The sequence below is a fragment of the Siminovitchia sp. FSL W7-1587 genome (assembly GCF_037963795.1).
Lineage (GTDB): Bacteria > Bacillota > Bacilli > Bacillales > Bacillaceae_C > Siminovitchia > Siminovitchia thermophila.
The window spans coordinates 1,153,430-1,211,100 of the sequence record NZ_CP150169.1; the positions used below are offsets into that span (position 1 = coordinate 1,153,430).

General features: G+C 38.8%; 50 protein-coding genes, 2 rRNA genes, 2 pseudogenes and 1 riboswitch (2 of these 55 running past the window's edge). Of the genes and pseudogenes, 18 read left to right on the forward strand and 36 right to left on the reverse strand.

All coding sequences use genetic code 11. The features are described from left to right. Both NST31_RS05475 and NST31_RS05480 read right to left on the reverse strand, forming a co-directional pair. Positions 1-2,671, reverse strand: a 23S ribosomal RNA gene (locus NST31_RS05475) (it extends 260 nt beyond the left edge of the window). Positions 2,672-3,172: 501 nt separating this feature from the next. Further along, positions 3,173-4,723 (reverse strand): 16S ribosomal RNA (locus NST31_RS05480). The 16S and 23S rRNA genes sit together here, the layout of an rRNA operon. A 1,301-nt stretch (positions 4,724-6,024) precedes the next feature. Between NST31_RS05480 and coaA the strand changes: the two genes are divergently transcribed. The 9 genes and pseudogenes from coaA to NST31_RS05525 all read left to right on the forward strand — a co-directional run. Continuing rightward, complete coding sequence (gene coaA / locus NST31_RS05485) at positions 6,025-6,981, forward strand: type I pantothenate kinase (protein WP_339164417.1); 957 nt, start codon at positions 6,025-6,027, stop codon at positions 6,979-6,981. A 470-nt stretch (positions 6,982-7,451) separates the two neighbouring features. Continuing rightward, positions 7,452-8,057, forward strand: a complete 606-nt coding sequence (locus NST31_RS05490; RefSeq protein ID WP_339164419.1) for a TetR/AcrR family transcriptional regulator — start codon at positions 7,452-7,454, stop codon at positions 8,055-8,057. Between the two features lie 145 nt (positions 8,058-8,202). Next, the gene (locus NST31_RS05495; RefSeq protein WP_339165483.1) at positions 8,203-8,913 is read left to right on the forward strand and encodes an ABC transporter ATP-binding protein; all 711 of its coding nucleotides are present in this window, start codon (positions 8,203-8,205) and stop codon (positions 8,911-8,913) included. Beyond that, the gene (locus tag NST31_RS05500; protein WP_339164420.1) at positions 8,910-10,472 is read left to right on the forward strand and encodes a hypothetical protein; all 1,563 of its coding nucleotides are present in this window, start codon (positions 8,910-8,912) and stop codon (positions 10,470-10,472) included. Before NST31_RS05495 ends, NST31_RS05500 begins: the two co-directional genes overlap by 4 nt. A 19-nt stretch (positions 10,473-10,491) precedes the next feature. Continuing rightward, entirely contained in the window at positions 10,492-10,701 is a 210-nt protein-coding gene (locus NST31_RS05505; RefSeq protein ID WP_077113027.1) for a DUF1648 domain-containing protein, read from the forward strand. A gap of 1,498 nt (positions 10,702-12,199) precedes the next feature. Next, entirely contained in the window at positions 12,200-12,955 is a 756-nt protein-coding gene (locus NST31_RS05510; RefSeq protein WP_077113024.1) for a MerR family transcriptional regulator, read from the forward strand. Position 12,956: 1 nt separating this feature from the next. Next, complete coding sequence (locus NST31_RS05515) at positions 12,957-13,454, forward strand: hypothetical protein (protein WP_339164423.1); 498 nt, start codon at positions 12,957-12,959, stop codon at positions 13,452-13,454. A 101-nt stretch (positions 13,455-13,555) separates the two neighbouring features. Beyond that, positions 13,556-13,876, forward strand: coding sequence for a hypothetical protein (locus NST31_RS05520; RefSeq protein ID WP_339164425.1), 321 nt, complete (start codon positions 13,556-13,558; stop codon positions 13,874-13,876). 136 nt (positions 13,877-14,012) lie between these two features. Beyond that, a pseudogene (locus tag NST31_RS05525) lies at positions 14,013-14,105 on the forward strand (hypothetical protein); the annotation flags it as partial. 186 nt (positions 14,106-14,291) lie between these two features. Here the strand turns inward: NST31_RS05525 and NST31_RS05530 are convergent. The 3 genes from NST31_RS05530 to NST31_RS05540 all read right to left on the reverse strand — a co-directional run bounded on the left by NST31_RS05530 (position 14,292) and on the right by NST31_RS05540 (position 16,487). Further along, positions 14,292-14,921, reverse strand: coding sequence for an alpha/beta fold hydrolase (locus NST31_RS05530; protein ID WP_339164426.1), 630 nt, complete (start codon positions 14,919-14,921; stop codon positions 14,292-14,294). A 979-nt stretch (positions 14,922-15,900) separates the two neighbouring features. Then, a complete protein-coding gene (locus NST31_RS05535; protein WP_077113020.1) occupies positions 15,901-16,344 on the reverse strand; it encodes a YaiI/YqxD family protein in 444 nt (147 codons plus the stop codon). Positions 16,345-16,358: 14 nt separating this feature from the next. Further along, a complete protein-coding gene (locus tag NST31_RS05540; protein ID WP_268921017.1) occupies positions 16,359-16,487 on the reverse strand; it encodes a hypothetical protein in 129 nt (42 codons plus the stop codon). 116 nt (positions 16,488-16,603) lie between these two features. On the opposite strand from NST31_RS05540, the gene NST31_RS05545 reads away from it, so the two are divergent. Further along, complete coding sequence (locus NST31_RS05545) at positions 16,604-16,759, forward strand: hypothetical protein (RefSeq protein ID WP_171973967.1); 156 nt, start codon at positions 16,604-16,606, stop codon at positions 16,757-16,759. Positions 16,760-17,242: 483 nt separating this feature from the next. Here NST31_RS05545 and NST31_RS05550 read toward each other — a convergent pair whose 3' ends face one another. Genes NST31_RS05550 through NST31_RS05570 form a run of 5 tightly spaced genes read right to left on the reverse strand, consistent with a single transcriptional unit; the run spans position 17,243 to position 20,721 of the window. Next, a complete protein-coding gene (locus NST31_RS05550; RefSeq protein WP_139345691.1) occupies positions 17,243-18,247 on the reverse strand; it encodes a HAMP domain-containing sensor histidine kinase in 1,005 nt (334 codons plus the stop codon). A 5-nt stretch (positions 18,248-18,252) separates the two neighbouring features. Next, positions 18,253-18,936, reverse strand: a complete 684-nt coding sequence (locus NST31_RS05555; RefSeq protein WP_339164430.1) for a response regulator transcription factor — start codon at positions 18,934-18,936, stop codon at positions 18,253-18,255. Between the two features lie 19 nt (positions 18,937-18,955). Continuing rightward, positions 18,956-19,687, reverse strand: a complete 732-nt coding sequence (locus NST31_RS05560) for an ABC transporter permease (protein WP_339164431.1) — start codon at positions 19,685-19,687, stop codon at positions 18,956-18,958. Next, positions 19,680-20,537: an ATP-binding cassette domain-containing protein gene (locus NST31_RS05565; RefSeq protein ID WP_339164433.1), complete on the reverse strand. Its 858-nt coding sequence runs from the start codon at positions 20,535-20,537 to the stop codon at positions 19,680-19,682. The genes NST31_RS05560 and NST31_RS05565 overlap by 8 nt, the downstream gene beginning before the upstream one ends. A 10-nt stretch (positions 20,538-20,547) precedes the next feature. Beyond that, positions 20,548-20,721, reverse strand: a complete 174-nt coding sequence (locus tag NST31_RS05570) for a hypothetical protein (protein WP_339164435.1) — start codon at positions 20,719-20,721, stop codon at positions 20,548-20,550. Between the two features lie 1,439 nt (positions 20,722-22,160). Here NST31_RS05570 and NST31_RS05575 point away from each other — a divergent pair. The 6 genes from NST31_RS05575 to NST31_RS05600 all read left to right on the forward strand — a co-directional run bounded on the left by NST31_RS05575 (position 22,161) and on the right by NST31_RS05600 (position 26,526). Then, entirely contained in the window at positions 22,161-22,784 is a 624-nt protein-coding gene (locus NST31_RS05575; protein WP_339164437.1) for a TetR/AcrR family transcriptional regulator, read from the forward strand. 160 nt (positions 22,785-22,944) lie between these two features. Next, complete coding sequence (locus NST31_RS05580; RefSeq protein WP_339164439.1) at positions 22,945-23,067, forward strand: hypothetical protein; 123 nt, start codon at positions 22,945-22,947, stop codon at positions 23,065-23,067. Between the two features lie 18 nt (positions 23,068-23,085). After that, positions 23,086-23,907, forward strand: a complete 822-nt coding sequence (locus NST31_RS05585; RefSeq protein WP_339165485.1) for an alpha/beta hydrolase — start codon at positions 23,086-23,088, stop codon at positions 23,905-23,907. A gap of 60 nt (positions 23,908-23,967) precedes the next feature. Continuing rightward, positions 23,968-24,567: a class I SAM-dependent methyltransferase gene (locus tag NST31_RS05590; RefSeq protein ID WP_339164440.1), complete on the forward strand. Its 600-nt coding sequence runs from the start codon at positions 23,968-23,970 to the stop codon at positions 24,565-24,567. 797 nt (positions 24,568-25,364) lie between these two features. After that, positions 25,365-25,658 (forward strand): transposase, encoded by a 294-nt coding sequence (locus tag NST31_RS05595; RefSeq protein ID WP_339164441.1) that lies wholly within the window; start codon positions 25,365-25,367, stop codon positions 25,656-25,658. A gap of 88 nt (positions 25,659-25,746) precedes the next feature. Then, a complete protein-coding gene (locus NST31_RS05600; RefSeq protein ID WP_339164443.1) occupies positions 25,747-26,526 on the forward strand; it encodes an IS3 family transposase in 780 nt (259 codons plus the stop codon). Positions 26,527-26,605: 79 nt separating this feature from the next. Here NST31_RS05600 and NST31_RS05605 read toward each other — a convergent pair whose 3' ends face one another. The 14 genes and pseudogenes from NST31_RS05605 to NST31_RS05670 all read right to left on the reverse strand — a co-directional run bounded on the left by NST31_RS05605 (position 26,606) and on the right by NST31_RS05670 (position 42,719). Next, positions 26,606-28,357: a retron Ec67 family RNA-directed DNA polymerase/endonuclease gene (locus NST31_RS05605; protein ID WP_339164444.1), complete on the reverse strand. Its 1,752-nt coding sequence runs from the start codon at positions 28,355-28,357 to the stop codon at positions 26,606-26,608. Positions 28,358-28,633: 276 nt separating this feature from the next. After that, positions 28,634-28,855 carry a hypothetical protein gene (locus tag NST31_RS05610; RefSeq protein ID WP_339164446.1) on the reverse strand — a complete coding sequence of 74 codons (222 nt, stop codon included), beginning with the start codon at positions 28,853-28,855 and terminating at the stop codon, positions 28,634-28,636. Positions 28,856-28,880: 25 nt separating this feature from the next. Beyond that, a pseudogene (mobT, locus tag NST31_RS05615) lies at positions 28,881-30,083 on the reverse strand (MobT family relaxase). 226 nt (positions 30,084-30,309) lie between these two features. Beyond that, positions 30,310-31,647 (reverse strand): FtsK/SpoIIIE domain-containing protein, encoded by a 1,338-nt coding sequence (locus NST31_RS05620; RefSeq protein WP_339164448.1) that lies wholly within the window; start codon positions 31,645-31,647, stop codon positions 30,310-30,312. Beyond that, positions 31,647-32,027, reverse strand: coding sequence for a YdcP family protein (locus NST31_RS05625; protein WP_339164449.1), 381 nt, complete (start codon positions 32,025-32,027; stop codon positions 31,647-31,649). Before NST31_RS05625 ends, NST31_RS05620 begins: the two co-directional genes overlap by 1 nt. 13 nt (positions 32,028-32,040) lie before the next feature. Continuing rightward, on the reverse strand, positions 32,041-32,355 hold the full coding sequence (locus NST31_RS05630; RefSeq protein ID WP_057988515.1) for a YdcP family protein: 315 nt from the start codon (positions 32,353-32,355) through the stop codon (positions 32,041-32,043). A 490-nt stretch (positions 32,356-32,845) separates the two neighbouring features. After that, positions 32,846-34,759, reverse strand: a complete 1,914-nt coding sequence (locus NST31_RS05635; protein ID WP_339164452.1) for a DUF3732 domain-containing protein — start codon at positions 34,757-34,759, stop codon at positions 32,846-32,848. Beyond that, entirely contained in the window at positions 34,759-35,247 is a 489-nt protein-coding gene (locus NST31_RS05640) for a three component ABC system middle component (RefSeq protein WP_339164454.1), read from the reverse strand. The genes NST31_RS05635 and NST31_RS05640 overlap by 1 nt, the downstream gene beginning before the upstream one ends. Beyond that, on the reverse strand, positions 35,240-36,442 hold the full coding sequence (locus tag NST31_RS05645; protein ID WP_339164456.1) for an ABC-three component system protein: 1,203 nt from the start codon (positions 36,440-36,442) through the stop codon (positions 35,240-35,242). Before NST31_RS05645 ends, NST31_RS05640 begins: the two co-directional genes overlap by 8 nt. A 349-nt stretch (positions 36,443-36,791) precedes the next feature. After that, positions 36,792-36,980 (reverse strand): hypothetical protein, encoded by a 189-nt coding sequence (locus tag NST31_RS05650; RefSeq protein ID WP_339165486.1) that lies wholly within the window; start codon positions 36,978-36,980, stop codon positions 36,792-36,794. Positions 36,981-37,065: 85 nt separating this feature from the next. After that, positions 37,066-38,127 (reverse strand): DNA cytosine methyltransferase, encoded by a 1,062-nt coding sequence (locus NST31_RS05655; protein ID WP_339164457.1) that lies wholly within the window; start codon positions 38,125-38,127, stop codon positions 37,066-37,068. Positions 38,128-38,394: 267 nt separating this feature from the next. Next, positions 38,395-39,129: a hypothetical protein gene (locus NST31_RS05660; RefSeq protein WP_339164459.1), complete on the reverse strand. Its 735-nt coding sequence runs from the start codon at positions 39,127-39,129 to the stop codon at positions 38,395-38,397. A gap of 317 nt (positions 39,130-39,446) precedes the next feature. Next, positions 39,447-41,000, reverse strand: a complete 1,554-nt coding sequence (gene guaA / locus NST31_RS05665) for a glutamine-hydrolyzing GMP synthase (RefSeq protein WP_339164461.1) — start codon at positions 40,998-41,000, stop codon at positions 39,447-39,449. Positions 41,001-41,384: 384 nt separating this feature from the next. Further along, on the reverse strand, positions 41,385-42,719 hold the full coding sequence (locus NST31_RS05670; RefSeq protein ID WP_339164462.1) for an NCS2 family permease: 1,335 nt from the start codon (positions 42,717-42,719) through the stop codon (positions 41,385-41,387). A gap of 350 nt (positions 42,720-43,069) precedes the next feature. After that, positions 43,070-43,171, reverse strand: a riboswitch (purine riboswitch). A gap of 855 nt (positions 43,172-44,026) precedes the next feature. On the opposite strand from NST31_RS05670, the gene NST31_RS05675 reads away from it, so the two are divergent. Beyond that, positions 44,027-45,382 carry an amino acid permease gene (locus tag NST31_RS05675; protein ID WP_339164464.1) on the forward strand — a complete coding sequence of 452 codons (1,356 nt, stop codon included), beginning with the start codon at positions 44,027-44,029 and terminating at the stop codon, positions 45,380-45,382. A gap of 240 nt (positions 45,383-45,622) precedes the next feature. On the opposite strand, the gene NST31_RS05680 is transcribed toward NST31_RS05675, so the two are convergent. The 9 genes from NST31_RS05680 to NST31_RS05720 form a co-directional block, all read right to left on the reverse strand. Further along, positions 45,623-47,806, reverse strand: coding sequence for a transglutaminase domain-containing protein (locus NST31_RS05680; protein WP_339164466.1), 2,184 nt, complete (start codon positions 47,804-47,806; stop codon positions 45,623-45,625). Next, the gene (locus NST31_RS05685; RefSeq protein ID WP_339164467.1) at positions 47,803-49,002 is read right to left on the reverse strand and encodes a DUF58 domain-containing protein; all 1,200 of its coding nucleotides are present in this window, start codon (positions 49,000-49,002) and stop codon (positions 47,803-47,805) included. The genes NST31_RS05680 and NST31_RS05685 overlap by 4 nt, the downstream gene beginning before the upstream one ends. Position 49,003: 1 nt before the next feature. Continuing rightward, positions 49,004-49,960, reverse strand: a complete 957-nt coding sequence (locus NST31_RS05690) for a MoxR family ATPase (protein WP_077113169.1) — start codon at positions 49,958-49,960, stop codon at positions 49,004-49,006. 63 nt (positions 49,961-50,023) lie between these two features. Next, positions 50,024-50,848: an ammonia-dependent NAD(+) synthetase gene (gene nadE / locus NST31_RS05695; protein WP_077113168.1), complete on the reverse strand. Its 825-nt coding sequence runs from the start codon at positions 50,846-50,848 to the stop codon at positions 50,024-50,026. Positions 50,849-50,867: 19 nt separating this feature from the next. Next, positions 50,868-52,334, reverse strand: a complete 1,467-nt coding sequence (locus NST31_RS05700; RefSeq protein ID WP_339164470.1) for a nicotinate phosphoribosyltransferase — start codon at positions 52,332-52,334, stop codon at positions 50,868-50,870. 18 nt (positions 52,335-52,352) lie between these two features. Then, positions 52,353-52,904 (reverse strand): isochorismatase family cysteine hydrolase, encoded by a 552-nt coding sequence (locus tag NST31_RS05705; RefSeq protein WP_339164472.1) that lies wholly within the window; start codon positions 52,902-52,904, stop codon positions 52,353-52,355. Beyond that, positions 52,897-53,595: a DNA alkylation repair protein gene (locus NST31_RS05710; RefSeq protein ID WP_339164473.1), complete on the reverse strand. Its 699-nt coding sequence runs from the start codon at positions 53,593-53,595 to the stop codon at positions 52,897-52,899. The genes NST31_RS05705 and NST31_RS05710 overlap by 8 nt, the downstream gene beginning before the upstream one ends. Positions 53,596-53,605: 10 nt before the next feature. Further along, a complete protein-coding gene (locus NST31_RS05715; protein ID WP_339164475.1) occupies positions 53,606-53,920 on the reverse strand; it encodes a multidrug efflux SMR transporter in 315 nt (104 codons plus the stop codon). 1 nt (position 53,921) lies between these two features. Next, positions 53,922-54,272: a multidrug efflux SMR transporter gene (locus tag NST31_RS05720; RefSeq protein WP_339164477.1), complete on the reverse strand. Its 351-nt coding sequence runs from the start codon at positions 54,270-54,272 to the stop codon at positions 53,922-53,924. Positions 54,273-54,411: 139 nt separating this feature from the next. Here NST31_RS05720 and NST31_RS05725 point away from each other — a divergent pair, with 139 nt between their 5' ends. Beyond that, complete coding sequence (locus NST31_RS05725) at positions 54,412-54,681, forward strand: amphi-Trp domain-containing protein (protein WP_339164479.1); 270 nt, start codon at positions 54,412-54,414, stop codon at positions 54,679-54,681. 504 nt (positions 54,682-55,185) lie between these two features. Here the strand turns inward: NST31_RS05725 and NST31_RS05730 are convergent. The 3 genes from NST31_RS05730 to speB all read right to left on the reverse strand — a co-directional run. Further along, the gene (locus NST31_RS05730; RefSeq protein ID WP_339164480.1) at positions 55,186-55,320 is read right to left on the reverse strand and encodes a hypothetical protein; all 135 of its coding nucleotides are present in this window, start codon (positions 55,318-55,320) and stop codon (positions 55,186-55,188) included. A 234-nt stretch (positions 55,321-55,554) separates the two neighbouring features. Beyond that, positions 55,555-56,487, reverse strand: coding sequence for a glutarate dioxygenase GlaH (gene glaH / locus NST31_RS05735; protein ID WP_077113162.1), 933 nt, complete (start codon positions 56,485-56,487; stop codon positions 55,555-55,557). Between the two features lie 587 nt (positions 56,488-57,074). Next, on the reverse strand, positions 57,075-57,671 hold the 3' portion of the coding sequence (speB, locus tag NST31_RS05740) for an agmatinase (RefSeq protein WP_339164481.1). 354 nt of this gene lie beyond the right edge of the window; the window shows 597 of its 951 coding nt (coding positions 355-951); its start codon lies beyond the right edge, outside the window; its stop codon occupies positions 57,075-57,077.

Here is a 57,671-nt window from a genome sequence, read left to right on the forward strand (position 1 = left end):
CAGCTCCTCTCAAATTTCCTGCGCCCGCGACGGATAGGGACCGAACTGTCTCACGACGTTCTGAACCCAGCTCGCGTACCGCTTTAATGGGCGAACAGCCCAACCCTTGGGACCGACTACAGCCCCAGGATGCGATGAGCCGACATCGAGGTGCCAAACCTCCCCGTCGATGTGAACTCTTGGGGGAGATAAGCCTGTTATCCCCGGGGTAGCTTTTATCCGTTGAGCGATGGCCCTTCCATGCGGAACCACCGGATCACTAAGCCCGACTTTCGTCCCTGCTCGACTTGTAGGTCTCGCAGTCAAGCTCCCTTCTGCCTTTACACTCTGCGAATGATTTCCAACCATTCTGAGGGAACCTTTGGGCGCCTCCGTTACCTTTTAGGAGGCGACCGCCCCAGTCAAACTGCCTGCCTGACACTGTCTCCCAACCCGATCAGGGTCGCGGGTTAGACGGTCCATACAGCCAGGGTAGTATCCCACCGTTGCCTCCACGGAAGCTGGCGCTCCCGTTTCCATGGCTCCTACCTATCCTGTACAAGCTGCACAGACAGTCAATATCAAGCTACAGTAAAGCTCCACGGGGTCTTTCCGTCCTGTCGCGGGTAACCTGCATCTTCACAGGTACTATAATTTCACCGAGTCTCTCGTTGAGACAGTGCCCAGATCGTTGCGCCTTTCGTGCGGGTCGGAACTTACCCGACAAGGAATTTCGCTACCTTAGGACCGTTATAGTTACGGCCGCCGTTTACTGGGGCTTCAATTCGAAGCTTCGCCTAAGCTGACCTCTCCTCTTAACCTTCCAGCACCGGGCAGGCGTCAGCCCCTATACTTCGCCTTGCGGCTTCGCAGAGACCTGTGTTTTTGCTAAACAGTCGCCTGGGCCTATTCACTGCGGCTTCTCAGGGCTATTCACCCTAAAAAGCACCCCTTCTCCCGAAGTTACGGGGTCATTTTGCCGAGTTCCTTAACGAGAGTTCTCTCGCTCACCTTAGGATTCTCTCCTCGCCTACCTGTGTCGGTTTGCGGTACGGGCGCCTATTGCCTCGCTAGAAGCTTTTCTCGGCAGTGTGGAATCAGGAACTTCGGTACTTTTTTTCCCTCGCCATCACAGCTCAGCCTACACGGTAAGCGGATTTGCCTACTTACCGGCCTTACTGCTTGGACGCGCTTTTCCAGCTGCGCGCTTGCCTTATCCTCCTGCGTCCCTCCATCACTCAAACGGCAATGAGGCGGTACAGGAATCTCAACCTGTTATCCATCGCCTACGCCTTTCGGCCTCGGCTTAGGTCCCGACTTACCCTGAGCGGACGAGCCTTCCTCAGGAAACCTTAGGCTTTCGGTGGAAGGGATTCTCACCCTTCTTTCGCTACTCATACCGGCATTCTCACTTCCAAGCACTCCACCGCCTCTTTCAAGACGACTTCGCCGCGCTTGGAACGCTCTCCTACCATTGCTATTGCAATCCACAGCTTCGGTGATACGTTTAGCCCCGGTACATTTTCGGCGCAGAGTCACTCGACCAGTGAGCTATTACGCACTCTTTGAATGGTGGCTGCTTCTAAGCCAACATCCTGGTTGTCTAAGCAACTCCACATCCTTTTCCACTTAACGTATACTTGGGGACCTTAGCTGGTGGTCTGGGTTGTTTCCCTCTCGACTACGGATCTTATCACTCGCAGTCTGACTCCCAAGGATAAGTATTTGGCATTCGGAGTTTGTCTGAAGTCGGTAACCCGATGAGGGCCCCTCGTCCAAACAGTGCTCTACCTCCAATACTCTCACCTTGAGGCTAGCCCTAAAGCTATTTCGGAGAGAACCAGCTATCTCCAGGTTCGATTGGAATTTCACCCCTACCCACACCTCATCCCCGCATTTTTCAACATACGTGGGTTCGGGCCTCCAGTCAGTGTTACCTGACCTTCACCCTGGACATGGGTAGATCACCTGGTTTCGGGTCTGCGACCTCATACTCTTGCGCCCTATTCAGACTCGCTTTCGCTGCGGCTCCGTCTTTTCAACTTAACCTTGCATGAAATCGCAACTCGCCGGTTCATTCTACAAAAGGCACGCCATCACACACGCGGTGCTCTGACTACTTGTAGGCACACGGTTTCAGGTTCTATTTCACTCCCCTCCCGGGGTGCTTTTCACCTTTCCCTCACGGTACTGGTTCACTATCGGTCACTAGGGAGTATTTAGCCTTGGGAGATGGTCCTCCCGGATTCCGACGGGATTTCTCGTGTCCCGCCGTACTCAGGATCCACTCGGGAGGGATCGACGTTTCAACTACAGGGCTGTTACCTTCTTTGGCCGGCCTTTCCAGGCCGCTTCGTCTACGCCGTTCCTTTATCACTCCACTTTGAGTGTCCTACAACCCCGAAAGGCAAGCCTTTCGGTTTGGGCTCTTCCCGTTTCGCTCGCCGCTACTGGGGGAATCGATTTTTCTTTCTCTTCCTCCGGGTACTTAGATGTTTCAGTTCCCCGGGTATGCCTTCCATTCCCTATGGATTCAGAAATGGATACTGCCTCATTACTGGCAGTGGGTTTCCCCATTCGGAAATCTCCGGATCAGCTTGCTTACAGCTCCCCGAAGCATATCGGTGTTCGTCCCGTCCTTCATCGGCTCCTAGTGCCAAGGCATTCACCGTGCGCCCTTATTAACTTAATCTTTTTCGGTCAACGATTAGCGTCGAATCTCTGTGTCAGCTCCCTCATTCACGTCATCACGCACTCGTAGTGCGCTCTGGTGCTCATTCAGTCGCTCCCTTGATCTTCTCGCTTCTCGTTGCCCTTGGTTGAGTGATACTGACACTCAAACCTAAAGGTTTTACACTTCTTATGGTTTCTCCATAATGGAGCATCCATAAGGTGAACGATTCTCGGTTTGTTTCTTCTCATGTTATCCGGTTTTCAAAGAACGAAGCTGCTGACTTCCATCACGTCATGTGATTGATCAGCGCCTATGCTTCATGCAGCTTTGCGACGAGGTGAAGTTCCTCGAACACGCTGTGCCGCAAGTGAGCACATGTTTTGAGAGTTGTTTCTCATAAAGCGAGAAAGGTTTGACCTCTCAAAACTAAACGAAACGAAAGCGTCAATTTGTATCTATTGGAAATGTTCAGTTGCGGCTCCTGCCGAGCAGTCGCCTCCACATTTCAATTATCCTTAGAAAGGAGGTGATCCAGCCGCACCTTCCGATACGGCTACCTTGTTACGACTTCACCCCAATCATCTGTCCCACCTTCGGCGGCTGGCTCCAAATGGTTACCCCACCGACTTCGGGTGTTACAAACTCTCGTGGTGTGACGGGCGGTGTGTACAAGGCCCGGGAACGTATTCACCGCGGCATGCTGATCCGCGATTACTAGCGATTCCGGCTTCATGCAGGCGAGTTGCAGCCTGCAATCCGAACTGAGAATGGTTTTATGGGATTCGCTCCACCTCGCGGTCTCGCGGCCCTTTGTACCATCCATTGTAGCACGTGTGTAGCCCAGGTCATAAGGGGCATGATGATTTGACGTCATCCCCACCTTCCTCCGGTTTGTCACCGGCAGTCACCTTAGAGTGCCCAACTTAATGCTGGCAACTAAGATCAAGGGTTGCGCTCGTTGCGGGACTTAACCCAACATCTCACGACACGAGCTGACGACAACCATGCACCACCTGTCACCGATGTCCCCGAAGGGAAAACTTTATCTCTAAAGCGGGCATCGGGATGTCAAGACCTGGTAAGGTTCTTCGCGTTGCTTCGAATTAAACCACATGCTCCACCGCTTGTGCGGGCCCCCGTCAATTCCTTTGAGTTTCAGCCTTGCGGCCGTACTCCCCAGGCGGAGTGCTTAATGCGTTTGCTGCAGCACTAAGGGGCGGAAACCCCCTAACACTTAGCACTCATCGTTTACGGCGTGGACTACCAGGGTATCTAATCCTGTTCGCTACCCACGCTTTCGCGCCTCAGCGTCAGTTACAGACCAGAGAGCCGCCTTCGCCACTGGTGTTCCTCCACATCTCTACGCATTTCACCGCTACACGTGGAATTCCGCTCTCCTCTTCTGCACTCAAGCCTCCCAGTTTCCAATGACCCTCCACGGTTGAGCCGTGGGCTTTCACATCAGACTTAAGAAGCCGCCTGCGCGCGCTTTACGCCCAATAATTCCGGACAACGCTTGCCACCTACGTATTACCGCGGCTGCTGGCACGTAGTTAGCCGTGGCTTTCTGGTCAGGTACCGTCAACGCATCGGCAGTTACTCCGATGCGGGTTCTTCCCTGATAACAGAGTTTTACGATCCGAAGACCTTCATCACTCACGCGGCGTTGCTCCGTCAGACTTGCGTCCATTGCGGAAGATTCCCTACTGCTGCCTCCCGTAGGAGTCTGGGCCGTGTCTCAGTCCCAGTGTGGCCGATCACCCTCTCAGGTCGGCTACGCATCGTTGCCTTGGTAGGCCGTTACCCCACCAACTAGCTAATGCGCCGCGGGCCCATCTGTAAGTGACAGCAGAGCCGTCTTTTATCCTTTCTCCATGCGGAAAAAGAAATTATCCGGTATTAGCCCCGGTTTCCCGGAGTTATCCCAGTCTTACAGGCAGGTTGCCCACGTGTTACTCACCCGTCCGCCGCTGACTAAAAAGGAGCAAGCTCCTCTTTTGTCCGCTCGACTTGCATGTATTAGGCACGCCGCCAGCGTTCGTCCTGAGCCAGGATCAAACTCTCATGTAAAAGTTTGGTTAGCTCATAATTAAAGCTGACTAATTAATTATTGATTGACGTTTCGTTTCGTTCAGTTTTCAAAGATCAAACTTTCGTTTGCCGCTCAAGAGGCGACTTTATTAATATAACACGCATATAAAATGCTGTCAACTCATTTTGAAATTCTTTTTTTGAGTTCACCGGATTGCTCCAGCAGAGTTATAGTACCACCGTTGTCTGTCTTGGTCAATATATTTTTTTAATAGACAAAACTTCTCCCTTATCAAACCGCGCATTCCACGTTTCCATGTTGACAAGAGGGTGACTTCACTTCAAACTGATGCACGTTTTAAATTTTGGAAAGGTGTTGCCCTGCCACCTTTTTGATTCAATGCGTATTATCTTCCCCATGACAACGGCGGATAAGCATTTTCCCCACTAATCCTGTTAATGGCGTACGTGTCAAGATCTTCTCGAATCATTATAGACGCGTTTGATTCGCTAACGCGCTATCGCTTGCTGGCCGCCATTTAGATGTAGGATTTATGAAAGTTCGTGAAAATACCTTTTCCAATTTGCTTATCGAAGATAGATCAGTCTACTATAAATAAATTGTACCTTGTTTTGCCCTCATTGATGGACACGCCATTTAATGAAGGAATGCGAACATCCTAAGGGCTTGATATTTCCCTTTGCTTACTTCTACGCTGTTCATTCAAATATGCGCGTCGCAAGGTCATGTTTAGGTTTAGTTGCTTGACTTTTATCATGACTTCCCTTCTTTGGCACTCTAATATATTTTCTTTTCTTCATGCGGGAGGTGATATGGGGGGCCGTTTGGATTCCATATCGCCAATGGTTCGGAAGTTCTGTCACTTTGTTCCTCCAGTCAAAAATTCTCTTCCCGTACAACAACGGTAAATATCGAGAAACTTCCATAAACAGTTACCAAAAAGATGGGATTTGCCAAAACTGCTTTTACAGTTTTTCAACGAAAGAAGAATTTTTTCCATAAATCAAAGAATGTTCAAAAAAACGAAGGCGGAATGTCAACCATTTTTCTCCTCAAACCTCTACATCTGATATTTTAAAGAAGGTGATGGTGCATTTTTCTTCTGGAAGCAGTTTCGGGATTTTTTCTTTCCATCAATTGAAAAAGCTCATGCTTCGTTCATTGTCTGCAGGAGGTGTCAGGTCATACGTCTAACCACATCCCGTATGCATAAGCATTCCTCACCCTTACGGTTCTTAAGCAGTCAAATTCGATATTGAAAAAAACATCATAATTTGTCAAAATGAAGAAACAAACAATACAGTAGGAGAAACCAGGTATGCTAGTTAATGAACATGTTTCCCCGTACATCTCATTCACACGTGAAGAGTGGCGGCAATTACGAAATTCGACCCCGCTTCCGCTGTCTGAGGACGAGCTCGTGAAGCTCAAGGGAATTAACGAACAAATCTCATTGGAAGACGTATCGGAAATTTATTTGCCTCTGTCAAGATTGTTAAACCTTTACGTTGCTAGCAGTCAAGATACGTACCGAGTAACGAAAACATTTTTACGACATCCGACGGAGAAGGTGCCGTACATCATCGGCATTGCCGGAAGTGTAGCTGTTGGAAAAAGCACGACTGCCCGCATTTTACAAGCGCTGCTTTCGCGCTGGCCGAATACACCTAAAGTCGATCTCGTAACGACGGACGGCTTCTTATATCCGAACCGCATCTTGGAAGAGCGCGGTTTAATGAAACGCAAAGGCTTTCCGGAAAGCTACAACATACGACGCCTGATTCGATTTTTGGCTGACGTTAAATCGGGACGCCCTGAAGTAGCGGCTCCGGTTTATTCACACATGGCGTACGATATTGTACCGGGTCAAGTACAAACGATTCGCAAACCGGATATTGTCATCGTCGAAGGGCTTAACGTACTGCAAACAGGCGAATCCGAACAACGAAACGGCAAGTACATTCCTAAGCTGTTTGTGTCGGACCTTTTTGACTTCTCCATTTATGTCGATGCTGATGAAGACGATATCGCCCGTTGGTATGTCGAACGGTTTAAAGTGCTGCAACGAACGGCGTTTAGCAACCCGAACTCTTATTTCCACCATTACGCATCCCTTGAAGACGAAGAAGCTACAGAAACGGCGCTGAGGATCTGGAGGGAAATCAACGGGCTTAACCTAGTCTCTAACATCTTGCCAACCAAACAGCGCGCGCAATTGATTTTGGAAAAAGGACCGAACCATTCCGTGCAAGGAGTCAAGCTGCGAAAACTTTAATATGAACTTTTGTAAAGCTCTCGTAAAAATAGGCGGTCGGAACGGACATGCGCTTGTCTTATCATTTTCCGGATTCTTCCAACCTTCTAAATAATCATGCGACTTGCTACTTCTTTTCATCCGTAAATATACGACACCAACTGAAACGACTTTCATAACATATAACGCCCATGGTAACCACTATATTTGTACAAAAGAATGAACAATAATTGACTGGTTTCAAAGTGAATGGAATGATTAACAGTTAAATGAAGTGAAATGCGATCTTACTTATTTTGATCACTTTTGACAGTTCGAGTTGATCGGAACGATTCACATATTTGTATTTTATTACTCAGCATTTTTTCATAATTAAGTCGTTAAAAGGCAGTGATAAAAACGTTGGCGGGATGAAATGATGTAACCCGCCTCTACATTGAATTGACAAAGTGTCAGTTGTTGTATATACTCGCCATTAGAGAGGTGATTGTGTGCGAGATGTCAAAGATCCGGAAGTTCGCAGGGCCGAAATCATGGAAGCTGCATTACACTTATTTGTTAAAAAAGGATATTTAAAAACAACAACACAAGATATTATAACCAAAGCCAATATCTCTCGAGGCTTGCTATACTACCACTTCAAAGACAAAGAAGATATACTGTATTGTTTAGTGGAACGATATTCCGAACCAATGATAGAACGATTGTTTAAAATCACCTATGACGACAAATCGGCCATCGAAAAGATTCGCTCCTTTATAGAAGCTACTCTCATACAGCCAAACAGCGCAACTCCTGACATGATTGCATTGCAAAACAGTGTTGATTTGAACCAAAATCGCTATTTAATGGATCGTTTCGCTCATAAAATTTCTGAGAAACTCACCACTTATTTGGGGCATATTATGGAGCAAGGTATCTCGGAAGGCGTTTTTCATGTAGACCGACCGTTGCAAACAGCTTCTTTTCTCATCAACGGTTATGTATTCGTTTCTATTGATACAAGTACGTTGTCGAACGAAAAAAAACTGCTTTATTATGAAGCATACAAAAGTTTACTCGAGCGCGCCTTAGGCACTAAAACAACGATCTTTTAACTGGTGTATGAAGCTTGGCGATATTCTCATACGATAAAACGTTATATTTTGCAGTCATTTCGAAAACCAATGGTGTTTTACCATTGGGTATTCTTTACCAGTCAACTGACAAATTGTCAGTAAGGAAGGAGCACGATTTATGCCTATTTTAGAAATCAACCAGCTCACGAAGGTCTATAAAAACAATAAGAAAGCCGTTGATCAATTAACACTATGTGTCGAAAAGGGAGATATTTTTGGATTTATCGGTGGCAATGGCTCAGGAAAAACAACTACCATAAAAGCAGTCGTCGGCATTCACCATTTTGACCAAGGAGAAATCCTCATCGATGGCCATTGCATTCAAAAAGATCCGTTGACTTGCAAATCCAAAATGGCGTATATTCCCGATCAGACAAATTTATATGAACATCTGACTGGATACCAGTATATTCATTTCATTGCGGACCTATATCACGTTCCAACCGCTAAGCGGAAACAAGCGATTAAAAAATATAGTGATTTATTTGAAATGACGCCAAACCTTGGGAATGTTATCTCTTCCTATTCTCATGGGATGAGGCGAAGAACTGCTATTATTGCTGCTTTGGTTCATGCACCCAAACTCTTCATTTTAGATGAGCCATTTATTGGGCTTGATCCGAAAGCTTCTTATTTATTAAAACAGGCGATGCAGGAATGTGCTTCAAACGGTGGCGCTATTTTCTTTTCAACGCATGTTCTCGATGTGGCAGAAAAACTATGTAACAAAATTGCCATCATTCATAACGGCAAGTTGATAGCAAGTGGTCCTACTGAAGCTGTTAAAGGCAATCAATCGTTGGAAGATTTTTTTATGGAGGTACAGAGCCCATGAGTAGAGCCTATCTGCTACTCCGAACCCAAATCATGAACTATTTGGCGCTTAATGAAATCAAGCAATCTGGAACGAAAAAGAAAACAATGGTCATAACCGCTGTTGGTGTTATCACATTTGTGCTTTTGTTTTGTATCTATAATTGGTTGACAGCACTCGCCCTCGTCCAACTCGGAAAGCAGGATTTAATACCTGCTTATATGGTTTCGATAGCGAGCTTTGCTATTTTTATTTTAACCGTGCTTCGTTCCAATGGCATTTTATTCGGAAGTCGTGATTTAGATATGTTGTTAGCATTACCTGTCAAATTCAGTGAAATCATAACCAGTAAATTTTTATTGATGTATCTCCTTCATTTCGTGGTTGCTTTTGTATTTATGGCTTCAGGTGGCATTGTATGGATGATGCACACACCTTTAGACATGTTGCAAATGGTGCTTTATGTTATTTCCATATTTTTTGTTCCAATCATTCCAATGTGCATCGCTTCTTTGCTTGGATTATGCATCGTATACATCGCTTCTTATTTTAAAAATAGCAACATGTTCTCCCTGATATTTTCCTTTGTCGCACTTGGCGTAGTAGGATATGGGGCGGTCTTTATTTTGCAATCGGAAGCAGGGATTGCAAATGTTGGAGCTATGCTAGCGGGACAAATTACTAAACTGTACCCTCCTGCCATTTTATTTCTAGATGACGCGCGCTTTCACGTATCGATTCGTTTAGGAATCTTTATCGCCCTATCGACTGCTGTCTTCTACCTTTTTATCCATTTTGTCTCCATGAGGTACAGTGCACTTAACGACCTGGCAAGCACATCATCAAAATATAGGGCTAAGCAGAAAAACGTGATTAAACAAAGATCTCCATTCGTTGCACTTTATCACAAAGATTTCTCGCTATTTTTCAGTTCTTATACAGCCGTACTAAATGCTGGGCTTGGAGTGATCCTATTGTCTCTTTTTAGCATTTTTCTGGTGCTCCTATCTCCAGAGCAGTTAGGAAAATTTATCGGTATGGATCATATCCATCGTTTTCTCCCGACATATGCTCCGGTGCTTATTTCCGCTATGCTCTCCTTAAGTTGCCCGGCTGCATTCTTTATTTCATTGGAAGGTAAACATATTTGGATCGTACAAAGTTCCCCCATCTCCACCAAAGAGATTTTAAATAGTAAACTGGCGGTTAATTTAACATTACATGCTGTTGCCTATTGTCTCGTGATTATAGCTATAATGACACGTATACAAATGAATACATTACAAACTGTGAGCACATTGCTTATTCCGATCGCCTATTCGCTATTTTCTGTTATCCTCGGTCTTTTTCTCAATAAAAAGCATCCGAACTTCACTTGGGATAATGAAATGATCATTGTAAAGCAAAGCCTTCCGGTGATTGCGTCTAGTTTAATCAGCATGGCAGCAGTCGCTCTGCCTGTTCTGCTTCATTGGTTTGTATCTTTTCCACTCCTCCCTCTGTTATGGGGAGTAGCGATTGTGATTACCATCGCATCAACCTTCATGTATCAAACAGCTTGTCGCTCAGCAGTTATTTAATGAAAGGTTGGGATATAAGATGACATTAAAAGATATCATCGTTTTTATACTAATTGCTGCCGTTATATTTGTTATTTGCTTGTTTTTACCTGAAGCCATTCCCATTCATTTTAACGCACAAGGAAAAGCGGATATCATTGTGAATAAGTATTTTTTACTCCTTGGCTCCGTTATTCCATACTCTATTTATTGGCGGTTTTTTCGAAATGACAACGGATCAAAAGAGTGACATCTTCTACAGTAAAAGGCTCCATAAGTGTTCCAAGTATATGTTTAATGGCTCTTTTCTCGAAGATGGTGGCTTTTGAACATATAAAGTGAAACTTCATAATGAGGATAGAGCATAAGCGTCCTTTGCTGTTTGAAGGCAGAGGATAAAAAAGTATATTAATTAAAGAAAGTAGCTGTATTAACTGCAACTTTGGCAATAGGTGGAATTGTATTTATTAGTCGTCGTCTTGCAGATTCATCAGAACTTAATGTTGATTATGAACGAACTAACGACTTCAATGGATAGTTTGGGAATCCAAAGCTAGCATGGATAGCAGAAGTTTGCGGAGCTAGTGAATTAAACGATTAGACATAGGCACAAATATGGCATAACAGATTGATAAAAGAGATAAAAAGAAGAATAATGGCGATATAGAGATATGTTAACTACATAAATCAATGAACACGATTTAAATCTGTCATAATTTACTAAGCATTTGATCATTATCATTTTCGGGAGGGCATATTTTCAATATGAAAAAAACACTTGGATTATTAATTACTTGCATTTGGGCAACATTATTCTTCTACTTTTATAATATGTTTATGCCTAAAGGAATTTTATATTTATTAGTTGCTATTCCTACTATATACATTACAACATTTTTTATTTTAAGAAAATCTGGATTTAAGATGTAGTTCGGGATCTACGTCCCTACTTCTAAATGAAAGACTCATACGAATCTTAATAAAACACCCCAGAAATGAACTGCCGACCAACCTGAAAATTCAAAGGACGGTAAACAACCCGTAAAACCTGATAACAAAGTCGGTAAAATTCCTGATAAAGCAAGTGATGACAAATCGGCCGTAAGGATGATCATAAAAAGATGGTTGACCATACGAATCATAAAGGTACAGGAGGAAAACAGCTGCCCAATACCGCAACATCAATCTATATGACATTATTAATTGACAGCTTACTAGTTATCACCGGCAGCTATCCTCATATATAGAAGATATAAATCAAAAATGACAAGGACACCTTAAATGAATTATATGTTAGCCGGTTTACTTTTTTTAGAGTAGCCACGTTCTTCTATTCAATAAGAGTCTCCCGAAGACAGAACCATGGGGAAGGAGCGTGTCCAGGATGAACAGTCCATCTCACCCTTTAACATGGCCTCAAACATGGGGCCAAATTTTAACGTTTTTTTTGATTTAAAAATACAAAAAAGAAATCTATTATTAAAATGACTAACCAAATAACAATAATGGTTATATTCACTTCACTAAAATAAACCCATATTTTGTTCGATTTGAAAATATGCTGTATGTTCTCAAGGCTTTTAGGTACTTTCTCCAATCTGATAAAGATATTTAGAACAATATGCCCCACTATAAATGTTATCAAATGCACAAAAAATTTTTGTTTATTATCCATTAAAATCACCTCATAAACATCTTGACATTCACGTTGACGTGAATGTCAAGATGTTTATGAGGAGGAGATTATTTTGTATACAATCTCAGAAGTAAGCAAAAGATTTAATATTTCGCAGCGAACATTGAGGTATTACCATGAGATTGGTTTGCTTCTACCCAATGTTGATCCAATGACAAACTACAGATATTATAACAATGCTCATTTAATTGATTTGCAAATTATTCTAAATTTTAAAAAAATGGGCATGGGTCTCGATCAAATCAAAATAATGTTAGAAAATATTCATTCTGAGAATACAAATAAGCATCTGGAAAATGCGATTGATTTAGAAATTTCAGTTATAGAGGAAGAAATGGATAAATTAATGAATAGAAAGAACAATCTATTAAGACTAAAAAATGGGATAGAAATAAACCCTAAAATGATGTCTCTTGATATTCATAGACTTCTCGAATATATAACACATAATGACATAGATAAAGATAACACTTTTTCATCAGATGATTTTAGCTTAGAAGAAATAGAAATATTAAAGAATCTCCCTAATTTAGATAATCCTGCTGACATTCATTCAGATATGAAAGAACTTCTACAAATGATCAGGCGCGGTATGGAAAAATCAAATGATTTGCTAGAACAACAAATATATGCAAAATACATTCAGGTCGTTCCACCATTATTTAATGGTGACCGTCATTTAGAAAAAAAGTACTTCGATATATTAGAAGAAAGCTTGTTAAAAGAGCCGAAAGTCATTCCTTTTAATCAAACATTTTTCAATTATATGAATCAAATATTATTGAAATTTGATGATTGGAGGAGTTGAAATGCTCATTTTAACTCTCATTATTATATGTGAAATCTTATTCTGGGTCTTTGCAATTCTGGGTGTCTTTTTCAGATCAATCACTAAAAATGCTAAGCTTGGGAACTTTTTCCTAATACTTATTCCAATAGACGATTTGCTATTAATTATTTTTAATATTGTCTCCCTATTAATGGGTGAACCTTTTTCTTATAGTCATAGTTTGTCTGGTATTTATTTAGGTGTAACAATAGCATTTGGAAAAACGATTATTAAATGGTTGGATAATAAAATGAATAGAGTTAAAACAAACAAGAAAAAAGATTACCACTATGAAATGTTTCACTTTAAAAAATGGCTACTTGCTGTACTCATTTATCTAATTGTTATGGGCGTTTTTTATATGATACTTACTATGACTGGAGAATCACATAACACCTTCGAAGCATTACCTGGATTCATTATTGTGACTGTTATTTGGTATGTAACAGGACCCCTATGGGTGAAAAAAGAACATTAGAATTCTACATTTTTTCGATGTACTGTAAAAAAAGAGTTAGAAGTTACCATTTTTCTTACTACCCATTATTTAGAAGAAGCTGATATGTTAAGCGACACAATATGTTTTATCAAGACGGTAAAAAAGTACTTCAAGATTCGCCGGCAAATCTTAAACGTTTTACAAGAAAAAATATAATCAGAATTATTGTTACTGTTATTCAAGATTCTGGAAAACTTGAAGAACTGTTACTTCCAAAAGACTATGTCGAATATGTTACTGTTAAGGATCGTTCCGATGATAGCCAACTAAATTTTTCAGATTTAAATTATTATGTACTTCGTTCAAAGATAAGTTTTGAGGGAATAGAAATTATCGAACCTACTCTTGATGATATATTGAGATTATTGGTGAAAGAAGAAATTAGCTATAGAAATACTTAATATCTTTAGGAAAAATGTAAAGTGGCGTTTTCAAAATCCAGCCACGTCTGTGGATTGGAATGAAATCCTATTTGTATAATTCTGCTACTTGTAGTTGGACTTTTATGCTTCAAATTATCTGTTTATATGTTGAATATGGAAAGAAACATTACAATCTGTCGTCCAAACTAATTTTGTGATGAGCTATAATGGTATCCCTACACAAAAGCATACATTATTGCATGCCATTACATGCTACTAAATTTAATAGTGCATCTAAGCAATCTTTGAAATCTCTTCTAGAGAATAACCTTTTATGATAGAATTTACAGCGGGAGTAAAACGAGAATGAAATATATTCATTAGTGTTCACTCCCTACATTTCGTTAGCGTAATTTACACTTTATTGTGAATAATTCAGTATTCAAGCTATAGTTTATGTATTTTCAACCCAAAAACTTTTAATTATTTTCGCCATACCTTCAGGATTATCTACATTTGCTTCATGACCAGCGTTTTGAATAAATTTCAACTTTGCATCCATTATTAGATTGCTTAATTGTTTTGCTGCTTTTCGATTTGGCTTATCTTTTTCCCCGCATAGAATAAGTGTTTTACAGGATATTTCTGATAGCCTCATGCTGAAATCTAATTCTTTCATAGATTTCATTAATTGGATTGCATCCTTTTTGGGTAATCCCATTTTTTTAAATACGGAATTTGGTAGCACTTGAAAAATTACGTTTTGTACAGAAAGAAGAAACTGGGGCATTTTATATTGTGTATTTATTAAAATAAGGGAATTTACCTTCTCTGGACGATCCAATGCATAGTTTAAAGATAGAATTGCACCTAACGAAAGACCACCTAAATCAATAGAGCCATCTTGGTTTTCGCAATAATCAAAAAAGTTATGGTACAAATTACGATAATCAATTTTTCCTGCTTCAATAAATTGAAACAAGTCAGGTGAAACTATCTTCTCGGAATCTATTTTCATGTAGTCTATGACTTTTCGCCAGCTGGTAGCATTTTGACCAAGTCCATGGACCAACATATAAGTCATTATCGCAACACCTTCTACTTTATGGATTAAACTGTTTTTATTATATCTTAAGTAATATTGAAAAACAAAAATGAAAGATTTAATACTAATCTAAAGAAACGTATTACAAACTTGCAACTGCTACCAATTAACATGTTGAATGAAAAATTACCTGACGGAAAATTTAATGTCATATCTTAAAGTTTTATGAAGTTTTTGAAAATACAGATAAGTACGGATTGACGCAATTAGAAAAAAAGCAGCTCCCTCATTTGAATGATGTAGTTCTTCGTGACATTTTATTACCACAAAAACAGGATAAAGTTAAATAAGTTTTTTAATACATGAAGCGAGCTAGCCAGGTGATTTCGACTAACTCGCTTTTGCACTTATTGAATACCTCATCATTCGTTGCTTCACGACATGTCGTTCTTCAACAGGAATCCGCACAATGAGCATCCAATCGTTTAGCAGCTAAAAATACTGCTTAGCTCTACACATACAGCAAAAACGTCGGGTTACGTTCGGCACTAGTCGAAGCTCCTCTTCTCCCGCAACACCTCCTGCACAGCCGAGCCCTCAAATGGAGTGCGCACCAAAAGGAAGCTCATTCATTAGTAAAGCAGCGATACGTGGCGTGGCAATGCCTGTACTTGAGACGAAAAAAATCCCGTCCATTTCGGAAGGGACTCTTCATTTTACAAACTCCGACAATTGCTTCTTTAGCAAGGACAACAACATGTTCACAATAATGCGGATTGTGTTCTTCGAAAGTATGGATTCAAAAGGCAGACCATTCTAAAGGCATGCAGACGTCTCTAGTATCTATTTTTCCATTTCGAAAGAACTTTAAGTATTTTTCTTTCTGGCTTTTCAATTTTTTGTGCAGTTTATGACCTGACTTGTTAAAGAATGAACCGAAACAACTTTAGACATTTTTCACCTCCCGCAGTTGTAGGTAATTCCAACGATTTAAGGCGATACATGATTGTATTCCAATTCATTCAATAATAGCTAAGCAAAGTTGGCGTAAACTATCGGTAAATTGAATGTCTTGTTCCTTCAAGCGCTTTTTCGGTCCTGGTAAACGCCCGCCAGCACGACGAATTTTTTGAGCCTGATGCCGAGCATAAAGCAGCTGATCAATATTTTCTTCTGTATATAATTGTCCATTTTGGTTGATGGCATATGCCTGTTTGGCTAAAGCCATAGCTGCCAATCCATAATCTTGTGTCACAACAATATCACCGCGTTTTACGCGATTAATTAAAACGAAATCCACTGCGTCTGCCCCTTTTGAAACGATGATCGTACTCGCTCCATCTCGGTGGATTTCATGTGCAGTATCACAAATAATGACGCATTGTATGTCGAGCTCTTGGCATACAGCAATGGTTTCATTTACAACCGGGCATCCGTCTGCATCGATAAAAACAGTTGTCACATGAACACCTCCATTTACGACTTGAAATACTTCAACGCTTCGCGACGGCATCTCATGTAAGCTTCCATCGACTTTCCGAGCTCAACATTCCGCTGCTCTGCAAATAGATCAAGTAGAGCAGGCGTTGACCATTGTTTTTTCATAGCATGCTTCTCCTTACAGACCGTAATGCCTAAAGTGTATCATAGTGGTAAATCATTGCACATTGCAATTCAATGTATGTCATACTTGAACTAGTAAAAAAGAGGAGAGTTGAAAAATGAATGAAAGCTATTTTGTCGGGTGGGGGACATTGGCGCTCATTAATGCCGGAATCGCTCAAGGAAAAAACCGGAGTGGTTTAAACTGGTTTTTACTATCACTACTATTAGGGCCGTTCGCCACTTTATGCTTGGTAATCGCAGAAAAGAAATAGCCGACCTCAACATGGTCGGTTATCAATCCTGACAAATGTCTTTCAAACTTATCGTGCGATCATGATTCTATGCGACAGGATGTTTGAGCTTCTGCAAGAATATGGAGCAATTTTCTTTTACCGCATTTCACCGAAACATTATGGGAGCTTGCGGGAGAAGGGCCGGTACCGGAAACATGATGAGAAACAGATCCTTCAAAGCGAATTGTTTGAGGAGGATCGTAAGGAGTGGCCAGTTACCGAAAAAAACATTTGACTGCGTCCGCCACCAGGTGGGCAAAGGCAGACAAAAACGGTTTTATCATCATTGAACAGAAGCACTCTTCCACTTCCCCAGTTATAAGGAATCCTTATTGAATTCTTAATACTGTTGACAAGCGGCATTTATTAATTACTATTTTATACCTTTTTTACTTAGCAAATACACTTCTGAATCTAAATCATTGATTTATCTAACATGAGCCTATCACGTGCATTCTTTCTCTATATTTTAGTTAGTACAATCCTTGTGCCAGAATCATTGCTCTCTATTAGAATGTGAAGATTTAACAACTTAGGAACTTCATTAATAATATTTAGCCCTTTTTGATTCGATTGCTGAAGTTGTTTTTTTAAATCAAAACCCACACCATCATCGGTTATTGTCAACTGTTCTTGATCATTTTCTTTAACACCTTCTATAGTTAGATGACTAGCCTTAGAGTGGTATAAAACATTTTGCAAAATATTATCAAGTAGTCTTTCAAACCATACTCTATCCAACTTCCAAACAATATTAGATTCTATATTGCTGGTACAATTTATTTTCTTATGTCTTAAAGCATTGTTCCATTTTTCGATAATGGCAATTATGCAGTCATTTAAGCTGACCGGCGACATATGAGTAATGATAGAGTCCGGATTCAGATAATTCTTATGATATATTCGGTCGCTTAGCGTCGATATTATATCTGCATTTTTATTAATTTCTTCTATCGCTTCTTCGACGTTTTGTTGCGTTTTTAGGTAGAATAAATTAATTTTTATGAGAGATAACGGCGTTTTAATATCATGTGAAAGTTGATCTAAATATCTTTTTCTAATTTCTTCTGATTCCCTATATTTATCCTGATTATATTTTAATCTATCAATTAATATATTTATCGACTCACCCAGATGGTTCATTTCGCTATTTTTTAACACCTGGAGCTCTACTGGCTCTGGATAGTTTTCGTCTTTCGCTATCCCCCTTATAAGATGTGAAAGAAGCCTTATTTCAGATGAAATATTTATAATCATTTTTGATAGGAAGAAAACGTATAATAAAACCATAATGAAGAAAAGAGAAAAAATATATAAATAATGTTCATGTGCTATAAAAGGAGTATCAGTCCCATTGATATAATCGTGTATTAAATGGGCTAAGAATACGATATAATTTGACATGATAAAGGCAATTGGAAAGAACAAGATAGAGATAAGCGTGAAAAAGTAAATCTTTTTTTTCAATAACATCATTCCTTTTGATCTGTTAATTTGTATCCATAACCATAAATAGTTTGAATTAACTTGCCTTTAATATCCACTTTATTTCTTAAACTATTTATATACACATTTAGGGAATTTTCTTGACGGCTACGACCTTCTACTCCCCACACATGATTTATTATTTGCTCCCTTGATAAACTAATATTCATGTTATCAAACAAGTAAAAGAATATCTTATTTTCAGTCTCACTTAATGGTATTCTGTTTCCCGTTACACTATCTACAATTAAATGTGCCCGTTTATCGACTATTATTCCATCTAAATAGACAAGGTCTCCATACTTGTCCTTCAATAGATTTTTAAGCCTCGCAATAAGTTCTAAAGGTTCAAAGGGTTTAGGTATAAAATCGTCACCCAATTCTAAGCCTTTGATTTTATCATCAAGTTGACTATGCGCCGTGAGAAAAACGACAGGCTTGTTAGGATAAACCATTTTTATCCGTTTACAGACCTCATATCCACTATCGAACGGTATCTCGACATCTAACAAAAAAATATCGACATTGTCTAAATCCGAATAATTAAATCGATTATCTGTTTTCACAATCACCTTGTTAAAATAATCACTCAAGAATATATTTAGAAACTTTGATATATCTGGATCATCTTCGAGAACAAAAATGTTTGACTTTTTAAGTATATTCTCCACGATCAGACTCCTTCTTTCCTTACAAATTCTTTTTATAAATTAATCTCAGGTTGATCATTAGCATAATGGCGTTTATTAAAAATAACAGGGCTATGCCTATAATAGTGGGAGTCATGCCTCCCTCATAATAGTATCCATTATCAATGACGAATAGTCCGAGTCTATACCCAAATGCTGTCGGAATGTAAAAGGAAAAAGGTGCCGCCATTAGAATCATTGACAATAAAGAAACACCTATCCCAATAGATATGCTTGCTACTATATTCTTAGTTAATTGGATGACAGCTGCAAACACTAGTGTAATGGTTGTAATCACTATTATATTAAGGATTATATAAGAGGATATTAAGCGAAGAATATTCTCTATATTCCCGTCTATAACAAAATAGAAAACAGACAAAATAAATAATTGCATTACACAAATGGCTGACATAATGATTGTAGAGACAAGTATTTTTGAAAAAAGTAATTGATAACGTGGAATATTATACGTTATCCAATCTAAATACATTTTGTTCTTGAATTCGATATAAAAAATAAAGGAGATTAACACACTAGAAATGATCGGTAACATCATGAAATACTGATTATAATAAGTAAAGTAAAAACCACTATCCAAGCTTATATCTTTATTATTTATAGCAAAATTAGCGAAGTTCATGAGTAAAGGAATCAAGCTAAGTACTGCAATGACTAGTATTACCTTTTCACTTTTAACTTTAATCCATTCATTTTTAATCAACTTAAACATAGCTTTTCACCTCTATCAAATCTGTAGACATCAACTTGATATACAAGTTTTCCAAAGTTAGGTTTTGCACATCACTATATACAAAATCGTTAGTCGTCTTTAGATTATTGAAATTGGTTTCGCTTAAAATAAAGTAGATTTCTTTTTTATTATCTTCCAATAAAGTAATAGCTTGTTTAACGTTTTGATGATCAGGTATTTGTTGCACCCGACCAAACATATATATATCTTCGTTATTATCAATTTCTAATATTTTTTTGCCTTCCCTCATAAATAGGAAAGTATCCGTAACGAAAGAAACTTCATTTAAATTATGACTAGAAATGACAATGGTTCTTTGTTTGCCTTTTAGGTTCTGTTCGATGAGATTTCGCATATCTTTCATCCCCATAGGGTCTAATCCATTAGTAGGTTCATCCAACAGTAATAAATTTGGATTTCCCATCAGCGCTTTTGCTACACCCAATCGTTGTTTCATCCCCATAGATAATTCTTTAAACTTTTTATGCTTCGCATCGGGTAAGCCAACTATTCCTAATAAATCATTTACAATTGAATCATTGTACTCTATATCAGCATATGAGGCATGCAGCTTTAGGTTTTCTACACAAGTTAAATTTGGATAAAAGGCAGGATATTCAATTAATTTACCTATTGTCACATGGTTATAATCTTTGAAAATGTCCCCCTTGTATTCTATTACATTTAATAAAGCCTTAAATAACGTGGTTTTCCCTGCCCCATTGGGACCTAATAGTCCATATACTTTACCTCTTTTTAATTTCATATTTATGTTATTTAGGATGTTATGTTTCCCCACTTTGAAACGAACATTTTTTAAAGTAATCATATTATCCTCCCTAATTGTTATAGACAATTAAAAGTAAAATCACACTAAAGATATAAACAGCGAATAAGAATAAAGCTGGTTTAAAATTACTTCCCTTAAAACCGTTTTTAACAATTTCTACTATAAATAAGGCAGCGGATAGCAAAAACGAAACAACTGCCAGCATTATAAACACCTTTACCATACTTCCGACCTCCTTGATTTATGTTCTTGTCTATACAGTAATACATGATTATTAAAAAAAATTTAATTTTTATGATATACAATCATAGAGTAAGTCAACAAGGTACTAAATATAATTAAAAAATTACCTATTCATCCTCACACCGTACATCAATTTTTTGTGAGTATAAATAAGGCTTCAGTCATTGGTATGTAGGAATTAAACGAATTTTAAATGCAACATTAAAGAAGTAATAAAATTGGAACTGATTTTTTGCGCTTACAGCCATCAACTTTATTATCTCTAGAATATTATAACTATTAAGTCGATTAGCTAAAACATACTAAGATTAGTGTGTTTTGTGTAAAAAAATCCCAATCATCGCTACGTCAACATATTTCGCTTTCCGCGGGCCCGGCTTCAGCTTCCTCGGAAAGCAAAGATCGCTTTCCTGCGGGATCTTCAGCTCGAGCCTATTCCCGCAGGAGTCTACATATGTTGACTACGCTAAAAGCTTGCGTATGATACACTGGGACCATTTATCCGGCATGTAAGGTGCCGTAAGACTCCCACTTCAAAATCTTGAGTGAATACAAAAGGTCCAAGTGGGAGAAAACGGCACCTAAATGCCCGATTGGTTCAACTAACATTCAATAGGAGATGGAAGAAAACTCCTATTGAATGAAGTTTGACTGTATTGTTCGTTTTTTCATCAGATGATTTAGTTGTGTTCCAGCTTCTTTTGGTAGGAAACCAAGTATTTATACTTTTTATCCGTTTTTTTATTGGATTAAATGCTGTTAAATAGGCATTCCCAAATTAAATCAAGTTAGCTTCTTGCTTCCACTCTACTTTCACGATGCCAAGTATAGAGCAAAATCATGATTTTAAAGGGAGTATCAATACTTATAACATGATATAAAAAATAATGGTTACCGACAGATGACGTTTTATTGTGAGATTAGAGGTGAATATTTGAAAAATGATATGTTTAAAAATAATTACATCACAAATTTAAAATTAGGAAGTCTCTTTGATAGAATAGGTGCCTCCCCCTTCACTTCTCGATATGGAATTACACCCGTAGACAAGTGAGATAGAGAAAAGCATCTGTATACGACACTTTCCTCATATGCTCCATCTGGGGAAGTATGATCAAAAAAGATGGCTACCATCTATTCATTTCATTACACTTAGTTTTATTTGTCTGAATTTATAAAATATTTATAGGCGTGAAGGTCTTTTAGGAAGTCAATCGAGTTTTTCCAATCAAATATTACGAGTTATCAATGATATGAGGTGTGCAACAAAAAGTTCTTATCCAGTTATTGCTGTTTCGAAAAACGTTACAAATCATTTTTATCATATTTTCCTAATTTAACTTATTTACCTTATAGGTAAATCATGCTAAAGTTAATTGACCTAACAGATCAATTAATAAATCCGCAAAGGTGATTGTCATGCAATTAAAGATTTTGAATCTGGAACCCAAAAGAAGAGGTGCTATTTTAAATGCTGCACTAAAAGAATTTTCCATGAAAGGATTTGATGATGCCTCAACGAATGTTATTGCAAAAGAGGCTGGTATTTCAAAGGGGCTCATGTTCCACTATATAAAGAGCAAGAAGGATCTTTTTCTATTCCTTTATGATTATTGCACTGACATGATTCATAAAGAATATCTTGATTTAATGGATTTGAATCAAAAAGATATTTTTGAAAGGATTCGACAATCATATATACTCCAGATTGAGTTACTACAACAGCATCCTTGGATATTTGACTTTATTAAAATTACTGGCACTACGAATTCCGATGAAATCAATAAGAATCTAGAAGGAAGAGTAAATGAAAAGCTCGCACGATGCCAAGAGGAAATGTTTGAAATTGTTGATGAAACTAAATTCAGAGAAGGATTGAACCTTGAAAGATGCAAAGAGGTTATCTTTTGGGCGAATGTTGGTTTTACAAATCAGATTCTGGAAGATCTTCGGAACTTAGAATTTACTGAATTAGATTATGACAAAGTGCTTGCAGATCTAGATGGTTATCTTAATGAACTCAAGAAGATCTTTTATAGATGAATGTATCTGGACTACCCAACTACTTTTCAGAAAAGGAGTGGGAATGTGTACACATATAATGAGAATTTATACATTCTCTATGTTCGTAAAGAACTGTAACAGGCTCTATTGAATGAATATTCTATTAATATACGAAAACATAACTAGTAGGAGGTTTCAAATGGTAGATGATACAGAAAAACTGCAAGTTGATAAGTCTGTTTCCTTAGACAGTGAGTCACCGATTGGAAGTTTCTACAATGTAGAGGGACGTCGTTTGCTACTTGATTGTTCTGGGGTTTGAAGTCCTGCAGTAATATTCATACCAGCTGCCGGGATGGTCGGACTTGATTACCTGAATCTGCATCATAAAGTTAGTACATATACAACATCAGTCATTTATGATCGATTGGGAACTGGATGGAGCGATCGTGTTAAGCTTCCTCGAAATGCCGTTGAAGTCACTGATGAATTGCGAAATGTATTGCATACCGCTGGTGTTCCAGCTCCCTACCTGTTCGTCGGTCATTCGCTGGGCGGAATCTACGCGCAGCGGTATGCTCAACGATTTCCAGATGAGGTAGCTGGGATGATTTTGCTAGAACCACCTCACGAGGACTTTCGCACCAATACACCGAAGTTTAAAAAACGTTACCTCCTTCAGCAGAGTTTTACTATCCTTCGGGCACTCTTAACTTACAAAAAATCCTTTCGTGCTTTATTTAATCAAATGTTTGCAACTTGGCCAGACGAAATCCGTGAATTACTAATTGAATATCATCTCAAGACATTATCTAAAACGTTTACAGAAAGAAAAAACTTAAATAGCCAAATCTATGAAGAAATACGTAAAGGAGGAAAATTGCCAGATATTCCGTTGATCGTGTATACAGCGATGGGAATCGACCCATTCATGACTCCAATCACAAGCAAATCATTTCTTCGTGATACACTTGATCCATTCAATCACATTAAAAATACCGTTTACACAAAATTAGCAAATTCGGTTCCGAGGGGAGAACATCGTATTCTCAGAAGTGCTGGACATACCACAATCCATACTGACTGTTCAGATGAGGTAGTCGAAGCGATCAGTCATTTAATTGACTTAATTCATACACATGAAGAAAGTACATCTGAATAGAGAAATATGATGAATCACCTGGTTTTAAAAATGATTTAAATGACAGAATGGAGCGATGGTATGGATCATCAATCATTCATTCAGAAATTTGATAAGCAAGCAAAGAAATATAGTAATAGACGAAAAAACAATCATGCTTATAAGTTTCGCCAACGAATTTTTCAAGAAGCTGAAGGAAAAGTATTAGAAGTTTCAATTGGTGCTGGACTTAATTTCCCCTTCTACAATAAAAATATTGAATTAACAGGAATAGATTTTAGCCATGAAATGTTAAAGTCGGCACAGAATGCTGCAAAAAATTATCCTTTTAAAACAACATTTATACAAGAAGATGTTGAATCTATTGAACTTAGCGCAAATAGCTTTGATACGATCGTATCATCTGGAAGTTTATGCGCTTATCAAGATCCTATCCATGTTCTAAATAATTTTCAAAAATGGTGTAAGCCAGAAGGAAATATTCTTTTGTTAGAGCATGGGCTTTGCACAAACAAAACATTGGGATGGCTACAAAAAATCTTGAATCCTATAATGCTCAAGCTTACAGGGTGTCACCAGAATAGGAACATGACTGACATAGTTAAAAAATCTAATTTAAAAATCATTCGGGAAGAACGTCACTTTGGAGGCTATTTATATCTGATATGGGCTAAACCCTAAGCATCTCTTTTGGGCGTATTGATTGAGAAATACTGAATTTAAACGTCTACCGAAATCAATAAAAAAACTTAAAGGCCCTGTATTACCAAGGCCATTAAGAACTTGCGTATTACTCCCACTCTGTTTTAAGCGTACAGCTTATAAGCGAAAATGCTGTAAAATCAAGGCGTTTGGGAACATATAAAAACAAATAAACTGTATAGAAAATAACAAAAAGTGCAATAAAAGTGCAATTGCACCTAATCAAATACTTGTTACTTCTTTAAATTCTGATTCCAAATTCAATATTCTAAGATGATAAACCAAATTTCATATATTGCAACCCAAAGTTCATAACTGAGCGTCTTTTTTAAAGAAAAATATTCTTGGAACAATAAGAATGAATTAGAAGATGTAGTCCATTATTTTTATTTTTAGTACTTAAAAAATAAAACCAAGGTACTCCCTTATCTATCGAATGTTTTAACCATCTCATAATTTCAGGAATTTGAAATATTTCACGAGTATCTTTATCATACTCCGGAAAAAAGATGTCCAATGAATTTGCTGATTTAATTAATAATTCTCCATTAGCTGATAGCCTCTCTATAAATTCATTTATTGTATCAAAACTCAAAGTATTTATTTCATCTTCAGAAACAGCAATGATTCTGAAATCAGTTTCTCGTAATATAGAATTGAGAGATAAGTTCCATTGAATAACTTCATCAAAATCAACTATTGGTGCACTGATGCTAGACTAAAAAGTGGACACAGATTGTTATAATAAAAATAAATAACAATGATGAGGTGTCTATATGGCTAAAGAAAATGGAAGACGTTATGATGAAACGTTTAAAAAAGAAACAGTAAAGTATATTCTAGAGAACAATAAACCAGTAGCACAAATAGCTAGGGAAACCGGGGTGAATACGAATACCTTATATAGTTGGATTAAAAAATACAGCGAGCAACCTGAAGTAAAAGCTGTACAAACGTTTTATACCCCAGAGGTTGAACGAAAGGCTACGCAAAAACAATTACGCGATCTGGAGGAGGAAAACGAAATTCTAAAAAAGGCGATGCACTACTTCGCGAAAAGCCCTCGGTAAAGTTTGAATTTATTCACCATCATCGCTCCCAATACCGAGTGGAGAAGATGTGCAAAGTCCTGGGAGTCTCTAAAAGTGGCTATTTTAAATGGCTAAAATCGCCCCAAAAGTAACTGCCAAAAAAAAGCATGAAAAACTATCACAAAAAATATTCCAAACGCATCTAGAATTTAAGCAACGATATGGAAGTATTAAAATTGCAAAAACGCTAAACAAGCGTGGTATAAAGGTTAGTGAACGAACAGTTTCTCGCATTATGCCAAAAAATAATTGGAAGTCTTGTACAATCAAAAAATATAAAGCTACCACAAATTCCAAACATCAACATCCTGTAAGCGAAAATGTATTGGACAGACAATTTAAGGTGGACAAACCAAATCAATCTTGGGTTACAGTTATTACTTATATCCCGACCAACGAAGGGTGGCTCTATCTAGCAAGTGTAATGGACCTGTATTCGCGTAAAATCGTGGGGGGGGCCATGGATAAAAGCATGTCAAAAGAATTCGTAATAAATGCATTAAAAATGGCTTACTATCGCCAGAAACCAGGAAAAGGGCTTATCCATCATTCAGATCGTGGTGTCCAGTACGCTTCCAGTGACTATCAAAAGCTACTAAAACAATACAATATGATAGGCAGCATGAGCCGAAAAGGAAACTGTTACGACAATGCTTGCATTGAATCCTTTCACGGTATTCTTAAGCGTGAGCTAGTTTATCAAACAAAGTATAAAACACGGGAAGAAGCGAGGAAATCGCTGTTTGAATACATCGAGTTCTTCTACAATTCTAAGCGGATCCATTCGACTTTGGGCTACTATACGCCAAATGAATTTGAGCAAATGTATGGAAATTCCGCAGCCTGATTTTACCGTCATAAAAAAGTTTAAATGCCTTTATTTCGATGTTTGATAAACCACATTTTAAATATACTACCGATATATACTAGACTTCTATAGGTATTTTATTTGCATTATTTTTATCTTCATTTTTTATATCCAAAATAGGTTCTTTACCTACAAGTCCCTTCGTGTATATGTCTATTATTTTATTTATGTTATCTAAAATCGGTCTAAATTCATTAAAATTTATATCTGTATAATTATTCAAAATATATTTAGAAAAGATTTCTTTTCCATAGTATTTTGTCACATCATACTTATCCTTTTTTGAAAATTCTTTTCCCTCAATTTTCTGGGAAAGGGTAAACTCATCAAATAAATCTTCTATATCACATTCAGCTTTTCCACCAATTAGTGGTACAGTCAACAAGTATAGATTGTCAGTAATATTAACCATATATCTGTCTGTTAATATTTCCCTATTTTCATCATTAACTTGCGCATGATTAAGGAAATCACCGATAGGTTTCTTCTTTCCACTTTTTATCTCATTATCAAACATTAAAATCACAGGATTATTTGGTAAGGTATTACTTATTCTCTTAAAATAACTTAGATAATTAGGGGACCCTTTTTTAGAACTAAAGAAATTGTATATATTTTTTAGCCCTTTTCCTCCGTCCTGATAAATTCCCAGAAAGTACCCTAACCTCTTTGTTTTGTTTAGAAATGATATTTTATACTCAAACGTTCCATCATTATTTTTGGTTACTAGATCAGGATAATGGTTGTGAAGACTTTTTAAAGCTGACTTTAAATAAACTATATCTGTTTTACCTTCCACCACAATTAATGGCTTTGGGTTAAAAAAAAAGTATTTGTAAAACAGAAATTTTTGATATTCACGTTCTCTTGAACTTAAATTATTAAAATGATGTTTGACATTATCTATTTTATTATTATACCAAGTTAGTTGATTTATAAAAGAAAGTCTTCCTTCTAATTGATTAAGAGTAGCGGGTTCACCATTAATCTCGAAACTTCCTTGTTTATAGAGTTGATGAGCCATTGCCCTAGTTTCTTTGTAATAAATTCTATTTACGTTTATTTTCTTATTAACAATAAGTCCGGTTACAACCTGCCTGGAATCTCTAAATTGCAACCTTGTCTTCTTTTCATTAATATTAAATCCAGCTCGTATGATCTCATTAGAAATTTCTTTATAAAATTCCTCCTGTAGATTCAAAAATTTCTTATCATTAGTCGAAAATGTTATGTCATCTGCATAACGGGTACAATTCAATTTATACTTTTTTGCGACTTTCATTATCCTGAAGTCAAGTATCTCGCAAATTAAGTTCGTAATAATAGGAGAACTTGGAGCCCCTTGAGGTAATTTTCCTTCATAACATGATATTTGTGCTATAACTGTGGCTGCTTCAATAGGCAGTAAGAAATTAACATTCTTATTAAAGAAACCTCTAACACGGCCAAAATGAAAACTTTCAAAAAAATTCTCTAGATCAATATTCAATACTAACCTTTTATTTCGATGAATTTTTGCATTTGTTATAATGCTTTTGTTTTTTTCGAAAGCATGAGAGATGTTATTTTTTCTCTTTCGTCCCTTTGCTTTATGTTTATACAATGCCTTAGCAAGTTTTGTTTGAATATCTTTAAGTTCTTTTAACGGAGCATCAATTTTACGGATACCACCATTTTTCTTAGGTATTTCGAAAGAAGTGTATAGATTATTAACTCCCTTTACATACAATACATAACTAAGCTGTTTCCTAGGTATATTCAGAAAATCTGCAAATTCATTTCTTGTTTTAATATCGTAAAATTCCTTCATATAAAAACTCCTCATATTATAAGCGTGTGGCTACTCATTATGCGAAGCTAATAAGACATATCGGCAAGTATACCGACATAATAAATATTTGGAATAGGAGAAGCTATTGTTCCCACCATTTTTGTCAACACTTGCGAAACACAAGCGAAAAAATCTAGCCACACGCAACAATATTATACTATATTTCTGGGGAATATTTAAAAAAGAATGAATAGATTAAAACTGAATCAAATGAACTAACAATCGATATCAAATACTTGCTATAAATCTTAGCGTTTAAGCGCCTATAATTCTATTGAATAAATTCAATAATACATCCTTAACACCACTTGCATTAAAGACTAATCCCACCACAATTAAGGCAACAATTAAAAAGCAAATTAGTTTGGAGAACTCTCGTTTAAATCCTAAATAAATTCCAATCACAACAATTGCCATTAATACTAAAGATTGCGCATTACTAAGAAGCCAATTGTACAAATCCTGACCAAAGTTCATTTGAATTTCTCCCTCCATAAGTTAGTCATTCGCTATCTGATAATGGTTGAATCACTTTCTCGATAGGAATAGTTTGTTGCATGAGTATCTTTTGATGACGTTCAGATAATTCTACCTGCTCCAACATGTCGTTAATTACACTGGTTTGATTGAGTTCATCTATCTTAGTCGCTAATTTCCAAGTAGGAGGCGACTTGTCGCGCAAGCCATCTTAGTGATTTTTCAGACGTATAAGGTTCAGGTTTTGTTGTTAAAGAAATTTTTCTATTCACCCCTAATTCAATAAATCGTTTCCATTGTTTATTCATTTGCCAACTACTACGACGTTTTTCCTCGTCTTTGTCGACAAAACGAATATACCGATTAATAATCGAGAAGGCGGTTCGTCCAGCGTCCTCATACATCATTAAATCGACAATCGCATGATAAGCGCGATCATTCTTTAAACGGATTTCAAAACGGTTTTTCACGGCTGTATCTTCAAGCGATGTGCCATGTTTCACGTATTGTTCATAATCCTTTTCATATGCACAAAAATACACGTCACTTTTTAAAGAACCAATATATAACGTATTTCCCATGTCAGGCTTTTCTTCATTCTGTACAAGTTCACCAGAACGATAACTTTTAAAACTTCGAAAAACAGAGATGCATTCTTCATTACGGCATTTGTTAGTTAGAAACGGAATGTCCGATATATTTGTCTTATCGTTTATCGCGAGGTCAATTCGTTTGAAAACCCCACCGACACGGAACACGTCTAAGAAAAAATCGAACCATGTTCGTTGCTGGGCTAATAAAAAATTTTCAAATTGACGGCATCCTTTCCCTTTGAGTTCAAGTAAGCATCCTTTATCTTCATCTGGAGAAACCATGACGACAATATCACCAAAAACGTATTGTTCCATATAAGAATAAAACGCATAATCTTCATGTAACATGTATTCCATTTTGAGTTTCAAAGTTTCTTCAATAACAGATCTCGGATTTGTCCTTAAAAATCGAATCCTTATATAATCAAACAAGATTTCCAATGGAGCCTCTGGATTAAATTGTTCTAAAATATCGAACAGAGCATTTTGTAATGTTTGAGTCGAGTTACTTTTCCTGTTTCAATTTCACTAATATATTGTCTTGAAATGCCAATATGAACAGCCAATTTATTTTGCGATACACCATATTCCAATCGTTTTTCTCTTAATCGTTGATACCAAGGTACTTTATTCATGTGCATTCCTCCAAACTAAAAAAAGATGTCAACTAAAGGTTAAAAGCTGACATCTTCTTCATATGCTCCAAACCGTTGTGCCATCAAGTGTTATAGGCTTTTGGAACAGTTTCTTATTGTTTTTCTACCCCCCTGTTAGAAATGGGGGGTTAAGGCGTGGCTGTCGCCACGCAGGCTTAGCCCAGCACGTCGGCTTTCGCTTCGCACGCCGCCGCACTGGGCAGCCTTATTGAGCTAGTTTTGCAATTTCATTTAAAAAGTCATGTTCTTTCGGGACAAGTGGTGTATAAAACTCTGAAATGACATTATCGCCTTTATCAACATATCCTCGTCCTTTGATCTGCTTTAAGAAAAACTGTTTTTGTACGTCGCTTCCAAACATCATGCCGCACCCAAGCTCACTCATACGACCTAAAGCAACCCGAAAATCAAACTGATCTCGAATGCCATCCCCAAGATATTTTGCATCTGGACGTTGACAAGCAAGGATAAGAAAGAAGCCACTTTGTCGTCCCAACATAACAATTTGTTTCAGCTTACTCATCACTTTTATGCTTTCTTTGCCGATCATTTCCATGAATGATGTGTACTCATCAAAGATTAAAAAGCGGGAAGGCAAACCCAAATAAGCATAGTTTTCTCCAGTCTTGTAGTTCGGCATTTGTTTCATTTTTTCATTTCGTGTCATCATATCTTCATAAAATTGGTCGATACAAGTTGTCATATCATCCTTTTTATAACAGACATTAGGCATAACCGTGGCTAAATCCGCTAAATCGGCATTTTTCGGATCTAAGATATACAACTTTGCATCTGTTTTTAATAGTGCTTCAATCAGTGTGAGAATAAAGTACGTTTTTCCACCGCCAGTACCACCAGCAATTAACATATGTGGGAGGCTATCATATTCCCAATACATCGCGTCCATGAGCTTTAAGCTACCATTTTGTGCAATAACTTCATCAATAGAAATCCGACTATTAATTGTGTCATAGAGCAAGATGTATTCCACAAAAGAATCATGTAACTCTTTCGACACCAACTCACAGTACAAACCACTTTCCAGTTTATTTTCTAGATTTAGTAATTGGTCTTGATATTTTCCAAGTGTAATTTCTGTTTGAATGTAAAGTAATCCTTTTTCGAGCCGATAGTACATTTTAGGAAAGTAACTAATTTTATCTTTTGTTTTTCCGTTTGGTATGTCTTCAAAAAAGCTACTTGATTGTACTTGTTTCGTTTCATACCAACCATTTTCCAAGATCATTTTAGCGAGTTTTTGACGATGAATAACTTGCCTGATGCGATCATACCGATAGCGATAATAAAGAAAAGCACAGCTAGCTACTATCACTAAACTAATCACAAATGAAATCAATCCATACGTACTCATAAAATGTGTTTGAAAGTTATCAAGCTGCCATGTTGTAGAAAGTAAAAACGGCAGATGAAAAGGGATAAAGGAAATAAGCCATACACCAGCCAGCCCAAAGACTACATATTGAAAAACGAGGGATACATCACTCGCTCGAATTCGTTTCCCTCGTTTTCTAAAAGTTTTCATTACTTTTCCTTAGTAGGGGTAGACTTTGGATTGTTACTAGTTGGTGTTGCTGCTTTTCCCTTTAAGACTAGATCTTCTGCTTTAATGTACCAATCAACATCTGCCCCACGAAATGTTGCATTTGCGACTGTATCTGCGACAGGGTTAATGATTTCTACTTCAGCATTATAATCAAATTCTTTTAAGGGAACGGAAGCAGGAATACTTACTTGAATCATTTGTCCTTGTTCCCTCGATTTTAAATCATAGGTGCGTTCCTTTACCTCGGTTGATACCGTACCATCCTCATTTTGTAAAAATATCTCACGCCGTAATGCAGAATATTTTAATAAACCAAATGTCTTTTCTTTATCAATGACAATTCCTTGAGCTAATCTCATCTCTTTTTCCTCCTTATGCTTTTACCATGTCATCTGCATGTAAAATATAATTTGTGAAACCACGTTCTCCAATTTTATAACCCTCTGCGGTGATACGTGCATTGACTAATTTTACTTTTTCCTCATGTTCAAAGAATTTTTCCCCAGCTTCTTGTGGGAGAAAGACCTCAATATCATCTGCACGTTGAATATCTGAATAAAGATTATAGCTCCGTGAAAGAGTGGTCATACGTCCATTAATTCGTCGTTGTTCGACTTTACCTTCTCCTGCATATTCTAAATTTCCAAAAGTTTTTTCCATGTTTGGAATGACATGTTTTAACTCCATTATTCATTACCTCTTTTCTAATTTTTTGTTCTATTGATGCGCTAAAGTAAAGTAACAGAACAATTAGGAGGAGAACGTGAAATATTCATTAGATATCACACTCCTTAAGCTTCTTGAAAACGATAATCGATGATCAATCAAACAAATACCAATCCACAACCATTGTTTCTCTTTTTGGTCACAAAGCAATTTTCCCATATTGAAATTTTTCATTATTAGTTTCATTCATAAAAAGAATAAATCAACTCATTTCATTACCTTCCTTTTAAACTTTTATATTTTACAGAAAAATAACACACCTTCTAATTTCATTTATTCGAAGCAAAATATTCAATTCTAAATAATGCCGACAAAAAAAACGCTATCTGTCGGTAAAACCGGACAAATAACGTTTCAAAGGATATACAAAACTTTTTATATATAATATTTTTGTTATATCTTCCATAAAATATTATAAAAGGATAATTCCGCTTAGCTAAATATTCTAAAGTTATTCATACCAATCTATTGGTATTAATTTTTTTCCGTCATGCCAATTTTCTATTATAGAAGATTCAAAATTTTTGTTGTCGATTAAATTAGCATGATCTACAACGATTACTTGCAGTTGAGAACTTAGAGAATTAACCTGTTTATATATAAAATCATAAATTTTACCCACCATATTCCAATCAGTATCTTCTTCTTTATCTTTTGAAGGAAAATATACTTGAGAAGGTTGGTCTAAAAATAAAAATTGTGGAACTGGTCTTTTCCCTTGAATAAAGAATTTTTGTAAGGCAAAATAAGTAATTAAATGGACACCGACCCAATTCGATCCACTCCCCAATTGTTGTAATGGAACAGGTCTATCAGGTTTATCAACAATAACAGTAGCTTTGTTCATGTCTAGTCTATATGGGTTGGAAGAATGCTCTAAATCTAAATCATTAGCCCACTTAGTCATATCAGTAGAGATACGTGATAACGCAGATTGCTTCCTTTCTTCCAGAGTATCTTTATCAAGTACTTCATTAATTTCTTCTAGCCTTTCCTCATATGAAGTGATGTTGTTTTCTGCATTACTCATATCTACTTCATCTTCAACACTTTCTAGCCATAAACTAATTCTTCCTGTAATTTTAGCTTTTCTAGTATATAAATCCCTAAGTGCATTAGCTTCCTTGTTTTGATTGTATATTCCATCAATTTCAGACTTTATATTCTGTATTTCCTCTATGAGCTTTTGCTTATTGTTTTCCAAATTGTCAATATGCTTACGAAGCTTCGGTCTTTCTCTACTTACATTCTTAATATTATTATCTAAATTTTGTATAGCGGTTTTAATTTCATTAACTCCAGGCAAAGGATTTTCAAGCATATTGCTACATAAAGGGCAATGATCAGTTCGAAAATCTACTTTTTCAAATAATCCTATTGAACTTAACCTAAGTTTTTGGTGTTCTACTTCATTAGCAAATCCTGATGTTTCTCCATTAAAAATTTTTGCAAACTGGATATCTTCATTTAAGTCAAATAACTCCTGTTGGACTTTATCTAATTCAACTTGTAAATAACTGATTCTATCCATACCAACAGTTTGAACTTTTTTTGGTGTCCAATTATTTATCATACTTAGCAATTTATATACTTCATTAAAATTTTCATAGTCAATAACCTCTTGAGACGGTATTAATCCTACTGCTTTTGCTTCAGAAATAAGAGTAACAGCCTTTTTAAGTCCACCACCTTGCAACATCCTGATTTCTTCCAACCTACGCTTTTCTATTGCTAGTTTCCTTTTAAGAATGGTGCGTTCATTTTCTAGTGCTATTGAATCTTCATTTACAATTCCCATGAAGTAAGGTAAAGTATCCTTTATTGATTGAGTAATAAAAGGTTCTGCTTGTCGATGAAAAAGAAATGTCTTTGCAGCAATTTCATCTTGGTTTTGAAAGCAATAATATAATGCGTGTCTAACATTTGCTGATAATGGTATTCTTGTTTGACCTTCGGGTGGAATATTTAAATTCTCAGAAATACCCAATCTCTTGGTTAAAATATCTTCGATTCCATCAACATTATCATTTTGTTCAAAGTTAAGTTTATCAGGCAATTCAAGATTTTCACCAATCTCAATATAGCAAGCACTTGTACTTTGTTGTCCTATATTTGGGTTTTTTCTAGCCACAAAAACTCTTTCTTTATTAAATTGTAAAAGAAGTCCATACCATAATGCATTTTCTCTAACCACACCGTCTGCAATATTACAAGAGCTACCTCCCAAACAATAATTAATTACATCCCCAACAGCAGATTTACCAGATTTTGATTTACCTGTAATAATATTGACTTTTCCTAATTCAAAAGAGAGTTTCCTTACTTTTCCGTTTCGCCCATATATTACAAGTTCTTTAATTTGCATTACGGCCTCACCCCCAGTCCAATAAAAATAGTTTCCACTTTCCCAGCAGTGGCAAACCATTTTCCAATATGTTCACTCTTATTCAAACATTGTTTTACTTCTTCATCGACGAATCTTCCTTTACTTAAACCTTTAGTGGAGGAATTAATTTCTAAATCAGCTTGATCAGTTATTAATACCATATTTGTCTGTAAGAGAAATTCAGTTGCTTCATTAGTTATCTCTACCAATTCTTTTGTTCGTTGAGCATATCCTATTAAAAGTTCAGGGTATTGTTGAATCCAAACCAAGAATTTTGTTCTACTTGATATTTTTTCCCTGGTAGCCTTGTGTAAAACTAACGGAAGGATAAGATATACCAATGGAAAAGGGAAAGCACGATTAGAAACCTCATTAAACTTTCTAATTGTAGCATAAATTAGTCTTCCACAAAAAGCGGGGTTTAGGAGAAACGCAATTTCCTTAGAGCGGTTTTCCCAATTATTCATTTGCCGTCACCTCGCTTTTCAATAAATACTCTAAGCGCTTTCTAAAATCAATATGCCACCCAACTTTTAGTTGATCTGATAGAATGTGATAACTCCCTCTCATAACAAATGGATCCGAAAACCGATCTCTTATTCTAATGTCTTTATTTTCTATTTCCTTCAACAACTTTTTGCCCATTTTTTGATTTATATCATCTGTTTGTTCTTCGGACTCTAGTATCTCATCCTCCATATCCGCGTAACAGTGTTCCCACTCATTTATTAGTCTAGCTTCATATCTATCTAATTCATTTAAATATAGCAAGTCATTGCGAACCCAATTTGACCTTTGGTTAAATGCTCTGTAGTAATCTCTAAATGCTATTTTTAATTTATTACTACTAGTCCCAATCAATTTTAATTGTTCATAAAATAATTTACCTTCAAAAGATAAACTATCTATGTCAATATTTAATCCATCTATATCTATAGGCAAATTATCATGACTATATTCTTGACTAATATCGACTATATATGAAGCAACCTGTCTTGTGTTAATATAGACAGGTCTAGTAGAAGTCAAAGCTTCTATTGCTTTATTAATCCACCAACCCTCTAAACGTTCAAAAACTAAGGGAATATGCTGCTGTTTACAACTAAATAGTAGTTCCTTTTGTATTTGAAGGGCAGTATCCACAATATTAGTGGAATTATCAATAACATATATATTATTTATTAGTTTTCTTGATATAGTATCTACATTGGCAATGAAATTTTCATAGTATTTTTTATGTGCAACATTTCCAGACTTTTTTGCAACATCATTAAAGAGCTCGAATGCTTTTTTTGTATCTCTCATACCAGAATTGGATAATAGAAAAGAACTAGCCGAATTGTCTGGTGATTCTGCGGTAGTTATAATTAAAAATTTTGTGTTTTCTAGTAATGTGATATCTCTCTTTAATTCATTTATCCAAGCATTTAAAGTCCTCCAAATATCGGTACTCGAATCAGTAAGATTCCCATACTTTTTTGTATGGTGTTTTAGTTGAATAAATGTATTAGAAATACCATCTGGTTTAGTAAATGCGATATCGTCAAATTTTTCTATGCTTATGTTCGCTTCTTCTTCCTTATTTTTAAGCAGAAGATATAATGCATATCTGATTTGATAGATGTATCCTATCATTTGTTCAGAGGCTTGATGATTTGACATATTAGTATCCCCCCCTCTTATTATAAGTCTATATACCCATTATATGGTTGTTAATTGTAAACTTCAATCCAAACCATTAAACTATTAAACTCATAAAAGAGAACTATTGTTAGAGAATCCCCAAGAGCTATTCATTTTTCTGCAAAAGTACTCTTTTGACGAAGATAAGCCTTAAGAAAACATTTATAAATGAAAATACCTTTTTAGATTCACCTCACTTTCTAATCACATATGTACAATAAACCATGATACATAGTGACTTCGAATTAACTTTTTTAAAAAACAGATACTGATTTTACACAATATCCTTCATTTTCTCCACTTCCTCTGCGGGAATCTATGCTTTTTGTTAACGGTAATCCACTCGTCCATATATAACACACCAAAACACAACCATTGTTTCTCCATTTTCATCCCGTATCAATTTCCCATGAGGAAAAAACGGAAAGTCTTCAATATCTATCTCATTCAAAACAAAATGATCGTCAATCCATTCCATCACCTTTTCTTCATAAACCTCTTGTTCATTCAAGGACATCACGTACATTTCTCCTTTCTACGTTTTCGCCATAAAAAAAGCACGTCAGATGAGAATAATCCAACAGGCTCAAACATTGATTTATCTATAAAGTTTCCGCAATACCAGCCATGATATATTCCGCACATGGTACGGCGATCGCATTTCCAATTGCTTTATATCTCGCATAATCACTAATGATTTCATTCCCATTTCCTAAAGCTGTCCAGCCCTCTGGTAATCCCATTAACCGTTCACATTCCAATGGTGTAAGTTGTCGGATATAACCTTCTTGTTCTTTCCCTTCATACCAAAAAGAAAAGTTACTGACTGAGCCAGCTAGCAAAGTTGGGAAAGGGTCATTTGTCCGTCCGAAACTTCCAATGAATCCTGATTTGTTTTTGTCTTTTGCAGTACTTCGCATACGTCTTTCTTGAAAGGGACGGACAACGGGTATTTTCCTCCTTGCTTTTTCAGAAGATCTTCGACTGGCTGCGGTGGAGGGTGGCCGGCTTTCATCGCAAGTCGTAGAAAATGATTGCAGTTCGCCGCTTTTAAATAATATTTCTCTGGCACGTGTTCCTCCAAAATCTGCCACGAGGAAGATACGTCTTCTTCTTTGAGGAAGTGTGGGCTTTCCCCAATATCGGGCATCCAAGACGCGCCAGCACACATCAACATCATTCCCTCGGACCATTCCAGCTTTTGCCCAGACTCTAGAAACAGGCATTGGAATTTCGGCATTTGTGAACGACTCCAGCACGGCTTTAAAATCCAACCTGTTATTTGATGAAAAAGCTCCCATGACGTTTTCCCAAACAGCGATAACTGGATATGTTCCATTCGTTGCGCACCTCATTTCCTCAATAATTCGTATTGCATGATAAAATAAACTGGATTGACTTCCTGTAAGACCTTCTCGTTTACCGATATTCGATAAGTTTTGGCAGGGTGAACCAAAGGTAATGATATGAACAGGTGGTATTTTCCCACCATCTATTTTTGTGATGTCTCCCATGTGTAATAGATTGGGAAAGTGTCGTTTCGTAATGGAAATGGGTACTTTCTCAATTTCACTTGCCCAAATTGGTGTGATGCCCCAACGTGAAGCCGTCAAAGGAAATACACCAATCCCATCAAATAAACTTCCTAATGTTAGTCCGGTCATATTTCACCTCTACTCTTCATTTTTAGGCATAAAAAAAGACGCTCATTTTAATTGAACGTCTAAAAATTATAGTATTTATTAAGTTAAAATTTATTATTCTGTTGTGTTTCCAAATATCATATCTGTTCCTACTGAACATCCCTTGTTTTTTAGATATATAAAAATATTAACTCCAACTAAACTCTATTAATATGATGGATAATCTACATTACAGCTTTTCAATAAAATATAAATAGCCATCCTCGTAAGTTTCATTATATATTTTTGCTAAATTTTTATTATACAAAACAGAAGCTCACAAATACATATTTTAACACTTATATTGTAATCCTCATCAAAATAAACTAGATAACGATAGATTCCTTGTTGAACGTCTACCCAATCCAAGAAAATGATAGATTCATCATTTTCAGGATTCGTGCCCACTACAATTCGATTTGAAACTCGCGCTCCCGCTTCTGGCATAATATCTAAAGAGGGAATCATGTTAAAGTTTTCAATTTCATTTTCATCTAGATTAAATTTCCAATCGTACCATAAAGTTGGCACTCCATCTAAATCAATATGGTCAAACTCAAAACCTGCATGTCCTTTAGCTAATTTAATAATAACATTTTCAAATTTGTCTTTATCGAAGGAAAAATGAATTTTTTGATCTACTATACTAATTTGCGAGTCCAATAAATCTTTTAACCTTCTATCACGTTTTAATGCATTGTAAGTTTTCTCATTGCAAAATTTTGGGTCCAATTTATTTCTTAATACGTTTATATAAGATGCTACATAAGACTCATCAGAAGAAAATCCATTATTACATCTTTCACAAGCTGAAATTGTAGGCAAGTTGTCTGGATAAGGTTCTAGTAAGAATGTTTTTGATGGAACGTGGTCTCTTGTTTCAGCAACATCTCCACAATAAATACAATAATTTTCATCACTTTTATTCCATTCTGTAAACTTTCCTATTCTCTTATCTCCACCTAAACGTTTAAATTGTTGCATATATTTTCACCTCTGATACTTACTATAAGTATACTGACCTATACTATAAACGCAAGGCAATTAGAACAATCATTTATCGTAGTTTTTTGATTCATCCAGCACTAATCTAGAAAAATCTTAAAAGGTTGATTTGTATTTTAAAAATATGAAACAAAAGAAAAAAGAGACATTGCTTTTACACAATATCTCTCATTTTTCTCCTTTTCCTCTGGCGGAATTTTGGCGGAGAACCTATTCATTTTTGATTGTTTTATCCATTTTACATACCATCGAAATGCAGTCAAATCAACGTTTTCACTTCAAATGCCTCTAGTGAATTACTCCCACTCAATCGTCGCTGGCGGTTTGCTCGTTATATCATAGACAACTCTGTTCACATGTTCCACTTCGTTCACGATCCGTGTGGAAATGATTTCGAGAACGTCCCAAGGTATTCGCGCCCAATCAGAGGTCATGCCGTCAATGGAGGTGACAGCTCTTATGCCGATTGTGTGGTCGTATGTGCGTCCATCTCCCATAACGCCCACGCTGCGAATGTTGGGCAGGACAGTGAAGTACTGCCAAATCTCTTTTTCAAGTCCGGCCTTTTTAATTTCTTCGCGCAAAATGTAATCTGATTCCCGGACGATTTCCAGTTTTTCTTCTGTAATTTCGCCCAGCACTCTGATGCCAAGGCCCGGTCCCGGGAATGGCTGGCGCCAAACAATTTCATCCGGAATGCCAAGTTCCGTTCCCAATGCGCGTACTTCATCTTTAAACAATGTGTTTAACGGCTCAATCAGTTTGAATTCCATATCTTCAGGCAATCCGCCGACATTATGATGTGATTTGATCGTTTGGGCCGTGGCTGTTCCACTTTCAATAATGTCTGTATATAGGGTTCCTTGGGCAAGGAACTCAATTCCTTGCAACTTTGTGGCTTCATCGTCAAATACATAAATAAATTCGTTGCCGATAATTTTCCGCTTCTGCTCTGGATCTGTAACACCTTTTAGTTTTGATAAAAACCTTTCTTTTGCATCAACCAAGATGACATTCATATGGAAGCCTTCACGGAAAGTTTTCATAACACTTTCTGCTTCACCTTTTCTGAGCAACCCGTGATCGACGAAAATACAAGTAAGTTGATCTCCGATTGCTTTATGAATCAGGACAGCCACAACGGAAGAATCTACACCGCCGCTCAGCGCGCATAAAACTTTTTTATCGCCCACTTCATTTCGTATTTTTTCAATTTCAACATCAATGAAGCTTTCCATCGTCCATTCGCCTTTACAGCGGCAAATCTCAAACACAAAGTTTTTTAATAGCTCAATGCCAAACTGCGTATGCCGAACTTCAGGATGAAATTGAACGCCGTATAATGCTTTCTCCTTATGGCTGATCGCTGCTATGGGGCAGGAAGGATTGACAGCATCAATCACAAAACCTTTTGGGGCTTCCTTGACTAAGTCCCCATGACTCATCCATACGGTTTGCTCCGTCGGCAAGTCTGTAAAGAGAGGAGCTCCTTCCCTTATTTCAACCTTTGCTTTGCCATATTCTCTTCCCTTTGCTTTTTCTACGACTCCGCCAAAGTGCTTCGTCATAAGCTGCATCCCATAGCAAATTCCCAGTACCGGTATACCCAATTCAAATATCCTTTCGTCACAGCGAAAAGCATTTTCCTCATAAACGCTATTGGGTCCCCCCGATAAAACAATCCCGCTTGGATTGATGGCTTTGATTTCCTCCATCGTAATAGAATGTGGATGAAGCTCGCTATATACACCAAACTCACGTATGCGACGAGTAATTAACTGGTTGTACTGGCTTCCGAAATCTAATACCATGATCATTTCTTGATGTTGCAATTCTGTTTTTCCTGGCATGTAGGCACCCTCCATATCTAAAAGTCCTCCAACGTACAAACGGAGAAATACTATATGACACATCATATCATTAAAGTACCCTCCTGAAAAAGATCGTTCATGGGATAGACAATTTTTCCAATTTTTACACTTGAATCAACTTCATCATTCGATGTAATACGTAAGAAAGCGAACATTCCAATGTGTTTTCTTCCCTACAGGCGAACGCTTTTTCGCAGGTCTGCTTTCCCCTTCTCATCGCTTCGCTCTTGCGGGGTTTTCAGCCCAAGCTATTGCCGCAAGGGGCGCCGCCTTCCGTTCTGAATATATAATCAATCACTCAGATGGCACTATTTAAAAAAAGCTTGCAGAGAAGAAGCTCTCTTTTCCGCAAGCAACAAGCGATTAAATAATAAATATGAAATATAACACAAAGACGACGAAAAATCCGTACATAATAGGGTGAACTTCTTTTATCCTTCCTTTTACCAACATTGTGATCGGATAAAATATAAAGCCAATACCGATTCCAGTCGCAATAGAATATGTCAATGGCATTGAGATGATTGTGAAAAAAGCAGGCACCGCAATCTCAAACTTCTTCCAGTCAATTCCTCCAATTCCAGACACCATCAACACACCAACGATAATCAGAGCCGGAGCAGTAACAGACGCCGTGATAACTCCCAAGAGCGGATAGAAAAACAATGATAACAAGAATAAAATGGCTGTTACGATATTCGCAAAGCCAGTCCTGGCCCCGGCTGCAACCCCCGCAGACGATTCAACATAAGCTGTTGTGGTAGACGTACCCAATACTGCTCCCACGACTGTTGCCGAAGAATCGGCAAGCAAAGCTTTCCCCGCCCGTGGCAAGGTATTTCCTTTCATAAGACCTGCCTGTTGTGCCACACCAACGAGCGTGCCCGCTGTATCAAAAAAATCGACAAATAAAAAGGTCAAGATGACAACAAGCATTTGGAGCGTGAACACTTCGCCGGGGGAATTGAAAATCGGTTCTAGAGCCGCGCCAAATGTTGGTTCAATACTCGGTACAGGTCCCACCAGCCCGGTTGGTTTAGGTACAACCCCGGTAATCATGCCGATGATCCCGGTGATCAAAATCCCGAAGAAAATACCGCCATTTACGCCACGCGTCATTAAGATGACGGTAATCACAATACCGATAATGGCCAACAGGACATTCCCATCCCTTAAATCTCCCAAACCGACAAGGACAGCATCGTTACTCACAATAATTTTGGCGTTTTGCAAACCGACAAATGTGATAAATAAACCGATTCCCGATCCAACCGCAATCTTTAATTCAGCCGGAATCGAGTTGATGATTTTTTCCCGTACACCCGACAACGTTAAAATCACAAAAATAATTCCCGAAAATAAAACTCCCGTCAAAGCGGTCTGCCACGGGATTCCCATTGTTAAAATAACTGTATAAGCAAAAAAGGCGTTCAGCCCCATTCCCGGTGCGAGCGCAATAGGATACTTGGCAAGCAAGCCCATCAATAAGGTCCCAAGTGCGGCCGCTACAGCGGTAGCCACAAATACGGCACCGTGATCCATTCGCAGTGCATCGGGTAAATCCTTCACCGTTTCAAGCGATAATGTGATCGGGTTTAAAATCAGGATATAAGCCATGGATAAAAACGTTGTCAGACCCCCGACAAATTCTCGCCGATAATTGGTGCCTAATTCATCGAATTTAAAATAATTTTTCACCTTAACTTTCCTCCATTGAATTTTATATAAAGCGATCTCTTAAAAGGCAGCCAATTTGTTCATATTTACCTCTTCTTCATACATTCCCCAATTTCTCCCAGAATAAAAGGCTCCGATATTGAAACTTCAATCAGTATGCTTTTTCCACTGATGATTAGTTGAACGAGTCTCGAGCTGTTTACTGGCTCTTGATCTCCCACCCGACCTCTTCGATATGCGAGCCTCACTGCCAGTGAATACCGGGATAAATAAATCCAAATAGAAAAACGCCTTAAGCGGCTACAGCTTAAAGGCGTTGACTGGTTAGGCGGGAAAAATGGGATGCGAAGATACAATAAATATCCCTCATTGACAATTCCCGTTTTTCACGTAGTCAAGCTATTTACGGTAGCTTGGTAGAGACTTGCGGGCCCTATTCCCGCTATTATACGATACAAAACGACATATTCTTTTCGGTTTTCACTTTATCAGTTGCGTCCACTTTCGTCAATACTTCCATTCCAATTTGTCATCCATTTTTCTCTCTTTTTATCGAAATTTTTCTCTATCTTGATAAAAACGAATCAAATCACCTATATTTTTTCGAAGTGAGGGCCACTTTCATAAAAGCCCTAATACATCCAATCATTTTGCGGTAACAACATTTCTTGATTCAGTCGACTATATTTATTACCCTCCCTTTCTTTAGAAACGCATTGTGCAAATTCCCCCTAAAGAAGGATCAAATATGTTACAATTATATTTTGATCTAGGGAAATATTTACTTCTTACATGTGATTGATGGTAAATGTTCACTCAAAAATCAATATTTGCCAGTTTCGCAACTTTTTGTTAGAGTTCCCAAACAAGTATTGTTACCATTGGTCCCGAATTTTAAAAAATATTTCACGAAAATTGTATAATAGAATATGGCTACAGCTAACTCTCTTTTTTTGCTGTAGCTTCCTTCTATTGGCGAAGCCCTGCGAAACAGGACTCGAGTCGATATCTAGCCCTGAAATCCCATAGAATGACCTTTATGTCAAACGGGTATGGATTTTATGTTATTATTTGTTAAAATTAATAACAATTGAGTCTTCCTTGAAGAAAAATACTATGATATTAGCGAAAAGAGAAATATACCTATTTTCTTTGCCTTTGCGGGTAAAGTAACAAAAAGGAGGGTAACTGTTTTCCTTCTTGATCTGAAATGAAATTTTGTCGACATGAATGTAATCGCTTCACAAAAGCGGGATCGCTGAAATGGTTTTACATCCGGAAAACTGGAACAATTTTACAAATGCTAAATAGTTAGAGAGGTACATCACATGCAGCAAGAAAATCTATCAAGAGGTTTAAAAAACAGGCACGTACAATTAATTGCCATAGGTGGGGCCATCGGAACGGGATTATTTCTTGGAGCAGGGAAATCGATCCATTTGGCGGGGCCGTCTATTTTATTCGCTTATCTGATTACAGGCATCATTTGCTTTTTGATCATGCGTTCACTGGGAGAGATCCTTTTAAGCAATTTAAACTATCATTCTTTTGTTGACTTCGTACAAGACTATTTTGGTGATGCGGCAGCTTTTATCACCGGGTGGACTTATTGGTTCAGTTGGGTATCCATTGCGATGGCTGATTTGACAGCGGTTGGTATTTATATACAATATTGGTTCCCCAGTGTGCCCCAGTGGATACCGGGCTTCATTACATTGATTTTGTTGTTGGTGATGAACCTGGCCTCCGTAAAACTTTTTGGGGAAATGGAATTTTGGTTTGCGTTAATCAAAGTCATTGCCATCTTGGCGTTAATTGTGGTCGGTATTTTTATGATCGTGAAAGGTTTTTCCACTGATGCAGGTCCGGCCAGTTTCACTAATCTATGGAGTCACGGGGGCATGTTCCCGAATGGCATGACCGGTTTTGTCCTTTCATTTCAAATGGTCATGTTTGCGTTTGCAGGGATTGAACTTGTAGGACTCACTGCAGGTGAAACAGAAAACCCGGAAAAGGTTATCCCGAAAGCAATCAATAATATTCCCATTCGGATAATCATTTTTTACATCGGCGCACTACTGGTGATCATGAGTATATATCCGTGGACGACCGTTAACCCGGCAGAAAGCCCATTTGTCCAAGTCTTTGCGGCGGTTGGTATTACGGCAGCTGCAAGCATTATCAATTTTGTCGTTCTGACATCAGCTGCATCGGCTTGTAACAGCGCCATTTTTAGTACGAGCCGGATGGTCTATTCACTTGCAAAAAATCAACAGGCGCCTCAAACATTTAAAAAACTGACAACCCATAAAGTGCCTTCCAATGCCTTGTTTTTTTCGGCTGGTATTGTACTGATTGTCGTTATTTTGAATTATGTCATGCCGGAAGGAGTATTTACGCTGATCACAAGCGTTTCCACCTTTTGCTTCATCTTTATTTGGGGAATTACCGTACTTGCCCATTTAAAATATCGCAAAACAAGGCCGGAATTAGCCAAAGCGAGTAAGTTTAGAATGCCGCTTTTCCCATTTGCCAATTACCTGATCCTTGCTTTCTTCGGATTTATTTTAGTAGTGCTTGCACTCGGGGAAGACACACGGATCGCCTTGTTTGTAACGCCGGTGTGGTTCATTCTCTTGTTTGTCATATATAAAATCCGGGGAATGAAAATGAAGAATGCGTGACAGATGGAACAGAAGAAGTTAGCGAAGAAATAAGAGGACATTCTATTAAATGCCGGGGCGGTCTAACCACTAGCCCCGGCGCCAACGGGATCGCTATCATCACCGTAATGTCGTCTATACCAAGCCTGTTCAAATAAGGACAGGCTCTTTCTTCGTATTGATAGCCTCTCTTTTCTAATGTAATCCGGTTCTTTTTGATTCCAAGCCCAACTGCTGTATGATTAGCTGGAACTGTATACGTTAATTCGATGACACCTCCCCGCCGCTCGCCTTTTCCATGAGCGTTTTCCAGAGCGCTTTTTCTTCACTGGTGAGGGTAGATGCGTCATCTCCCCGGTAAATGATGCGTTCATACGCTTGCGTTAATTGGCTCATTTCCTTGGTTTGAAGTTGCCGGTCGATATAGGCCGCATATTCACGCAATGTTTGGCCCGTTTTCCTTTGAAAGCCGCGTTTGTCCAACCGCTTTAGCAACAGCTCGTATGCTTCTATAAAAGTTCCGTCATCATTTTTCTCATTTTTATTTGCAAAAGGACGTTTTCTTCTACTATAAAAGATCGCAAATCCTAAGCCCAAAACAACTAATAACAGGGCGCCACTCCAAATCCATTTGGAAAGCCCGATTCCCGTAAAATTGGAAGTGTTGGAAGGTTCTTTTTCTTCAATAACTTCCTTTGTCTCTTTTTCTTCCTTCTCAGCCTCTTTTTCGGGGGGCGCAGCCGGATCGGTCTGGCTTGCTTGAGATTGGGCTTCGTCGAATACATAAGATGAAGGATTGTTAAATCCTTTTGTCGGTTCAAATGGAACCCATCCCAAACCCGGAAAGTAAACTTCCACCCACGAATGGGCCTCATTGTTTGTTACTTGGTAAATTCTGTATTCTCCATCAGCCGCTTCGCGGTAGTTCCCAGGCGCGTAGCCTTTCGCCCATCTAGCCGGAATTCCAATCGAACGCAGCATTGTTACCATGGAGCTAGAGAAATTATCACAATATCCCCTTTTCGTATCAAACAAAAATTGTTCTACATAATCCTCATCACCGGTTGGAATGGCGACGCGGGTTTGGTCATAGGAAAAATCACCCGATTGGAAGTGGCGCTCTATGGCTTTTGCCTTGTCAAACCAATTATCTTCCTCTTTCGTTATTTCAACAGCCAGCTCCTTAACACGTTCTGGAAACGCTGCGGGAAGCTGCGTATATCTTTTTTGCAGCTGGTTATATTGCTCACCGTCCGGCAAACCAGTTGTCCCTCGCAACTTCTTCATGCTGTATGCGGCTTTCTCGTATGTGACTGTATATTCTTTCAAGCGGGCTTCCGTACCATCACTTGTGTGTGAGTTAATCTTGTCAAGAACCGGATCATATTGGAGAAAACCATTCCCTTCATTGCCTGTTACCGATACAAACCCGTAAGGCCTGACGATATGTGGATATTGGATTTCAAATTGGAAGCTTGCTTTTGTCAATTCTCCCTCGTTGCGCATGTGCTCATCCATTAAAAATGTTTCTCCATATTCGAATCGCTTCATTGGAGCAGATTGTTCCGAAGTAATCCAGCCTTTTCCAGTGTATACATCTTTCGTTTCAATCTTCCAATACTGCCTGCTCGAAGATGTCACTTCGAATACGACCCGATCATCACTGATAAACGGTCCGCCCAATTGGGAGTCGTCTACTCCGTAGCCGATTTTGGAGATACCGGGATTTGCCGTCTTATCTGTAGTCGATTTGATATACGGTACAGGGTCCGGCCAAACTGGGGCTGCTTTAGGTGAAATATAACCTGCCAATACACTGAGTATAATCATGGAGGTTAAAGGAAACATCCATTGTTTCATTAATCCGGATGCATCTTTAATCTGTTCTTTTTCCAACACACGCTGAAAAAAAAGAATTCCGAGAAGTGCGAAACCAATGATAACAATACGCACAATGGCCCGGTTCGCTTCATATTCGGTAAAAGTATCCAGGAGAGCGACATAAAAAATCGTCATCATGTAAAAAATGAAAATTCTCTTTCTGATTGTCAGCCAAAAGCGAAGCAAATAAGTAATTTGCCATAACAATAGAAAAAATAATAGACTGCGAAATCCGGGCGATAATTCGGTCCAGTTTTTGGAAGCAAGCAACGATATATTTAACTGGATTTCCGTACCGAAACGAGGAAGCCAGACAACGATGGGCTCATTCGCTTCCCGAAAGATAAGGTACAGGAAAATAAGGATAAAACCTGACTTTACCGGCCAGCTAATAAACCATGGTGTTCCCAAGAAAATCAAGATGATGGAAAACACAACGAAAATGATGAAGTAATGAATTTGGCTTGTTTTTGTAATTTGTTCCAATGGCAAAAGCCATTCCCAAAGAAGCAAAAAACCAAATACATAAAGCAGTAGTTTCATATATGTCCGATCCTTATTCATGCTTCTTTCTCCCCCGATAAATCGGCTTTTATCTCTCCATCATATAATCTTTCAATGTGCATACCTCGTTGCAGCGCTTCCTGAATCAACACTTTCTCTTGCGGTGCCGCGGCTTTCGCTTGAGCAAGGAAAATAACAACATTTCGCTTCATTCTTACTAGCATTTCTGCCTGTTCCAATAAAGAGCTTGTCAGTGAGGCCGCAATAAAAATCACACTTCCGTTGTGTTGAAGCAGTTTCGCCTCTTCTACCATTTCTTCCATGACATTTTTAAATTGAGACCGCGCTTTCGCCAAGACATATAATATATTCATAAAATGCCGTTCGCCGCCATTCACCGGGAGATATGATGTTTCGCCCCCCGGCAAATACAAGCCTGCCTGTCCCCCGCTCTCAAGTATGGACCTTGCGGCAGAGGCTGTAAATTCAACCATTTTCTCAAAGTGGTCGGCAATGCTGCAATCAAGCACGAATAGCGGATCATTGGACCTTTTGACCTCAAATTCTTTCGCCATGATTTCATTTGTCCTTGCTGTCGCCTTCCAATCAATCCATGAAAATCGGTCCCCGGGCTGATATTCCCTGATTCCGGCCACAAGAGAGGCATCCTTATGATATTGGAATCTTCCTGATCCCATTCCACGCTCCAGCGCCCGTTTAAACGGTTCATGGATAAAAGGATTCAACTTGGGATAGACAAGGATCGTTTTCGGAACAGAAATGGATGTTTCTTTTTCCAAAAAACCGAAAAGGTCTCCGGTTTTAAAACGGACAGAATGAAACATATGCTCTCCACGGGGAATACGGGTAATCTCGTAACGAATCGTCAACCGCCTGCTAAACCCGGGAAAAAGCATCTGTTTATGACCATTGACGGAAGCAACATCTTCGATGATTAAAAAAAGCAGAGGAAAAGGAAATGTTCTTGTTGCAGTGATGGTTACTCGTACATTATTTCCGGCGTAAAGCCGTTCAGAGGAAAGATCCCTCTTCACATCAAATCGTAATGGAAAGGCATTCAGCAAAAGCGAATAGACAGCCACAGGCAAAAAGCTGAAAAACAAAAACCAGCTGACAAACCCGCCTTGAAACATGGCATAGGAGAAAGTAAGGGCAAGCAATAGGATGATAAGGAAAAATCCGGAAAGTCTTTTCAATGCTGCCATAATTGGAATTTTGGAACTTCTTGTTTTCATCTTATTTTACAGCCCTTTTTACCGGTATATCAACCGACTTCACCAATTCGCCTATAAGGGATTCGGCTGAAACCCCACGGTACTTGGCCTCGGATTGCAAAAGGATGCGATGGGAGAAAACATATGGAGCAAGGTACTGGACATCATCCGGGATAATAAAGTCGCGCCCTGAAATAAATGCGTATGCCTGTGCCGCTTTTAGCAAGGCGATTGATCCGCGGGGGCTGATTCCGAGGAATATGTCCGGATGAGACCGCGTCTTGATGGCCAAATCAACGATATATTGTTTAATCGTTTCTTCCGCAAATATATCTTTCACCTGGCGCTGTAAATGTCTTAATTCCTCCAGGCTGATAACCGGTTCCAGGTAGTCGATTGGCGGGACTTTTTGTACTCTCGTCAACAGTTCTACTTCTTCATTTGCTTCCGGGTATCCCATTTTCAGTTTCAATAAAAACCGGTCTAATTGGGCTTCGGGAAGCGGGTATGTTCCTTCGTATTCTACTGGGTTTTGTGTTGCCATCACAAAAAACGGTTTTTCCATATGGAGTGTCGCGCCGTCAATCGTCACACTTTTTTCTTCCATTGCTTCAAGCAAGGCAGATTGGGTTTTAGGCGAAGTCCGATTGATTTCATCGGCTAAAACAATATTTCCCACGATTGGTCCGGGCCGAAAAGAAAACGCCATTTCTTTCGGGTTGTAAATCGATACGCCAAGTACATCGGAAGGCAATAAATCCGGAGTGAATTGAATGCGTTTAAAGTCGGCATCAACGGATTTCGCCAACGCTTTGACGAGCATCGTTTTCCCTAACCCGGGTACATCCTCCAGCAGCACATGGCCTTCCGCCAGGAGCGCAACGATACTGAGCCGAGCTACTTCTGTTTTTCCAATAATGACCTTTTCTATGTTTTGAATCACTTTTTTCACTTGCTGCTGAGAAATCTCGGTCGTCAATGAATACACCTGCCGATCCTATCATATTTTACATGGTGGAATGGAAGGGGACTGAACCGCCCCCTATTTCCAAAAGTCATCAAATACATGTGCCGGCAAATGCCGTTTATGCATTGATTTGCGGTATAAAGCCTCTATCGTATTTTTAGCCTGCGGGGAAACCTGCTTCCCTTCCAAATAGTCATCGATATCCTCATATGACACGCCAAGCGCCACCTCATCCGGCAAGAGCGGCCGGGCATCCTCCAGGTCTGCGGTTGGGATTTTATTGTACAAATGTTCCGGACAGCCCAGCTCTTTCAGAAGCATTCTTCCCTGCCTTTTATTTAACCTGAATATAGGAACGAGATCGGCTGCGCCGTCTCCATGCTTTGTAAAAAACCCCGTAATCGCTTCTGCTCCATGATCAGTGCCGAGAACGACACAGTTATGCATTGCCGCGATGCTATACTGGGCCTTCATCCGTTCCCTCGCTTTTTCATTTCCTTTTGTGAAGTCGGAAATCTTCACCCCCGCCTTTTCAAGGGAAGCCACACTTGCGTCAACGGCAGGCTTTATATCCACTGTATAAGTCACGCTCGGCTTAATAAATGCCAGCGCGTCATCTACATCGCTTGCATCTTTTTGTACGCCATAAGGCAGCCGGACAGCAATAAATTTATATTTTTTCACATCACGCTCCTCGTTCAGCTCGTCAACCGCCATCTGGGCCAGTTTCCCGACTAATGTCGAATCTTGTCCGCCAGATATACCGAGTACAAATCCGTTAAAAAAAGGATGAGCTTTCATATACTCTTTCATAAAGTCGATGCTGATGCGGATTTCTTCCTGTGGATCGATCCGGGACTTTACCTTTAATTCTTTGATGATTTGTTGTTGTAAACTCACGGCGCATGTCCCCTTTCTTCTATTTTCTCAAACGGTCAATCTTTTCTTTGACCGCTTCGATATTCCTCATTTTATTATCCCAGCAATCCTGACTGAGGTCGACTGGATATTCTTCAGGATTTAGCGAACGCCGATACTCTGCCCACAAGAGATCAAGGTTTTCCCTGGCAAACGCCTGAATGTCTTGAAGGCCCGGCAAATCATATACCAGCTCTCCGTCTACAAATATTTCATGAAGTAATTGTTTTGCATTAAAATCTGTTACCAATTTACTAATAAACGTATGAACAGGATGAAACATTTTCAGTTGTTTTTCTTCTTCCGGCTTTTCATCCCATAAGGTGATATAATCACCCTCTGACTTATGATTTAACCGATTAATGATCCGGTAAACCTTTTTACGGCCCGGGGTGGTTACTTTTTCGGCGTTACTCGATATTTTAATCGTATCCTCCCATTCTCCGAACTCATTCTCGATGGCGACCATTTTATATACCGCCCCAAGCGCAGGCTGATCATAAGCAGTAATGAGTTTCGTGCCGATTCCCCAGGAGTCGATTTTTGCTCCTTGTGCTTTCAAGTGGAAAATCGTATATTCATCCAAATCACTTGACGCATAAATTTTGGCGTCCGGAAATCCTGCCGCATCCAGCATTTTCCTCGCTTCTTTTGATAAAAAGGCCATGTCCCCGCTGTCGAGGCGGATTCCTTTAAATTGAATCCTGTCACCAAATTCTTTCGCCACCCGGATCGCCGCCGGAACGCCGGATCTCAATGTATCATATGTATCAACGAGAAACACGCAGTCCCGATGACTTTCCGCATATTTTTTAAATGCGGTATAATCATCTTGATACGCTTGGACCATGGAATGGGCATGCGTCCCGGCAACAGGCATACCGAACAATTTGCCGGCCCTTACATTGCTAGTGGCATCGAAACCGCCAATAAAAGCTGCGCGTGTTCCCCATAAAGCGGCGTCCATTTCCTGTGCTCTCCTTGAACCAAACTCCAGCGCCACTTCATCCCCGACCACTTCTTTTATTCGGGAAGCCTTAGTGGCAATCAATGTTTGATAATTCACGATGTTCAGGAGTGCGGTTTCAATGAGCTGCGCTTCGGCAAGCGGTGCCTCCACTTGCATGATGGGCTCATTGCCAAATACAAGCTCTCCTTCCTTCATGGAACGAACCGTCCCTGAAAAACGAAGGTTCGCCAAATAGTCGATAAATTCCCCATTATAATCGAGATCATCCCGCAAATATCGCAAATCGCTTTCGCTGAAATGAAAATTCCGCAAATAATGAATCGCTTTTTCCAATCCGGCAAAAATGGCATAACCGTTTGCAAACGGCAATTTTCTAAAATATAATTCAAATACTGCTTTTCTTTCGTGGATTCCATCTTGCCAATAGGTTTTCGCCATATTAATTTGATATAAATCTGTATGCAGCGCCAGGCTGTCGTCGTTTTCATGAAATCTCATGCGCCTTTACTCCCTTTCTCAGACTACTCTTGCCCCAAGTGTGTTTGTAAAATGGGTCAATGCCCAGTTGTGGCCCGTCTCATTAAAGCTTGCCACCGCATTCTTATGAATAACCATTTGAAACCCTTTGTTAAAGGCGTCCACCGCTGTATGCAACACACATATATCGGTACAGACCCCACAAATATGGACTTCTTCAATTGCCCGCTCACGCAGTTTTATTTCAAGGTCCGTTCCCGCAAACGCACTGTACCTTGTTTTATCCAGATAATATAAGTTTGGGCTATTTTTTTGCTGCTCGTACAAATCTTTCAAACCGCCGTAAAATTCCCGCCCGCTTGTACCTGCAATATTATGTGGAGGGAAAAGCGCCGTCTCAGGATGCAAGTCATCTCCCTCTTCATGTTTATCAACCGCAAAAACGACAAAATCACCATTTTCCAAAAACTGTTTTGTTAAGCCAACAATTGCCTTTTCAATATCCCGCCCTGGCCTCCCGCAAGTAAGCTTGCCGTCTTCAGCCACAAAGTCATATGTATAATCGACATTTAGCAACGCCTTTTTAGCCATCCATATTCCTCCCTTTTCTTTGCATATATTTTAAGCCTTCTCTTTTTGCCAGGTTAGACAATGGATGACTTTCTATAAAATGCAGGACACTGGCAGGGCTGCTTTTTGAGTACTCTCTGAGCGACCAGCCAATCGCCTTTTGAATAAAAAATTGCTCTATATGCATCGTGTGCTTAATATTGGCAAACAGCAATGTTTCATCCGTCTTTTCTTTATACTTTAATTGAAAGAGGATCATGGTCCGCTGAAGCCACATATGATCGGAAGATAGCCATTTCTCGCCTCTTGATTCGATTAGTTCGGGATATTTGAAAAATAACGTGCCAACCAAGTGGCTGGCAATGGTATCAACAGTGTCCCACCACGGCTTCTTTATAATCAAATATTCAATCAAATCTATATGGGATGCATCCAATTGTTGCTGTTTTTTGCCAAGTATGTCCAAGGCAATATTTTGAAACTCTCTTTCCGGAAGCTCCCACAATTTTAAAATAAAAGGTTTACATTCATCCATTGTCATGTCATGAAACAATTGAATAAAATTCTTTGTGAGATTCCTTCTTTCTGGCGATCTTAATCCAATGAAGGAAAATAGCCCTTGCATATACCTTTCCATCTTTTCGGCATTTTCTTGATTGTGATGTTGTCGCAACCATTCAACCATTGATTGAAACCTTACATCATCCATCATTGCTCACCCCTCATTCAATCGCTTTTAACCCGATTGCGCCAGCAATGATGAAGCTCAAAAATAACATGCGTTTCCACCCTGCCGACTCTTTAAAAAAGAGGATACCCATTATGACAGCGCCTGCCGCTCCCAATCCCGTCCAGATTGCATACGCCGTACCGAGCGGAATGTCCTTCATCGCCAACGCCAAAAAATAAAACCCGAAGCCAAAGGTGAAAATAATGGCAAGCAGCCATCCGATACTTTTTTTCTGATTATACATATTGATGCTCATAACACCAAAAATTTCTCCGAAACTTGCAATAATGAGATACACCCATGCCAAATCAATCTCCTCCATCTGAAGGGTTTTTCGACACTTCACGCTTCTCGTCTGTCGTCATTTTAATTCCCACTACTCCTATAATAATGAAAGCGATAAAAATAAGTTTTATAAAGGTGAAGTCTGCGCTAAAAACGATAAAATCAATCAAGACAATGGCAGCTGCCCCGGAACCTGTAAAAACGGCATAGACCGTTCCAGATGGCAGTTTTTCACATGCTTTAATGACAAAATAGAAGCTGAAAATAATCATCACAATTGTCCCGGTCCATTCCAAAAATGTTTCCGAGTACCTTAGACCAATGACCCAAAATACTTCAACAATAGCCGCAAAGAGAACATATAACCAAGCCATCCGATTCTCCTTCCACCCTCTTTCACGTATATTTTAGCACATCGTGGGAAACATCCCTATAAAATCACAACTTTTAGAGGAACTTTTACTTTTTTGTGGAAGAATAGTAATTTAGAGATATCAGAAAGGAGGATGGATCATGAACAACAGAAACCAAACAAACAGACTGATCAGTTATAAAGAAAAAATGGGAAGAGAACAGGCAGCATCTCTCCTCCAAACCATTGCAACAAAATTAAAAGAAGAGGGGTCCTTTACGCTCCACCAAGGAGAACAGGCACAAAAAGTGGAACCGGGAGAATTCGTCACCGTAGAAATTGAACTCGAAGAAAGAAATGGAAAGTATGAATTTGAATTCGAATTAGAATGGCATGAAGGAGAACAAAACAAGCCCTTAAAAATTGACTGAGCAACATAGCGGTTACTCAAGGGAAGCTTTCTTAATCCCGCGGATAACATGATGGTTATCCGCGGGATTTCTCCTTATACGCGGGTATTTTTTTCTATCCGCGGGTATTCTCCTCTATCCGCGGGTATTTTTTTCTATCCGCGGGTATTATTCTCTATACGCGGGTATTATCCTCTATACGCGGGTATTTTTCTCTATACGCGGGTATTCTCCTCTATACGCGGGTATTTCTCTCTATACGCGGGTATTTTCCTCCATGCGCGGGTATTTTCCTCCATGCGCGGGTATTTTTCTCTATACGCGGGTATTTTTTTCTATCCGCGGGTATTCTTCCTCTATACGCGGGTATTCTCCTCTATACGCGGGTATTTTTCTCTATACGCGGGTATTTTTCTCTATACGCGGGTATTTCTCTCCATGCGCGGGTATTTCTCTCCACGCGCGGGTATTCTCCTCTATACGCGGGTATGACCTCCTCATACACGGGTATTTCGGCTCACCCTCCTATCCACGCTTGTCCGCGAGTTTTGTGCTCAACTTGTAAGTCCAAAGCGGGAGGGCGTTCATCGCAAGCGGCTTTCCTACATATTTTATCTTCCAGCTTAGGAAGCCGCTTGCCGCGCGTTTTACTCCGCTCATGATTTTACCGCCAAATCACAAATAGTCGTCTGTCGGCCAGTTTTGCATAGTGTAATGTCCGAACGGCACCATCATACTTGGGCGCGTACGATGAACTGGGAATGGTGACTGGGTTCGCTATTTCTTCTCTTGGATTCACTTGGATTTATATGGATTATGTTCTCGGCCTATAAAAAAAGCACCCTGCAAAGGGTGCATACAAAATGGTAGAGGTTATTTCCAAATGAGAATGATTTACTCTAAGAAACGTCCACGTTGACGCATCAATTCACGATTTAAGTTTGGATCTTTTTCAAATGCCGCACGGCCGTGCAACCAGAACAAGTTGTTGACGACAACGAGGTCGCCTACTGGAAGTTCCAATTCAATGACGCTCTCATCGCTTTCCATGGAAGCAGAAAGTTCTTCCAAGTATTTAGCTTGATCAATTGTTTCTGGATAAACAAATTGGTCGATAAAGCAGATGCAAGGTTTGTCATTCTTTTTAAAGAATGTTGCACGATTAACTTCTTGTGAAACGTTTTTGCTTGGTGGAGCTTTGTACAAGAATTTGTGGCTTCCAAGCGGATTGTTTGCAAATTTATCAAGCTCTTTCCAATCATCCAAGTGAAGAAGTCTTGATTCACCGCCACGCGCGTTTTCTTCAATCATTTTCATCATGAGCAACCAGTCAGTTGGCTCATCAACGAATGTTCCGTCAGTATGGAGCGTAAAGAGACGGTATGCTTGACGCAGGTAAGAGTCACTATTATCAGTGTCTTTTACTGTAAAACGCGCATAATATTTTCCGGACATGGCGTCAAAATTGGGCTGTCCAAGTAGATGTGTAATCGCTGTTGCAAAAATCACATACTCATCTGTGTTTTCAGTTACACCTTCCAAACCGAGTGTAAATCCGCCTGTTTCGCGGTCGTGAACAATTCCTCTAAGCGTTTCGCCGAGATCTTCTCCCACGAAATCTTGAAGAAGAGAAGATACGATCAAGCGCTGGTATGGTGTGTACTCAAGGCTTTGGACAGAGATGTTTTTCTCTTCCACTGCCGCTAAAAACTTGGCAATCGCTTCTTTGTTAACTGTGATGTGGAACAAACGGTTTGACTGCGGATGAGGCTTTACCTCATAACCGGCTGTTTTCTTTACGAATTTGCTTTCTGTTGCAACTCCCATGAAAATATTCCTCCTGTAAAAATTTTTATCAGTAAAAACGGGTTTGACAGAAAACGTAAAAAGCCAGTTGTCGAACAACCTTTCCAAATAGAAAGGCTTACATTCGAACAACTGGCTTATATTCACTTCACCGCTCTATGGAAGTAGAGTCACAGTGAATATTGCAGTTTTGCTTATTTTACTTTCCCTGTCATTTGTGTACAATCTATACTATTCACGATTTTGAAAAGGCATTTTTCAAAAGGTGAATATGTTTAAAATAATTCTTATCTAAAGAATATCACCGAGTGTCTGCGGTGTCAACAAATTTGTCAAATTTTTTTCGAAATTGTTTCATATTCTCTGAGAATACAAACCATCCCATCTTATTCAATGAAGTTTCACTTTATCCCGCATGTAAGGTGCCGTAAAACTCTCACTTCAAAATCTTGAGTGAATACAAAAGGGCTAAGTGGGAGTAAACAGCACCTAAATGCCAGATTGGTTCAACTAACATTCAGCAGGAGCCCTACTAAATGAAGTTTCACTGTATTGTTCGTTTTTTCATCAGCTGATTTAGTTGTGTCTCACTCCCATTCTGTTACACATCAGGTGTGTTCTTTTTTATTCAATGCCGTTAAACACATCATTTCAAACATAACGTTGGCTGCCAATGCGGATGTGATATCTCCATGATCGTACGCTGGAAGAACTTCCACCACATCAAAACCAATAAAAGGAATATCGGTCAGTTGGCGTAATATTTGGAAGGCTTCACGCGGATAAATTCCCCCAACTTCCGGAGTGCCCGTCCCTGGGGCAAATGCCGGATCAATAAAGTCTACATCAAAAGAAAGAAAGACACGCCGGCCTGCCACTCTATGTTTAATGGAAGAAATTAATGACTTGATTCCCATGTCCAGGACTTCTTCTGTCGTTATCACTTCAAATCCGAGTTCTCTGGATTGATCGTACTCGTCCACGCTATTGATCGACCCGCGCAACCCAATCTGGATAGAATGAACAGGGTCAATTAATCCTTCTTCCACCGCCCGCCTAAAAGGGGTACCATGTGTGTACCTTTGTCCAAAATAGCTGTCCACTGTATCAGTGTGCGCATCAAAGTGGACGAGAGAAACAGGTCCATAATGTTCGGCAGCAGCTCGCAGTTCTCCTAACGAAATGGAATGGTCCCCGCCCATGAC

Coding starts and splice junctions, on each gene's coding strand:
- NST31_RS05720 (WP_339164477.1), bottom strand. CDS start 54,272: ATGGCTTGGTTATATGTTCTCTTTGCGGCTATTGTTGAAGTATTTTGG.
- NST31_RS05565 (WP_339164433.1), bottom strand. CDS start 20,537: ATGATTACTTTAAAAAATGTTCGTTTCAAAGTGGGGAAACATAACATC.
- NST31_RS05635 (WP_339164452.1), bottom strand. CDS start 34,759: ATGCAAATTAAAGAACTTGTAATATATGGGCGAAACGGAAAAGTAAGG.
- NST31_RS05575 (WP_339164437.1), top strand. CDS start 22,161: ATGCAATTAAAGATTTTGAATCTGGAACCCAAAAGAAGAGGTGCTATT.
- NST31_RS05700 (WP_339164470.1), bottom strand. CDS start 52,334: ATGAGATTTCATGAAAACGACGACAGCCTGGCGCTGCATACAGATTTA.
- NST31_RS05500 (WP_339164420.1), top strand. CDS start 8,910: ATGAGTAGAGCCTATCTGCTACTCCGAACCCAAATCATGAACTATTTG.
- NST31_RS05515 (WP_339164423.1), top strand. CDS start 12,957: ATGCTCATTTTAACTCTCATTATTATATGTGAAATCTTATTCTGGGTC.
- NST31_RS05655 (WP_339164457.1), bottom strand. CDS start 38,127: ATGACCGGACTAACATTAGGAAGTTTATTTGATGGGATTGGTGTATTT.
- NST31_RS05580 (WP_339164439.1), top strand. CDS start 22,945: ATGGTAGATGATACAGAAAAACTGCAAGTTGATAAGTCTGTTTCCTTA.
- NST31_RS05725 (WP_339164479.1), top strand. CDS start 54,412: ATGAACAACAGAAACCAAACAAACAGACTGATCAGTTATAAAGAAAAA.
- NST31_RS05640 (WP_339164454.1), bottom strand. CDS start 35,247: ATGAATAATTGGGAAAACCGCTCTAAGGAAATTGCGTTTCTCCTAAAC.
- guaA (WP_339164461.1), bottom strand. CDS start 41,000: ATGCCAGGAAAAACAGAATTGCAACATCAAGAAATGATCATGGTATTA.
- NST31_RS05505 (WP_077113027.1), top strand. CDS start 10,492: ATGACATTAAAAGATATCATCGTTTTTATACTAATTGCTGCCGTTATA.
- NST31_RS05610 (WP_339164446.1), bottom strand. CDS start 28,855: ATGAACTTTGGTCAGGATTTGTACAATTGGCTTCTTAGTAATGCGCAA.
- NST31_RS05660 (WP_339164459.1), bottom strand. CDS start 39,129: ATGCAACAATTTAAACGTTTAGGTGGAGATAAGAGAATAGGAAAGTTT.
- NST31_RS05560 (WP_339164431.1), bottom strand. CDS start 19,687: ATGTTTAAGTTGATTAAAAATGAATGGATTAAAGTTAAAAGTGAAAAG.
- NST31_RS05600 (WP_339164443.1), top strand. CDS start 25,747: ATGGCTAAAATCGCCCCAAAAGTAACTGCCAAAAAAAAGCATGAAAAA.
- NST31_RS05605 (WP_339164444.1), bottom strand. CDS start 28,357: ATGAAGGAATTTTACGATATTAAAACAAGAAATGAATTTGCAGATTTT.
- NST31_RS05675 (WP_339164464.1), top strand. CDS start 44,027: ATGCAGCAAGAAAATCTATCAAGAGGTTTAAAAAACAGGCACGTACAA.
- coaA (WP_339164417.1), top strand. CDS start 6,025: ATGCTAGTTAATGAACATGTTTCCCCGTACATCTCATTCACACGTGAA.
- NST31_RS05590 (WP_339164440.1), top strand. CDS start 23,968: ATGGATCATCAATCATTCATTCAGAAATTTGATAAGCAAGCAAAGAAA.
- NST31_RS05730 (WP_339164480.1), bottom strand. CDS start 55,320: ATGAGCGGAGTAAAACGCGCGGCAAGCGGCTTCCTAAGCTGGAAGATA.
- NST31_RS05530 (WP_339164426.1), bottom strand. CDS start 14,921: ATGACTTATATGTTGGTCCATGGACTTGGTCAAAATGCTACCAGCTGG.
- NST31_RS05620 (WP_339164448.1), bottom strand. CDS start 31,647: ATGAAAACTTTTAGAAAACGAGGGAAACGAATTCGAGCGAGTGATGTA.
- NST31_RS05650 (WP_339165486.1), bottom strand. CDS start 36,980: ATGTCCTTGAATGAACAAGAGGTTTATGAAGAAAAGGTGATGGAATGG.
- NST31_RS05710 (WP_339164473.1), bottom strand. CDS start 53,595: ATGATGGATGATGTAAGGTTTCAATCAATGGTTGAATGGTTGCGACAA.
- NST31_RS05630 (WP_057988515.1), bottom strand. CDS start 32,355: ATGGAGTTAAAACATGTCATTCCAAACATGGAAAAAACTTTTGGAAAT.
- NST31_RS05625 (WP_339164449.1), bottom strand. CDS start 32,027: ATGAGATTAGCTCAAGGAATTGTCATTGATAAAGAAAAGACATTTGGT.
- NST31_RS05680 (WP_339164466.1), bottom strand. CDS start 47,806: ATGAATAAGGATCGGACATATATGAAACTACTGCTTTATGTATTTGGT.
- glaH (WP_077113162.1), bottom strand. CDS start 56,487: ATGGGAGTTGCAACAGAAAGCAAATTCGTAAAGAAAACAGCCGGTTAT.
- NST31_RS05570 (WP_339164435.1), bottom strand. CDS start 20,721: ATGGTAAAGGTGTTTATAATGCTGGCAGTTGTTTCGTTTTTGCTATCC.
- NST31_RS05645 (WP_339164456.1), bottom strand. CDS start 36,442: ATGTCAAATCATCAAGCCTCTGAACAAATGATAGGATACATCTATCAA.
- NST31_RS05685 (WP_339164467.1), bottom strand. CDS start 49,002: ATGAAAACAAGAAGTTCCAAAATTCCAATTATGGCAGCATTGAAAAGA.
- NST31_RS05520 (WP_339164425.1), top strand. CDS start 13,556: ATGTTTTATCAAGACGGTAAAAAAGTACTTCAAGATTCGCCGGCAAAT.
- NST31_RS05545 (WP_171973967.1), top strand. CDS start 16,604: ATGAATGAAAGCTATTTTGTCGGGTGGGGGACATTGGCGCTCATTAAT.
- NST31_RS05540 (WP_268921017.1), bottom strand. CDS start 16,487: ATGAAAAAACAATGGTCAACGCCTGCTCTACTTGATCTATTTGCAGAG.
- NST31_RS05705 (WP_339164472.1), bottom strand. CDS start 52,904: ATGGCTAAAAAGGCGTTGCTAAATGTCGATTATACATATGACTTTGTG.
- NST31_RS05595 (WP_339164441.1), top strand. CDS start 25,365: ATGGCTAAAGAAAATGGAAGACGTTATGATGAAACGTTTAAAAAAGAA.